Annotated in this window: 57 protein-coding genes (1 of these 57 cut by a window edge); 26 read left to right on the top strand and 31 right to left on the bottom strand. The window is 70.3% G+C overall.

What is annotated here, in order from left to right:
• Both Pth03_RS26825 and Pth03_RS26820 read right to left on the bottom strand, forming a co-directional pair.
• A protein-coding gene (locus Pth03_RS26825; protein WP_239119390.1) for a glycosyltransferase family protein crosses the window boundary here: on the bottom strand, positions 1-97 show its 5' portion. The gene continues 482 nt to the left of window position 1, outside the view; 97 of the gene's 579 nt are visible here — the first part of the coding sequence; the start codon lies at positions 95-97; the stop codon falls past the left edge of the window.
• The gene (locus Pth03_RS26820; protein WP_203947160.1) at positions 91-606 is read right to left on the bottom strand and encodes a M48 metallopeptidase family protein; all 516 of its coding nucleotides are present in this window, start codon (positions 604-606) and stop codon (positions 91-93) included. Before Pth03_RS26820 ends, Pth03_RS26825 begins: the two co-directional genes overlap by 7 nt.
• Positions 607-805: 199 nt before the next feature.
• Here Pth03_RS26820 and Pth03_RS26815 point away from each other — a divergent pair, with 199 nt between their 5' ends.
• Together Pth03_RS26815 and Pth03_RS26810 are read left to right on the top strand one after the other, a co-directional pair.
• Entirely contained in the window at positions 806-1,879 is a 1,074-nt protein-coding gene (locus Pth03_RS26815; RefSeq protein ID WP_203947159.1) for a ThiF family adenylyltransferase, read from the top strand.
• The gene (locus tag Pth03_RS26810) at positions 1,876-3,216 is read left to right on the top strand and encodes an ABC1 kinase family protein (protein WP_203947158.1); all 1,341 of its coding nucleotides are present in this window, start codon (positions 1,876-1,878) and stop codon (positions 3,214-3,216) included. The genes Pth03_RS26815 and Pth03_RS26810 overlap by 4 nt, the downstream gene beginning before the upstream one ends.
• A 151-nt stretch (positions 3,217-3,367) precedes the next feature.
• Here the strand turns inward: Pth03_RS26810 and Pth03_RS26805 are convergent, their stop codons facing one another.
• From Pth03_RS26805 to Pth03_RS26785, 5 genes are all read right to left on the bottom strand, one after another.
• Complete coding sequence (locus tag Pth03_RS26805) at positions 3,368-3,550, bottom strand: hypothetical protein (RefSeq protein ID WP_203947196.1); 183 nt, start codon at positions 3,548-3,550, stop codon at positions 3,368-3,370.
• 49 nt (positions 3,551-3,599) lie between these two features.
• A complete protein-coding gene (locus Pth03_RS26800) occupies positions 3,600-3,863 on the bottom strand; it encodes a WhiB family transcriptional regulator (RefSeq protein ID WP_203947157.1) in 264 nt (87 codons plus the stop codon).
• A 123-nt stretch (positions 3,864-3,986) separates the two neighbouring features.
• Positions 3,987-4,280: a hypothetical protein gene (locus tag Pth03_RS26795; protein WP_203947156.1), complete on the bottom strand. Its 294-nt coding sequence runs from the start codon at positions 4,278-4,280 to the stop codon at positions 3,987-3,989.
• Positions 4,281-4,418: 138 nt separating this feature from the next.
• On the bottom strand, positions 4,419-5,303 hold the full coding sequence (tesB, locus tag Pth03_RS26790) for an acyl-CoA thioesterase II (protein ID WP_203947155.1): 885 nt from the start codon (positions 5,301-5,303) through the stop codon (positions 4,419-4,421).
• A 27-nt stretch (positions 5,304-5,330) separates the two neighbouring features.
• The gene (locus Pth03_RS26785; RefSeq protein ID WP_239119389.1) at positions 5,331-7,376 is read right to left on the bottom strand and encodes an ATP-dependent DNA helicase UvrD2; all 2,046 of its coding nucleotides are present in this window, start codon (positions 7,374-7,376) and stop codon (positions 5,331-5,333) included.
• 116 nt (positions 7,377-7,492) lie between these two features.
• Here Pth03_RS26785 and Pth03_RS26780 point away from each other — a divergent pair, with 116 nt between their 5' ends.
• The gene (locus Pth03_RS26780) at positions 7,493-8,446 is read left to right on the top strand and encodes an alpha/beta hydrolase (protein ID WP_239119388.1); all 954 of its coding nucleotides are present in this window, start codon (positions 7,493-7,495) and stop codon (positions 8,444-8,446) included.
• Positions 8,447-8,544: 98 nt separating this feature from the next.
• Complete coding sequence (locus Pth03_RS26775) at positions 8,545-8,784, top strand: mycoredoxin (protein WP_203947154.1); 240 nt, start codon at positions 8,545-8,547, stop codon at positions 8,782-8,784.
• A gap of 15 nt (positions 8,785-8,799) precedes the next feature.
• Here the strand turns inward: Pth03_RS26775 and nudC are convergent, their stop codons facing one another.
• Positions 8,800-9,702, bottom strand: a complete 903-nt coding sequence (gene nudC / locus Pth03_RS26770) for an NAD(+) diphosphatase (RefSeq protein WP_203947153.1) — start codon at positions 9,700-9,702, stop codon at positions 8,800-8,802.
• A 120-nt stretch (positions 9,703-9,822) separates the two neighbouring features.
• Between nudC and Pth03_RS26765 the strand changes: the two genes are divergently transcribed.
• The 3 genes from Pth03_RS26765 to Pth03_RS26755 all read left to right on the top strand — a co-directional run bounded on the left by Pth03_RS26765 (position 9,823) and on the right by Pth03_RS26755 (position 14,431).
• A complete protein-coding gene (locus tag Pth03_RS26765; RefSeq protein WP_203947152.1) occupies positions 9,823-10,992 on the top strand; it encodes an ATP-grasp domain-containing protein in 1,170 nt (389 codons plus the stop codon).
• Positions 10,989-12,647 (top strand): IucA/IucC family protein, encoded by a 1,659-nt coding sequence (locus Pth03_RS26760; RefSeq protein WP_203947151.1) that lies wholly within the window; start codon positions 10,989-10,991, stop codon positions 12,645-12,647. Before Pth03_RS26765 ends, Pth03_RS26760 begins: the two co-directional genes overlap by 4 nt.
• Before the next feature lie 152 nt (positions 12,648-12,799).
• Complete coding sequence (locus Pth03_RS26755) at positions 12,800-14,431, top strand: IucA/IucC family protein (protein WP_203947150.1); 1,632 nt, start codon at positions 12,800-12,802, stop codon at positions 14,429-14,431.
• On the opposite strand, the gene Pth03_RS26750 is transcribed toward Pth03_RS26755, so the two are convergent.
• On the bottom strand, positions 14,418-15,512 hold the full coding sequence (locus tag Pth03_RS26750) for an alanine racemase (protein ID WP_239119387.1): 1,095 nt from the start codon (positions 15,510-15,512) through the stop codon (positions 14,418-14,420). The genes Pth03_RS26755 and Pth03_RS26750 overlap by 14 nt on opposite strands.
• Before the next feature lie 169 nt (positions 15,513-15,681).
• Here Pth03_RS26750 and Pth03_RS26745 point away from each other — a divergent pair, with 169 nt between their 5' ends.
• The gene (locus tag Pth03_RS26745) at positions 15,682-16,374 is read left to right on the top strand and encodes a Uma2 family endonuclease (protein ID WP_203947149.1); all 693 of its coding nucleotides are present in this window, start codon (positions 15,682-15,684) and stop codon (positions 16,372-16,374) included.
• 35 nt (positions 16,375-16,409) lie between these two features.
• On the opposite strand, the gene Pth03_RS26740 is transcribed toward Pth03_RS26745, so the two are convergent.
• The 8 genes from Pth03_RS26740 to Pth03_RS26705 all read right to left on the bottom strand — a co-directional run bounded on the left by Pth03_RS26740 (position 16,410) and on the right by Pth03_RS26705 (position 28,046).
• A complete protein-coding gene (locus Pth03_RS26740) occupies positions 16,410-19,673 on the bottom strand; it encodes an ATP-dependent helicase (RefSeq protein ID WP_203947148.1) in 3,264 nt (1,087 codons plus the stop codon).
• A gap of 67 nt (positions 19,674-19,740) precedes the next feature.
• Positions 19,741-22,923, bottom strand: a complete 3,183-nt coding sequence (locus tag Pth03_RS26735) for an ATP-dependent helicase (RefSeq protein ID WP_203947147.1) — start codon at positions 22,921-22,923, stop codon at positions 19,741-19,743.
• Between the two features lie 347 nt (positions 22,924-23,270).
• Positions 23,271-23,579, bottom strand: a complete 309-nt coding sequence (locus Pth03_RS26730; protein ID WP_203947189.1) for an MGMT family protein — start codon at positions 23,577-23,579, stop codon at positions 23,271-23,273.
• Positions 23,576-23,947 carry a hypothetical protein gene (locus Pth03_RS26725; RefSeq protein ID WP_203947146.1) on the bottom strand — a complete coding sequence of 124 codons (372 nt, stop codon included), beginning with the start codon at positions 23,945-23,947 and terminating at the stop codon, positions 23,576-23,578. The genes Pth03_RS26730 and Pth03_RS26725 overlap by 4 nt, the downstream gene beginning before the upstream one ends.
• 78 nt (positions 23,948-24,025) lie before the next feature.
• On the bottom strand, positions 24,026-25,213 hold the full coding sequence (locus Pth03_RS26720) for a S8 family serine peptidase (protein ID WP_203947145.1): 1,188 nt from the start codon (positions 25,211-25,213) through the stop codon (positions 24,026-24,028).
• Positions 25,207-26,082 carry a hypothetical protein gene (locus Pth03_RS26715; RefSeq protein WP_203947144.1) on the bottom strand — a complete coding sequence of 292 codons (876 nt, stop codon included), beginning with the start codon at positions 26,080-26,082 and terminating at the stop codon, positions 25,207-25,209. The genes Pth03_RS26720 and Pth03_RS26715 overlap by 7 nt, the downstream gene beginning before the upstream one ends.
• Positions 26,083-26,091: 9 nt before the next feature.
• Entirely contained in the window at positions 26,092-27,333 is a 1,242-nt protein-coding gene (locus tag Pth03_RS26710) for a S8 family serine peptidase (protein WP_203947143.1), read from the bottom strand.
• The gene (locus Pth03_RS26705) at positions 27,327-28,046 is read right to left on the bottom strand and encodes a hypothetical protein (protein ID WP_239119385.1); all 720 of its coding nucleotides are present in this window, start codon (positions 28,044-28,046) and stop codon (positions 27,327-27,329) included. Before Pth03_RS26705 ends, Pth03_RS26710 begins: the two co-directional genes overlap by 7 nt.
• Before the next feature lie 147 nt (positions 28,047-28,193).
• On the opposite strand from Pth03_RS26705, the gene Pth03_RS26700 reads away from it, so the two are divergent.
• Positions 28,194-28,661 carry a hypothetical protein gene (locus Pth03_RS26700; RefSeq protein WP_203947142.1) on the top strand — a complete coding sequence of 156 codons (468 nt, stop codon included), beginning with the start codon at positions 28,194-28,196 and terminating at the stop codon, positions 28,659-28,661.
• Positions 28,662-28,702: 41 nt separating this feature from the next.
• A complete protein-coding gene (locus tag Pth03_RS26695) occupies positions 28,703-29,080 on the top strand; it encodes a winged helix-turn-helix domain-containing protein (RefSeq protein WP_308442384.1) in 378 nt (125 codons plus the stop codon).
• A 64-nt stretch (positions 29,081-29,144) separates the two neighbouring features.
• Here the strand turns inward: Pth03_RS26695 and moeZ are convergent, their stop codons facing one another.
• Positions 29,145-30,323, bottom strand: a complete 1,179-nt coding sequence (moeZ, locus tag Pth03_RS26690; protein WP_203947140.1) for an adenylyltransferase/sulfurtransferase MoeZ — start codon at positions 30,321-30,323, stop codon at positions 29,145-29,147.
• Between the two features lie 99 nt (positions 30,324-30,422).
• On the bottom strand, positions 30,423-31,334 hold the full coding sequence (locus Pth03_RS26685) for an alpha/beta fold hydrolase (protein ID WP_203947139.1): 912 nt from the start codon (positions 31,332-31,334) through the stop codon (positions 30,423-30,425).
• Between the two features lie 343 nt (positions 31,335-31,677).
• Here Pth03_RS26685 and Pth03_RS26680 point away from each other — a divergent pair, with 343 nt between their 5' ends.
• The 5 genes from Pth03_RS26680 to Pth03_RS26660 all read left to right on the top strand — a co-directional run bounded on the left by Pth03_RS26680 (position 31,678) and on the right by Pth03_RS26660 (position 35,264).
• Positions 31,678-32,052: a hypothetical protein gene (locus Pth03_RS26680; RefSeq protein ID WP_203947138.1), complete on the top strand. Its 375-nt coding sequence runs from the start codon at positions 31,678-31,680 to the stop codon at positions 32,050-32,052.
• A gap of 324 nt (positions 32,053-32,376) precedes the next feature.
• Positions 32,377-32,778, top strand: a complete 402-nt coding sequence (locus Pth03_RS26675) for a hypothetical protein (RefSeq protein WP_203947137.1) — start codon at positions 32,377-32,379, stop codon at positions 32,776-32,778.
• 152 nt (positions 32,779-32,930) lie between these two features.
• Positions 32,931-33,359, top strand: a complete 429-nt coding sequence (locus Pth03_RS26670; protein WP_203947136.1) for a hypothetical protein — start codon at positions 32,931-32,933, stop codon at positions 33,357-33,359.
• Positions 33,360-34,014: 655 nt separating this feature from the next.
• On the top strand, positions 34,015-34,263 hold the full coding sequence (locus Pth03_RS26665) for a hypothetical protein (RefSeq protein ID WP_203947135.1): 249 nt from the start codon (positions 34,015-34,017) through the stop codon (positions 34,261-34,263).
• A 689-nt stretch (positions 34,264-34,952) separates the two neighbouring features.
• Positions 34,953-35,264: a hypothetical protein gene (locus Pth03_RS26660; protein ID WP_203947134.1), complete on the top strand. Its 312-nt coding sequence runs from the start codon at positions 34,953-34,955 to the stop codon at positions 35,262-35,264.
• 213 nt (positions 35,265-35,477) lie between these two features.
• Here the strand turns inward: Pth03_RS26660 and ku are convergent, their stop codons facing one another.
• Positions 35,478-36,392 (bottom strand): non-homologous end joining protein Ku, encoded by a 915-nt coding sequence (ku, locus tag Pth03_RS26655; RefSeq protein WP_203947133.1) that lies wholly within the window; start codon positions 36,390-36,392, stop codon positions 35,478-35,480.
• A gap of 77 nt (positions 36,393-36,469) precedes the next feature.
• On the opposite strand from ku, the gene ligD (Pth03_RS26650) reads away from it, so the two are divergent.
• From ligD (Pth03_RS26650) to Pth03_RS26630, 5 genes are all read left to right on the top strand, one after another.
• On the top strand, positions 36,470-37,450 hold the full coding sequence (gene ligD / locus Pth03_RS26650) for a non-homologous end-joining DNA ligase (RefSeq protein WP_203947132.1): 981 nt from the start codon (positions 36,470-36,472) through the stop codon (positions 37,448-37,450).
• On the top strand, positions 37,447-38,334 hold the full coding sequence (gene ligD, locus Pth03_RS26645; RefSeq protein WP_203947131.1) for a non-homologous end-joining DNA ligase: 888 nt from the start codon (positions 37,447-37,449) through the stop codon (positions 38,332-38,334). Before ligD (Pth03_RS26650) ends, ligD (Pth03_RS26645) begins: the two co-directional genes overlap by 4 nt.
• Positions 38,335-38,385: 51 nt before the next feature.
• Entirely contained in the window at positions 38,386-38,586 is a 201-nt protein-coding gene (locus Pth03_RS26640; RefSeq protein WP_203947130.1) for an Rv3202a family protein, read from the top strand.
• 65 nt (positions 38,587-38,651) lie between these two features.
• The gene (locus Pth03_RS26635) at positions 38,652-39,293 is read left to right on the top strand and encodes a TetR/AcrR family transcriptional regulator (RefSeq protein WP_239119384.1); all 642 of its coding nucleotides are present in this window, start codon (positions 38,652-38,654) and stop codon (positions 39,291-39,293) included.
• Positions 39,294-39,367: 74 nt separating this feature from the next.
• Positions 39,368-39,598 (top strand): DUF3107 domain-containing protein, encoded by a 231-nt coding sequence (locus Pth03_RS26630; RefSeq protein ID WP_203947129.1) that lies wholly within the window; start codon positions 39,368-39,370, stop codon positions 39,596-39,598.
• Between the two features lie 92 nt (positions 39,599-39,690).
• Here the strand turns inward: Pth03_RS26630 and Pth03_RS26625 are convergent, their stop codons facing one another.
• From Pth03_RS26625 to Pth03_RS26610, 4 genes are all read right to left on the bottom strand, one after another.
• Positions 39,691-40,188 (bottom strand): SRPBCC family protein, encoded by a 498-nt coding sequence (locus Pth03_RS26625; protein WP_203947128.1) that lies wholly within the window; start codon positions 40,186-40,188, stop codon positions 39,691-39,693.
• Between the two features lie 222 nt (positions 40,189-40,410).
• Positions 40,411-40,749: an ArsR/SmtB family transcription factor gene (locus tag Pth03_RS26620; protein WP_239119383.1), complete on the bottom strand. Its 339-nt coding sequence runs from the start codon at positions 40,747-40,749 to the stop codon at positions 40,411-40,413.
• Positions 40,750-40,761: 12 nt separating this feature from the next.
• On the bottom strand, positions 40,762-41,100 hold the full coding sequence (locus Pth03_RS26615; protein ID WP_203947127.1) for a VOC family protein: 339 nt from the start codon (positions 41,098-41,100) through the stop codon (positions 40,762-40,764).
• A 68-nt stretch (positions 41,101-41,168) separates the two neighbouring features.
• Complete coding sequence (locus Pth03_RS26610; RefSeq protein WP_203947126.1) at positions 41,169-41,840, bottom strand: ferritin-like fold-containing protein; 672 nt, start codon at positions 41,838-41,840, stop codon at positions 41,169-41,171.
• Between the two features lie 391 nt (positions 41,841-42,231).
• Between Pth03_RS26610 and Pth03_RS26605 the strand changes: the two genes are divergently transcribed.
• The 3 genes from Pth03_RS26605 (at position 42,232) to Pth03_RS26595 (ending at position 45,958) form a co-directional block, all read left to right on the top strand.
• Positions 42,232-43,926: a DEAD/DEAH box helicase gene (locus Pth03_RS26605; RefSeq protein WP_239119382.1), complete on the top strand. Its 1,695-nt coding sequence runs from the start codon at positions 42,232-42,234 to the stop codon at positions 43,924-43,926.
• 229 nt (positions 43,927-44,155) lie between these two features.
• Positions 44,156-45,034 carry an alpha/beta fold hydrolase gene (locus tag Pth03_RS26600; RefSeq protein WP_203947124.1) on the top strand — a complete coding sequence of 293 codons (879 nt, stop codon included), beginning with the start codon at positions 44,156-44,158 and terminating at the stop codon, positions 45,032-45,034.
• 12 nt (positions 45,035-45,046) lie between these two features.
• A complete protein-coding gene (locus Pth03_RS26595) occupies positions 45,047-45,958 on the top strand; it encodes an oxygenase MpaB family protein (protein WP_203947123.1) in 912 nt (303 codons plus the stop codon).
• Between the two features lie 85 nt (positions 45,959-46,043).
• Here the strand turns inward: Pth03_RS26595 and Pth03_RS26590 are convergent, their stop codons facing one another.
• The 3 genes from Pth03_RS26590 to Pth03_RS26580 are packed head-to-tail and all read right to left on the bottom strand — an operon-like array spanning position 46,044 to position 48,409.
• Positions 46,044-47,009: a RecB family exonuclease gene (locus Pth03_RS26590; protein ID WP_203947122.1), complete on the bottom strand. Its 966-nt coding sequence runs from the start codon at positions 47,007-47,009 to the stop codon at positions 46,044-46,046.
• Positions 47,010-47,014: 5 nt separating this feature from the next.
• A complete protein-coding gene (locus Pth03_RS26585) occupies positions 47,015-47,725 on the bottom strand; it encodes an MBL fold metallo-hydrolase (protein WP_203947121.1) in 711 nt (236 codons plus the stop codon).
• A 42-nt stretch (positions 47,726-47,767) separates the two neighbouring features.
• A complete protein-coding gene (locus Pth03_RS26580) occupies positions 47,768-48,409 on the bottom strand; it encodes a DUF6758 family protein (protein WP_203947120.1) in 642 nt (213 codons plus the stop codon).
• Positions 48,410-48,482: 73 nt separating this feature from the next.
• On the opposite strand from Pth03_RS26580, the gene Pth03_RS26575 reads away from it, so the two are divergent.
• Complete coding sequence (locus Pth03_RS26575; RefSeq protein ID WP_239119381.1) at positions 48,483-48,887, top strand: NUDIX hydrolase; 405 nt, start codon at positions 48,483-48,485, stop codon at positions 48,885-48,887.
• On the opposite strand, the gene Pth03_RS26570 is transcribed toward Pth03_RS26575, so the two are convergent.
• From Pth03_RS26570 to Pth03_RS26560, 3 genes are all read right to left on the bottom strand, one after another.
• Positions 48,868-52,458, bottom strand: a complete 3,591-nt coding sequence (locus Pth03_RS26570) for a beta propeller repeat protein (protein WP_203947119.1) — start codon at positions 52,456-52,458, stop codon at positions 48,868-48,870. The two genes, Pth03_RS26575 and Pth03_RS26570, sit on opposite strands and share 20 nt — an antisense overlap.
• A gap of 147 nt (positions 52,459-52,605) precedes the next feature.
• Entirely contained in the window at positions 52,606-53,598 is a 993-nt protein-coding gene (locus Pth03_RS26565; RefSeq protein ID WP_203947118.1) for a CPBP family intramembrane glutamic endopeptidase, read from the bottom strand.
• Positions 53,599-53,676: 78 nt separating this feature from the next.
• Positions 53,677-54,618: an HpcH/HpaI aldolase/citrate lyase family protein gene (locus Pth03_RS26560; protein WP_203947117.1), complete on the bottom strand. Its 942-nt coding sequence runs from the start codon at positions 54,616-54,618 to the stop codon at positions 53,677-53,679.
• A 232-nt stretch (positions 54,619-54,850) separates the two neighbouring features.
• Between Pth03_RS26560 and Pth03_RS26555 the strand changes: the two genes are divergently transcribed.
• Both Pth03_RS26555 and Pth03_RS26550 read left to right on the top strand, forming a co-directional pair.
• Positions 54,851-55,417: a biotin transporter BioY gene (locus tag Pth03_RS26555; protein ID WP_203947116.1), complete on the top strand. Its 567-nt coding sequence runs from the start codon at positions 54,851-54,853 to the stop codon at positions 55,415-55,417.
• A gap of 9 nt (positions 55,418-55,426) precedes the next feature.
• Positions 55,427-55,777: a hypothetical protein gene (locus tag Pth03_RS26550; RefSeq protein ID WP_239119380.1), complete on the top strand. Its 351-nt coding sequence runs from the start codon at positions 55,427-55,429 to the stop codon at positions 55,775-55,777.
• 5 nt (positions 55,778-55,782) lie between these two features.
• On the opposite strand, the gene Pth03_RS26545 is transcribed toward Pth03_RS26550, so the two are convergent.
• On the bottom strand, positions 55,783-56,724 hold the full coding sequence (locus tag Pth03_RS26545; protein ID WP_203947183.1) for an EamA family transporter: 942 nt from the start codon (positions 56,722-56,724) through the stop codon (positions 55,783-55,785).
• Between the last annotated feature and the right edge of the window lie 147 nt (positions 56,725-56,871).

Here is a 56,871-nt window from a genome sequence, read left to right as displayed (position 1 = left end):
CGGCCATGGCGAGCAGGAACTCCTCCGGGTCGACGCCCGGCGGGGTCGCGTCCGCCATCCCAGGCGTGACCAGGACGGCGGCGATGCGGGTCACCACTCTTCCGAGGCTCCGCTGGACCCCATGGAGAACCCTTCAAGGAACCCTCTGGCGCGTTCCGCCCGAGGATAGCGCTCGACCAGCTCCCAGAAGCGCGGCCCGTGGCTGGGGACGAGCAGGTGCACGAGCTCATGCATGATCACGTAGTCGACGACCCAGGCGGGCATCCCCCGCAGCCGGGTCGACAACCGGATCGTCCCGTGATCGGGCGTGCATGATCCCCACCGGTGGCGCTGATTCTCGACCCACCTGACGCTGGTCGGCATGGCTTTGCCGTCCAGGTGGCGGGTGGCCAGCTCCGTGGCTCGGCCGAGCAGATCATCGTCGCTCGGCCGCCGCCGCTGCTCTTTGGCGTTCAGCCTCTCGAGCATGCGGCGTACCCATTGCTCCTCGTCGGTCGTGCTCAGACCTGCCGGAAGCAGCACGATGGTCTTGTCGCCATCGCGATATGCGGAAACGGTTCGCCGCCGACGTGTGCTCCGACGAACCTCGACTGTCTCGGGGGGCACATATGAAAGGTAGCCGACACGCGCGGATTTCCACAGGGGGGGAGTTACGTTCTCCCTGGTCAATCGAGCGAACGTGACCTTGCGAGCGTGAAAACTACGACCCCCTCGGAGTTCACCAGCCACAATCACCCCGGTAATTATCCACAAGCGCGAAGTTTCCGGCCTCACCCGGGGAGGCATATGGCAAGGTCTGGCGAATATGAGACCTCGCCTCAAACCCGGCCTGCGCCGCGTCGACCGTGACCGCGGCACCGTTCAGCTCGGTGTGCACCCGCAGCGGGCGATCCTGCTGTCCGGTGTGGAGCCCGCAGTGCGGCGACTGATCGACAGCCTCGACGGCACCCGCACGCTGCGGCAGGCGCTCGCCGAGAGCGATCTCGACGAGGCGTCGGCCCGCGAGGTGATCTCCCTGCTGGTGGAACGCGGCGTGCTCGACGACGCAGCCGTACGGCCGCGGCCGATCGCGCACCTGACCCGGGCCGAGCGGGAGCGGCTGCGCCCCGACATGGAGGTCGTCTCGCTAGGGGCGGCCGGGGTGGGAGACGGCGGAATGGCGGTCATGCGGCGGCGCGGGTCCGCCCACGTCCGCGTATACGGCGCGGGCCGGGTGGGCGCGCAGGTCGCCGTCCTGCTCGCCGCCGCGGGCGTCGGCCACCTGTGCGTCGTCGATTCCGGTACGGCACGGCACGAGGACGTGGTGCCCGGCGGGCTCGGCTGGTGCCATGTCGGGCAGGCCCGCGACGAGGGGGCGGTCGCAGCGGCACGCGAGATCGCGCCCAGCGTCAACGCCTGGCCGGGCCGGGCCGCCTCGCGCCTGAGCGATCACGGTGCACGTCCCGATCTCGTCGTGCTGGCGCCCGTGGGCCCGCTCGATCCGGTGCTCGTGCGCGAACTCGGCGAGGAGGAGATCCCGCATCTTCTCGCCACGGCCTTCGAGGGGTGCGGGGCGGTGGGGCCATTGGTGATCCCCGGCGTGACGGCCTGCCTGCGCTGCCTTGATCTGCGGCGGCGCGACCGCGACCCCTCGTGGCCGGCCCTCATGGCACGGCTCGGCGGTTATCCGGTGGGAGAAATCGCCTGCGACACCGTCGCGTCGTCACTGGTCGCGGCGCAGGCGGCGGCGCACGCGATCGCCTATCTGGAAGGGGCTGACGTGCAGGAGGGCGTGCTCGACATCCTGCCTGGAGGGCATCTGCGCCGGCGGGTCTGGGAACGTCATTCTGAATGTCAATGTGGTCGAAACGACCCAAATTCGCTAACAATGGTCGCGTGAGCGACCTTCCCCACCGTGCTGTGACCCGTTCGGCCAAGCTGGCCGCACTCCCGCTCGGGTTCGCCGGACGGACCGCCATAGGACTGGGCAGACGGCTCGGCGGAGCCTCCGCAGAGATCGTCGCCCGGGAGATACAGCAGCGCACGGCCGACCAGATCTTCAAGGTGCTCGGCGAGCTCAAGGGTGGGGCGATGAAACTCGGCCAGGCCCTGTCGATCTTCGAGGCGGCCCTGCCGCCGGAGCTGACCGAGCCGTACCGGGCGACCCTGACCAGATTGCAGGACGCCGCGCCTCCACTGCCCGCCGCGACCGTGCATCGTGTGCTCACCGAGCAACTCGGCGACGACTGGCGGGAGAACTTCCTGGAGTTCGACGACGAGCCCACGGCCGCCGCGTCGATCGGCCAGGTGCATCGGGCCGTGTGGCACGACGGGCGCACGGTCGCCGTGAAGGTCCAGTATCCGGGGGCGGGGAAGGCGCTGCTGTCCGACTTCACGCAGCTGTCCCGGCTCGCCAAGCTCTTCGGCGCGCTGCTGCCGGGCCTGGACATCAAGCCGCTGCTCAACGAGCTCAAGGAGCGGGTGGCCGAGGAACTCGACTACCTCAAAGAGGCCGAGGCCCAGCACGCGTTCGCCGAGGAGTTCAGGGACGATCCGGATTTCGTCGTGCCCGACGTGGTCGCGGCCAACGAGCAGATCCTGGTCACCGAATGGATGACCGGCACACCCCTGTCCAAGATCATCTCTGCGGGTTCGCAGGAGGATCGCGACCGGGCCGGCCTGCAACTGGTCAGGTTCCTGTTCTGTTCCCCCGCGCGTGTGGGGCTCCTGCACGCCGATCCGCACCCCGGCAACTTCCGGGTGATGGAGGACGGGCGCCTGGGCGTGCTCGACTTCGGAGCCGTCAACCGGCTGCCCGACGGCTATCCCGCCGCGTTCGGCGCCCTGACGCGCATCTTCAACCAGGGCGACATGGACTCGGTCGTGCGCGGCCTGCGCGAGGAGGGCTTCATCCGGCCGCACATCGAGGTGGACACCGACGCGCTCCGTGCGTTCCTCGCCCCCTACATCGAACCCACCCAGGTCGAGGAGTTCACCTTCACACGGGAGTGGCTGAGGCATCAGGCGCTGGCGGTCACCGACCTGCGCCCGAACAACGTCGTGCGCCAGCTCAACCTCCCGCCCTCCTACGTGTTGATCCACCGGGTGCACGCCGCGGGGATCGGCGTGTTGTGCCAGCTCGGTACCACCGCCCGCTTTCGCGACGAGGTGATCCGCTGGGTGCCCGGTTTCGCCGACGAGGACCCCGACCAGGGCCCCGCCCGCACCGTCGCCTGACCCGCCGCCGTTAAATACGCAAACAGGCCGCCCTTAACCAGCGGAAACAGGCCGCCCTTAATCAGGGCGCGCGGAAACAGGGCGAAGGCCCCCGCCCGGTCGGGCGAGGGCCCTCATGTGTCGTTCTCACACGCACGACAGTGCGTCTGCCTCACACGCGCGACAGCGCTTCGCTGAGCCGGCGGGAAGCACGCTCCATCCGCCGCTGCGCCTTACGTACGCTGTTGATCCGGCTGGCGAGCCGCTCCTCCTCCGCTTCCGCGTGGAGGGTTCGTATTCGCTCGTGAACCAGTTCTTGGGTGAGACACGACAGGGCGCTCGGAGAGATGTTCATTCCGGTGGTTCCTTTCGATGTTCTGCGTTGAATGTGGTTCTTGCCGTGCTCAGGCGGCGACGGGGGACTTCCGGGGACGTCCCCGGGGGCGCTTGCGGGGAACGACGACCCCCCGCAGGATGAGCTCGCCGCCCCAGACGCCCCACGGCTCCTCGCGCTCCAGCGCGCGGGCCAGGCAGGCCTTCTGGATCGGGCAGCCTCCGCAGAGCGCCTTGGCGAACTCGACGTCGTCGGGAGACTCGGCGAACCACAGGTCGGGCTCGGTACGGCAGGGGATTTCGGCTTCGATCAGGTCCATGACCGGGGCCGCCATCTGCGTCACCTTCTTTGGATTGGTTCGGTCTGGGTTGGTCCTCGTGGCGGGCGGAAACGTGGCCGGACAAACAAGAAGGCCGCGGATCCTGTGCGGATCCGCGGCCTGGAGAGTGGAGACCGGTCAGGTTGTGACCGGTTCTCTCCAGGCATATCGCGGACCCCGCACACCACCAGGGGTGTGGTCGGTCTGCTGGTCATTGCCCATCGGCCGATCCACGCGGATACGGCCATAGGCGGAGGCGCCGAGGCTGGCGAGGGCGGCGAGCGTGCCGCGGGCTGACGTGCCAGGCTTCTCGACTCCCGAAGCCAGGGCAGGGAGAGCCGATTCGCCCGTCAGTTTCGACTGCACGACAGCGGCGGCCAGGAACGCGCAAGCGAGCCACGCGACGCCAAAGAAGACGACGATGTTCTCCACGTGACTCACCTCCGTTCTCATACGATCAACCGGACGGACCGTCCAGCCGCTGGAGCGACGACCTCATGACTGATGAGATCAGTCATGACCCTAAACGCGAACCGCAGGGGCGGGCAACCTATTTTCTACCTGCGATTTTCACGGATTCATGACATCTTCGCTAACGCGGATCATGCACTCCTGAACCACGGACACCGCCAGGTCTCCTGAGGGCGTGAACATCTCCCCGCGGGCGAGCCCACGGGCCCCTCCGGACCACGGCGACTCCTGGGCGTACAGGAGCCAGTCGTCGACGCGGAAGGGGCGGTGGAACCACATGGCGTGGTCGAGGGAGGCCCCGCGCACGTTAGACGAGCCCCAGGCCAGGCCGTGGGCGAGCAGCACCGTGTCGACCAGCGTGAAGTCGGAGGCGTAGGCCGCCAGCACGACGTGCAGCAGGGGGTCGTCGGGCAGGTCGGCGTCGTAGCGGAACCACACCTGGTTCTTCGCGGTGATCAGGCTCGGGTCCTTCTGCGCCTCCCAGGTCAGCGCGTTGACGTACCGCGCGTCGACCGGGCGGGGCCGCGACAGCCAGTCGCGCCACATCGGCTCGTCGCCGACGACGGTGAGCATGCGCTCCTGGAAGGTCGGGAGCTCGTCGGGAGGCGGCACCTGCGGCATGGTCACCGCCTGGTGAGAGATCCCTTCCTCGTGGATGTGGAACGACACCGACATCGTGAAGATCGCTTTGCCGTGCTGGATCGCCACGACGCGCCGCGTCGTGAACGACCGGCCGTCGCGGACGCGCTCGACGTTGTAGACGATGGGGATCGCGGGGTCGCCGGGCCTGATGAAGTAGGCGTGCAGCGAGTGCACCATGCGGTCGGAGGCCACCGTACGGCCGGCCGCGACGAGCGCCTGGGCGGCCACCTGACCGCCGAAGACCCGCTGAATGCGCTCCTCGGGGCTGCGGCCCCGGAAAATGTCCAGCTCGATCTGCTCCAGGTCGAGCAGATCCAGCACCTCCTTGAGCGCCGAGTTCACGGGGCCTCCATCACATGGGGGAAATCATTACTCGTCGGTGACACTAGTGGTGGCACGGCAGAGGTCCAGAACCGCTTGGCCGTACCGCTCGAGTTTGACGCGCCCGATCCCGGCGATGGTGAGCAGGTCTTCCTCCGACGTCGGAACCCGCTCGGCGATCGCCTGGAGCGTCACGTCGGTGAACACGACGTAGGCGGGCACCTTCGCCTCCTTTGCCGCCGCCGTCCGCCAGGCCTTGAGGCTGTCCAGCAGGGCCTCGTCGTAGTCGGCCGGACAGGTCGCGCAGCGGCCCAGTTTCTGCTCGGCGGCGACGGTCAGGGTCTTGCCGCAGATGCGGCAGTGCAGGGGGGCGGCCGCCTTCTTGCCGCCTGCCGGGCGTTCCACCCGGGGTGCGCCCGTGGTGCGCGGCGAGAGCCCGTCGAGGAAGCGGGACGGCCTGCGGGAGCGGCGGCCTCCGGGCGAGCGGGCCAGCGCCCAGGACAGGTGCAGGTGCTCGCGGGCCCGGGTGATCCCGACGTAGAGCAGGCGGCGTTCCTCCTCCACCTGCTCCGGCGTCTCGGCGTAGATGATCGGCACCATGCCCTCGGTGAGGCCGACGAGGAAGACCGCGTCCCATTCCAGGCCCTTGGCGGCGTGCAGAGAGGCGAGCGTCACCCCCTCGACGGGCGGGGCGTGCTGCTCCAGCGCCCTTCTCTCCAGCTCGGCGACGAAGGCGGTCAGGTCGGCGCCTTCGGCGCCCATGTCCTCCGCCAGATCGGCGAGTGCCTTGAGCGACTCCCACTTCTCCCTGGCCTTACCGCCGCCGGGCGGTTCGGCGGTCAGCCCGATACCGGACAGGATGGCGTGCACTCCGGGGGCCAGCGGCTCCTCGTCGCCTCCCGACCGCGCCGCCCCGCGCAGCAGGACGACGGCCTGCCGCACCTCGGGACGCTCGAAGAACCGCTCCGCGCCGCGCAGCAGGTACGGCACGCCCGCCTCGGTGAACGCCTGCTCGTACGCCTCCGACTGGGCGTTGATCCGGAACAGCACCGCGATCTGGCGGGTGGGCACGCCGTCGGCCATGAGCTTCTTGATCGTCAGGGCGACTCCGAGCGCCTCGGCGGGCTCGTCGTCGTATTCGGTGAAGACGGGCTCGGGCCCGTCGGGCCGCTGCGCGACCAGTTCGAGCCGGTGGACCGACCGGGAGATGACCCGGTTGGCCAGCGAGACCACCTGCGGGGTCGATCGGTAGTCGCGGACCAGCCTGATCACGGTGGCCGACGGGTGCTCGACGGCGAAGTTGGTCAGGTAGTGCGGGGTCGCCCCGGTGAAGGAGTAGATCGTCTGGTTGGGGTCGCCGACGACGCACAGGTCGTCGCGCCCGCCGAGCCAGGTGTCGAGCAGCAGCTTCTGCAACGGGTTGACGTCCTGGAACTCGTCCACGACGAAGTAGCGGTACTGCTGGCGGATCTGCCCGGCGACCTCGCGGTGCTCCGCCATCACCGCCGCCGTCAGCTCGAGGATGGTCTCGAAGTCGATCAGGTTGCGCTCGCGGCGCAGGGTCTCGTAGCCCTCGTACAGCCGGGCGACCTCCTCGGGGGCGATCGGCGGCGTACGGCGGGCCTTCACGGCCGCTCCCGGATAGTCCTCGGGGGCGATCTGCGTGACCTTCGCCCACTCGATCTCGCTCGCGACGTCCCTCAGCTCGCCTCGGTCGGGGTTCCTCCGCATGCGGCGGCACGCCTCGATCAGCAGCGGCAGCTTCGACTCGATCACCTGGGGCGGTTCGCCGCCGATGACGCGGGGCCAGAAGTAGCTGAGCTGGCGCAGCGCCGCCGCGTGGAAGGTGCGGGCCTGCACGCCGGGGGCGCCGAGGAGGCGCAGACGCTGCCTGAGCTCCGCCGCGGCCCGAGTGGTGAAGGTCACCGCGAGCACGCCCTGCGGCTCGACGATCCCGCTCTGCACGGCGTAGGCGATGCGGTGCGTGATGGCCCGCGTCTTGCCCGTGCCCGCACCGGCGAGCACGCACACGGGGCCGCGCACCGCCTGCGCCACTTCACGCTGTTCGGGATCAAGGCCCTCGAGGACGTCCAAATGGGCTCCCAATATGCGTTGCGGACGGATGTACTGGCATCATCCTTCCAGCAGCCGGCCCGGCGTGTCCTGAGACCGGGGTCTGCGGCACGGTGCCGACGGGGAGGAATCAGCCCGTGAGGATAGCGGTGGGCGCGGCCATCGGTGCCGGAGCAGTGGCCCTCGCCCTTCTGTCGCTGATCCCCTCGGGCACCGGGACTTCGACCGGTTCGGGGCGGCGCCCCACCCCCTCGCCGTCCGCCTCGCAGGCGCACGCCCAGGCGCACCCCGCCTCGGTCACGCCGTCGAGCACGGACATCAAGCGCCGCACCGTCGCATACGGCAAGCACGTCCACCAGCGCATGGACATGTGGTGGCACACGAGCGGTGCCCCCCGGCCGGCGATCGTCGTCATCCACGGCGGCTGGTGGTCGGGCGGCGACAAGAAGACCATGACCACCATCTCCAGGAACTTCGCCCGCCTCGGGTACACGGTGGCCAACATCGACTACCGCCTCTCCGGCGAGGCGGCCTGGCCGGCCCAGCGCACCGACACGCTGTCGGCGATCTCCGAGATGCGCAAAATCGCCGCTCATTACAACACCGATCCCGGCAGATATGTGATCGTGGGGTTCTCCGCGGGCGGCCAGATCGCGGCGGCGGTCGCCACCTACGAGAACGGGCTGCCCGGGCTGCGGGGCGTCGTCGGCGTGTCACCGGTGATCTCGCCGCTCACCGCGTTCGCCGACGGTGACGCCGGCGGGACCAACGACCAGCGCAAGCTGCGCAGCACCGCGATCAAACTGGCCGGCGGCTGCGGGCCCACCGAGTGCCCCGGCACCTGGTCGAGCATGGAGGTGGCCGAGCACGTGTCGCCGAAGGACGCACCCATGTTCACCGTGCACTCCAAGGACGAGTTCGTCCCGCCGTACCAGAGCGAACTGCTCAAGCGGGCGCTTGAGAGCGTCGGCGTGCCGATGCGCATCATGGTCAAGCCGGGCACGGCGCACAGCGCGCCGCTGTATCGCGAGCCTGGTGTGGCGCAGGCGGTCTATTCGTGGATCGCGGCGAGGGTCACCGCGGACCGGTGACCGCTGTGCTTACGGAGAAGCCGGGAACATCACCGGGATTCGCCGTGTTTCCCATGATTGCTCGCGTTCGGGAATGATCCGCGCATGAAAGGACGACCATGTCGCTCACGGTCTACACAACCAGCTGGTGCGGCCCCTGTAAGCGGCTCAAGAGCCAGCTGACCCGAGAGGGGATCGCCTACAGCGAGATCGACATCGAGCGGCACCCGGACGCCGCCGAGTTCGTGATGAGCGTCAACAACGGCAACCAGGTCGTCCCGACGGTCGTGACCGACTGCCACACGATGACGAACCCGTCCGTCGCCGAGGTGAAGCGCCACCTCCAGGGAGCGTGCTGAGCGCGGGCTCCGCCGTCACCAGTCGCCGGGGATGGGCTCGCCGTACCACGTCTCGATGAGCCTGCGGGCGATGGAGACCTGGCCGGGCAGGCGCAGCGTGCCGGCCTCGACGTGGGCGTGGAGCTCGTCCCTCGAAAACCACCGGGCCTCGGCGATCTCGGCCGGGTCCCGGTGGATCTCGGTGGTGGTGGCGCGTGCGATGAAGCCGAGCATGAGGCTGCGGGGGAACGGCCACGGCTGGCTGCCCATGTAACGGGGCGCCGTAACAGCCACGCCCACCTCTTCCATGACCTCCCTCATCACGGCGTGCTCCAGCGACTCCCCCGGCTCGACGAACCCCGCGAGCACGGACATGCGGCCCTTCGGCCACTCCGGCCCCCGGCCGAGCAGCACACGGTCGTCGTCGTCGTGAATGAGCATGATCACCGCCGGGTCGACCCGGGGGAAGTGCTGGCTCCCGTCCTTCGGGCAGGTCCGCATGTGACCCGAGGCCGTGATCGTCGTACGGCTCCCGCAGCGCGGGCAGAACTCGTGCGTCGCGTGCCAGGCCTCCAGGGCGACCGCGTAGACGAGCAGCCCGGCGTCGCGGTCGTCGAGCAGGGCGCCCACCTGCCTCAGCCCTGCGGCCTCGCCTTCGGGGAGGGGAGCCTGGACCGCGTAATACGCCACGCCGTCGAGGTCCACCCCGAGCAGATAGCGCGGGCCCGATGGGGCCTCCAGCGGCGAATAGAGAGCGACGGCCGCGCCGTCGGTGAACCTGCGGATGACGGTCTGGCCGCCGTCGATCACCAGCACCCGGGTCTTCTCGGCCGCCCACGACCGGGCCAGCCATTCCTCGTCGCCCCGGAGCGCCGCGGACCGGTCGACGGTGTTTCGCGCGAGCAGCAAAGGACCGAGCAGACCTTCCGAGATTTCCACGGCGTCATCCTTCCACGAGTGCCTCAGGCAACGCCGTGCCGGTGGTGCGGATTCCCACCCGGATCGATCTCGCCACCACTAGGATGCACGAGTTAGGTTAGGCTTACCTATGGAGGATGCGTGCGGCTGTACCTCACGGCCCTCAATCCGACTGACTCGGTGACCGACGGCTTCCTGCCCGCCGCCGCCGCGCTCGGCTGGGACGTCACCGTGCTGACGGACCGGCCGGACGCCTACCCGGGGCACGAGGCGATCGAGACGGATGTGCGCGACGCCCGCGCGGTGATCGACGCCATCGCCGGCCATCACCGCCCCGACGTCGTGTTCTCCAATTCCGACCATCTCCAGACAGAGACGGCGCTGGCCGCCGCCTACTTCGACCTGCCCGCCAAAGACTGGCGCGCGTGCGCGACCGCCAAGAACAAGTCGCTGACGCGCCGCCGCCTCGCCGCCGTCGAGACCGTCAGGTCGGTACGGCTGCCGCCCGGGGCCGAGCCCCCGCCCGGCCTGCCGTACCCGGCCGTGGTGAAACCGGCGATGGGCGTGGCCAGCGAAGACGTCGTGTTCGTGACGGACGGGCACGAGCTGGCCGTGGCGGTGGCCGGGATCAGGAAGCGGCGGCCGAGCGACGTGCTGGTCGTCGAGGAGTTCCTGGACGGGCCTCTGCACACCCTCGAGACGCTGGGGGACGGCAGGGCGCTGCGCGTGCTCGGCGGCTTCCGCACGACGCTGGGCCCGCTGCCGCATTTCATCGAGGAACGCCTCGACTGGGCGTCGCCCGGCGAAAGCCCCGACGAATACTCCGTGCACGTGACCGCCGCGCTGGACGCCGTGGGAATCGGATTCGGGGCCTGCCACACGGAATACGTCGTCACGAGCGACGGCCCCCGCATCGTCGAGATCAACTACCGGGTGATCGGCGACAACTGCGACCTCCTGATGGCCGACATCCTGGACGTTCCCCTGTTCGAGTGGATCCTGCGCATGCACGCGGGCGAACCCCTGGACACGCTCGGAGGGCCTGCCGGGCAGGAGCGGTTCGGGGCGGCGGTCAGCCTCGTCGCCGATCGGCCCGGCGTCGTCGTCTCCGCGCCCCCGGAGTCGTCGGACACCACCGGCGACGGCGTGCGCATCTGGCACAAACCGCTGCGCGCGGCCGGCGACCGGGTCGAGATCACCCATACGAACCGCGACTACCTCGGCGTCGTCCGTGCGGTCGGCCCCGACCGGGCCCGCGTGGACGCCGCCGTCGACGACTTCCGCGCGCGCGAACCGTGGGTCGTCGCGTGACCGAGGCGTCCGGCGACGAGGCATACCTGGCGGCCCGGGTGCTCGACGCGCTGCTCCGCGAGGACTACGGCCGGATCGCCTCCCGGCTCACCAGCGGCAAGGACGGCGTCGCCGTGGTCCTCGCCTCCGGCAGGAGGGTGCGGCTCGCGCCGGGCTCCCCCTTCCAGGACTTCTCCGTAGCCGACCGCCGCACCGCATCCTCCAACGGAAGGTTGCGGCTGGCCGAGGTCCTGGACACGCTCGCGGAGATCTGCGATCCCGCCGACGCGGACGGGGTCGACGCCTTCGCCCGGGAGTGCCGAGAGGCCCTGGCGGCGCTGTGGCTGCACGACCGGCACCGGGCCGAGGTGGCGGCCCGGTTGCTCGGCCGGGAGCGTTCGCTCGTCTTCTACGAGACGCTGGCGGCGGGCGTGGACCATCCCGTCTATCCGACGTCCCGCTGCCGCCTCGGCCTGTCGGACAGCGACCTGCTGGCCCACGCGCCCGAGTTCGCCCCCGCATTCGACCTGGCCTGGGCGGCGGTGCCCCGCGACAGGGTCACGGCGTCCGCGCCGCCGCCGGACTGGTGGCCGGAGACCGGCGACATAGGGCTGTCGGAGCTGGCGGGCACACACCGGACGCTGCCGGTCCACCCGCTGAGCGTGCCCGTGGTCGTCGGCGTTCCGGACGTGGTCATGGGGCGCAAGCCGTACCTCACCGTACGGCCGACCCTGTCCATGCGCACGGTCGAGGTCGCCGACGGCACCCACCTCAAGCTGCCGCTCGCGACCAGCACGCTTGGGCTGCGCAACCGCCGCTCGATCAAGCCGGACACGCTCAGGGACGGCGCGCTGGCCGAGTCGCTCCTTCGGCGGGTGCTCACGCGTGAGCCTGTGTCGTCCAGCCCCGGGGCGCGCGTCCTGCTCGCCGGCGAACAGGCCTACGGCCATGCCGGGCACGAATACCTCGGCTGGATGATCCGCGACCTGCCGGAGGGCGAGATCGTGCCCCTCGCCGCGCTGCTCGCACCATGGCCCCCGCAGGAACCAGGGCCCGCGGCGGAAACGAGCCCGCGGCAGGCCGCCCGGCTGGTGCTGGACGACCTCGCCCGCCGCTTCTACGGGGGCGACCGCCTGGCCCTGCTGCGCGACCACCTCACGACGTTGCTGACGTGGAACGTGGGCCTGTTCGTGCGGTACGGCATCGCGTTGGAGGCCCACCAGCAGAACCTGTCGCTGGTGTTCGGAGACGGGCCCATGCGGCTGCTCGTGAAGGACAACGACGGACTGCTCATTTCACCGAGCGTGTTGCGCCGGGCCGGGCTGGACGTGCCGGCCTTCGCCGACCGGCGCATGCTCACCGACGACCCGCACGCGCTGGCCGACGTCTTCGTGACCATCACGCTTCACCTGGCCGCGGCGGCGATCGCCTTCCCCGCCCTCGGCCCGGAGGCGGCGTCCGCGTTGCTCAGGGAAGAGCTGGAAGCCGCCCTGGAGCCCTACGGCGACGACCCGATGGCCCGGCTCCTGCGGTCCAGGACCCTCGACTCGGCCCGGCTGGTCGGCAAGTCGATGGTGGTCGCGGGAACCCTCGTCGACAAGAGCCGGACCGGAGCGCGTGACGTCAACAAGTTCTACGGCGTCACCGGCCCCAACTACCTCCGCCTTTCCCCGTGATCAGCCCCCCCTTTCCCCGTGATCATGCAGAAGTTCGCCGGCGTCCCGCCTGACCTGCGCATCCTCCGATCGTGATCATGCAGAAGTTCGCCCGCACCCTCTCCGACCTGCCCGCCAGTCAATCGTGATCATGCAAAGGGGCACATCAACCCATGGACGGCCTCCTGCTCGACCCGCATCTCGCCATGGCCGAAGAGGCCACGCTCGGCGCCCTGCTGCGGTGTTGCGCCCGGGAATTGTGCGGGCCACGCGGCCGGCTCACCACGGCCGGGCCGTACACGCTGCTGCGCGTCGCGGGCACCACGATCCGGGTCCGCGCCGCGGGTGGGATCGCGCTGCGCTTCGAGGGGCCGGCCGAGTGGCTGGATGACGACACGTGGCGGCCTCTGACCTCGGAGCTGCTCGTCGAGCTGGCGGCGGCGGAGCTCAAGGACGTCGAGCAGGACGAGGACACCGCGCCCCACCCGCGCGAGCCGTACGACGGCAACGACGAGTTCGCCGCGCAGGTGGCCGCGAGCCGTGACGCCGTGGCGGCGCTCCTCACCGCCCGCGCGCGGGCCACGCCGCCCCGCGACCCGTGGCTGGCCTCCGAGCACGCGCTCGTGAGCGGGCACCCGTTCCATCCGTCGCCCAAGGCGCACACCGGGCCGGCGCTGACCCTCCACGCACCCGAGGCACACGCGCGGTTCCCCCTGCGCCTGCTCGCCGTACGCGCCGACCTCGTGTCCACGCACGGCGACGCGACGGCGCTCGACGCACTCGGCGCCGCGCCGCCCGGTTACACGCTCCTGCCCGCGCACCCGTGGCAGGCCGACCTGCTCGCAGCCGAGCTGCGCGAACCGCTCGCCGACGGGCGGCTGATCGACCTCGGGTACACACACCCGGTGACGCCCACGTCGTCGGTGCGCACGGTCTACGAACCCGTCACCGGCAACTGCCTCAAGCTCAGCCTGGACGTGCGCATCACCAACTGCGTGCGCAAGAACGCGTGGTACGAGCTGGCCGGAGCGGTCGAGCTGACGCGCCGGTTGCGGCCCGTATTCGACCGTCTGGCCATGCGGTTCCCGGGGACGGGATGGCTGCCCGAGCCCGGCTCCCGCTCGGCGGCGCTCGGCACCCGCCTGCTGGAGGCGCTGGGGGTCATCGTCCGCGAAGGACCCTGGCAGGTGTGCGGCCCAGGGGTGACGCCGCTGCTCGCGGGCGCGCTCGCCGTCCCCGGGAGCGACGGGGTGCCGCAAGCCGTGCGCACGCACCGCCAGGAGGACCCGCTCGGCTGGTGGAAGGCGTACGTGGAGCGGGTGGCCCCGCCGGTGCTGGAGGCGTATTTCGCGCACGGGGTCGTGCTGGAACCCCACGTGCAGAACGTGCTCGTCGGCGTCGACAGCACGGGCCTGCCCGTCGAGGTGATGTTCCGCGACCTGGAGGGCACCAAGCTCGTCGCCGGCCGCCACGACCTGTCGGGCCTGCCCGCACGTGTCGGCGAGGCGATGACATACGAGGCCGGGCGCGGCTGGAACCGGGTCGTCTACTGCCTGATGGTCAACCACCTCGCCGAGGTCGCCGCGACCCTCGCGGAGACCGGCGCGCCCCTGCCCGACCTGTGGGCGGCGGCCCGGAAGGCGCTGGAGGAACACGCCGAGCGGTACGGCAGGCCGGAGCCGCTCGGCCGCCTGCTGGACGGCGCTCCCCTGCCCGCCAAGGCCAACCTCGCGGTGCGGTGGGCGCGTGCGGCCGACCGGGCGGCCGGATATGTCAGCGTGGCCAGCCCGTTCACGCGCCCCTGATGTAGTGGAAGCCCGGCTTGGGGTGCATCAGAAAGTCGTGGTGGGAGATGTTCCACGCGTACGCCCCGGCCATCGCGAACTCGACGACGTCCCCCACCTCCAGGCGCACCGGCACCCCGCGGGCGAGCACGTCCTTCGGAGTGCAGAGCTGGCCGACGATGGTGATCGGCTCGCCGGGCTCCCCGCCGGCGAGCGGCTGGTCGTGGCCTTTCGTGGCCGGCGTCCTCAGATGGTGGGTGCCGCCCGCGACGACCGCGAACAGCTCGCCGTGCACCCGCTTGACGTCGATGACCTGGGTCACGTACCTGCCGCAGTACACAGTCAGCGACCGGCCCGGCTCCACCCGCAACACCTCTCCTGGACGGCGCAGGCCCGCCAGGCCCTTGCCGTACGCGTGCCAGTCGAAGATCTCCTCCGGGTCGGCGTACGAGACCGCCATGCCGCCGCCGAGGTTGACCTCCGTGAAGCCGAGGCGGCGTGCGAAATCGAGCACGTCCGCGGCGAGCTCCAGCAACCGGGGCGCGTCGAGCCCGCTGGCCAGGTGGGCGTGCAGCCCGCGCAGCCGCACCGCGTCCTGCCGTTCGAGCAGGTCCATGCACTCGGCGATGTCCGCGGGGTCCATGCCGAACGGCGTCGCACCGCCGCCCATGACCAGGGACGCCCCACCGATCGGAAGGTCGAGATTGGCGCGCAGCAGCACGTCGGCGGGCCGTCCGGACGCGAGCAGGCGGCGCAGTTCGGACGGGCTTTCGACGTGCAGCCGGGTCACGTCGGCGAACAACTCCGCGTCGGTCTTGCCGGGCCCGCCGAGCGCCACCGGTGCGTCCGGGAACAGCTCGCGCACGTGCGCGAGCTCGCCCCCGGAGGAGACCTCGAAGCCGTCCACGTACGGTGCGAGCACCCGCAGCAGCTCCGGGTCGGGGTTGGCCTTGACCGCGTAGTAGAGCTCGACGCCGTCCAGCGCCTCCCGCACGGTCGCCACGTGGGCGTCCAGCCCGGCCAGGTCGTACACGTAGGCGGGCAGCTCGGTGCTCCAGGCGGCGTGCCCGTACGGCGTGCTCACGTCAGCGTCTCCGATCACGTAGGCGGTCTTCTCCCTCAGAGCAGAACTCTCCACCGTCGAGGGACGTGTCTCCACCCGGCGCCTGCACGGGGGCTGCCGCCCTCGATCGCATTCTGTTACGTTCCGTCGCGGCCCGGCCACCACCCGTAGGATCAAACACAAGGGAGACCGAGAGGATGGCGACGACATGGCGCTCACCAGGCCCACCCGGCATCGCCGCGACGACCACGCCCCCGCTGTACAGCAGGCGGACATCGAGCCTGAAACGCCCGAAGAGGACATCGAGCCGGGAACGCCTGAAGAGGACATCGATGAGACCGGCACGATCGTGCGGTTCGCTCAGGAACTCAACGACGCCGGTTACACGGCGGAGATCTCCGGAAGCCGGGTCGTCGTGAGCCCGAAGATCAACCGCAGGCAGTCGAACACGACGTTCAATCTGCTGAATCAGATTTTCGATGTCGCGCGGGCGAACGGGTGGATCATTCATTCGAACTGGGGCGTACACATTCCTCCGTATCCGGACATGCGACTCCCGGATCTCATGGTCGCGCCCAGAGACGCGGAGCAATACGACGACATGCACATCTACGGCCACAGCGCTCTGCTGGTCGCCGAAGTGTGCTCAGGTGGCACACGTGCGGTCGACTGGGATGAGAAACCCCTCGAATATGCCCGCGCCGGGGTGCCGCTCCTTCTCATCGTCGACCCGCTGACGGCACCGGAGACGGTCACTTTGATGAGTGAACCGTTGAAGGACCTCGCGGTGAATGACATGCGAGAGCCGTACCAGCGGGTCGTCACGGTCGCGGTGGGCCGGCCCCTGAGCCTGCCCGAGCCGTTCACGATGGATCTCGACACGAACGCGCTCTTCGAGTGACGTCGCAAGGCCCGGTCCGGAAGGCCGGGCCTTGCTCACTCGGCTGAGGGGATGCGTTCGATCACGGCCTTGAGGCCGTCGGCTCCGAGCAGGTCCACGGGGCGCACGGTCTCGTTCGACCGGACGTAGTGGAAGGCCGCTCCGACCTTCTCCACCGGCACACCCGCCAGCTCGGCCCAGGCGAGGCGGTAGGCGGCCAGCTGCACCGAGGCGTTCTCCCCCGCCCTGCCGCGCAGCCGTTCGCCGGTCTTCCAGTCGACGACCACGTACCCGTCGCCTTCCCGGAAGACCGCGTCCATCCGCCCCCGCAGCAGACGGTCGGCGATCACGGTCTCGAACGGCACCTCCAGGTCGAGCGGCTCCCGCCCCGCCCATTCGCTCTCCTCGAACCGCTCCTGCAGTTCGGACAGCTCGACCTCGGCCTCCGACGGCTCGTCGGAGGCTCCCGGCAGGTCGAAGTCGTCGAGCAGCCGCTGCTGGCCCCAGCGCGTCTCCAGCCAGCGATGGAACGCGGTGCCCCGCCGGGCCAGCGGCGCGGGTTTGCGGGGCACCGGCCGCCGCACCTGCCGCGCGAAGGCCGCGGGGTCGGAGGCGAGCGTGACCAGCGACGACACCGTCAGGCGCGCGGGCAGCTCCACGGATCCTCCGGCCCGCCACCGGTTCGCCTCACGCTCGCGAAGCAGCAGGTCGGTGTCGCGCGCCCAGGCCCGCAGGCGTTCGCGGTCGCGCTCGCGCAGCTCGGCCCCGCCCACAGGCGTGACGTCCGTACGGCTTTCGCCGCGGAGTTGGGCGACCAGTGCCTCCTCCACGAGGAGGGCGCCGTCGAGCACGGCGTCCCGCACGGAGACGACCGGCCAATCCTTTCGCGCCGACTCGGCGAGCAGGGGATTCTCCCCGCCGGCGTCCTCGTCCCACCCGACGACGTGCGCGCCTGCCTCCCGGATCTCCCTGAGGAAGTCGGACGGCTCCAGCGGCTTCGACGAGGTGCCCCACCGGTAGCCGGAGGCGATCAGCAGGTAGTGCGCCCGGGTGACTGCGACGTAGGCGAGGCGCCGCTCCTCCAGCAGGTCGCGGTCTCTGCACCGCTCGTCGAAGTCGGCCAGCGCGTCCTTGTCCAGGCCCGCGAGAACCGGCAGATCCGACTTGTCACCACGCAGGGGGTAGGGCAGCTTGCGCGGGTTCTCGGTCCACCGCGAGTTGGTCACCGGCGTGGCGGGAAAGACGCTGCCCCGGGCGAGCCCGCCCTTCTGCGTGGTGAGCTGCGACAGGCCGGGCACGACGACGACCGGCCACTCCAGGCCCTTCGACGCGTGCACGGTCATGAGCTTGACGCTGTTGGTGTCGCCGACCCGCCCGGCCTCCAGACCGAACTCCTCGGTCTCCGCCGCCTTCAGATAGGCGAGGAAGGCCCCCAGTGTGGGGTCTTCCGAGTCGCCCGCGAATCTGGCCGCCGCGTCCTGGAAGGCGTCCAGGTCGGCGCGGGCCGCCAGCGGGCTCCCGCCCCGCGCGGCCACCTCGATGTCGAGCCCGAGTCTGCGCTCGACCTCCCCGATGAGGTCGGGCAGCGGTTGTCCCGCGTGCGATCGCAGCAGGCGCAGTTCGAGCGCCAGCGCGGGCATCCGCACACGGGCCGGAGGCGAGAACGCCTCCAGCCACCCGTCGCGGTCGGGCAGCTCGTCGAGCGCGTCGATCAGGCTGCCGCGCTCTTCCGCCATGTCGGCGACGACCTGGTCGAGCGGGTCGTCCGGGCGCGGCCCGCCGTGGAACTCGTGGTTGAGCTCGCGGGCGAGGTCTCCGAGCACCTTCAGGTCGGCGGCGCCGATCCGCCAGCGCGGCCCGGCGAGCAGCCGTACGAGGGCGTCCCCGGCCGTGGGGTCGTACAGCACGCGCAGGGTCGCGACGATGTCGGCGACCTCCGGCACGGTGAGCAGGCCGCCCAGGCCTACCACCTCGACCGGGATGCCCAGCGCCTCCAGCTCCTTGCGAAGCACGGGGAACTGCGAGCGCTTGCGAGCGAGGACCGCGACGTCCTGCGGGCGTACGGCACCGCCCCACCGCGGACGCTCACCCTCGCCCCAGGGCAGGCCGTCAGGCGCGGAATCGGCCTTGAGCACGTCGGCCACCTGCTGCGCGACCCATCTGGCCTCGTCTTCGGCGGTCCGGTGGAAGGCGCACATCACGCGGCCCCGCCCCGCCCTGTTCACGCCGGGCACGAGCACGGGCACGTCCCCCGCCTCCTGCCGGAGCGGTCCCTGCAGGGCGGCCGCGACGTTGAGCACCCGCTCACCGTTCCTGAAGCTGACCGACAACCGGCGCACACGCGCGGGATCGCCCGCCGTGGTCGGGAAGTCCGAAGGGAATCTCGACAGGTTGCCCGCCGAGGCTCCCCGCCAGCCGTAGATCGACTGGCACGGGTCGCCCACGGCCGTCACCGGGTGGCCGCCACCGAACAACGCGCGCAGCAAGACGAGTTGCGCGTGGCTGGTGTCCTGGTATTCGTCGAGCAGCACGACGGAGAACCGGCCGCGCTCCGACACCCCCACCTCGGGGTGCCGCGACGCGATCCGCGCGGCTAGCGCCATCTGGTCGCCGTAGTCGATGACCTCCCTGGCGCGCTTGAATCGTTCGTAGGCCTCGGCCAGAGGCAGCAGCTGCTCCCTGACGGCCTGGACCTTGACCGGGCGTTGCTGAGCCTGGGTCGTCCTGCCCGGAAGGGCGGCGAGCCGTTCCCTGAGCCAGTCGCCGACCTCGCGCACCTCGGCGGGGCCGCGCAGATGCTCGGCCATCTCCCCGGCCAGTTCGAGCACGGCGGCGGTGACGCTCGGCGGGCCGAGGTCCACCTTGTCCATCGGGCCGTCGTACTGTCCGACGACCCGGGCGGCCATCTGCCAGGCGACGGCGGGCGTGACCAGCCTCATGGTCGGCTCCAGCCCCTCACGCAGGGCGTGGTCGGTGACGAGGCGGGCGGCGTAGGCGTGATAGGTCGAGATCGTCGGTTCCGCGTCGAGCGCCTCCCGCTCGACCAGCCCGGCGGCGGCCAGGCCTTCCAGCCGCTTGCGCACACGCTCGGCCAGCTCGGCCGCGGCCTTCCTCGTGAAGGTGAGTCCCAGGATCTGCTCGGGGCGTGCGAGCCCGTTGGCCACCAGCCAGACGACCCGCCCCGCCATGGTCTCGCTCTTGCCCGACCCCGCGCCTGCGACGACCACCGCCGGTTCCAGGGGCGCGTCGATGACGGCCGCCTGCTCGGGCGTGGGCGGGAGGATGCCGAGCTTTCCGGCGAGTTCCGCGGGGCTCAGCATCTGAACATCGTACGGACATCGCACTCCTGCGCTGCCCGTACGGCCGACACGTCAGTCTTGTGTCTGCTCAGCACACCTGTCCCCCGTTGTCGTTGACCGGGCAGACGAGCTTGGCCGCGCAGGTGCGGCACCCGTCGTTGACCGTGGCCACGAACACCTTCTCGGCCATGCCCTTGGCGACCGTGTCGACCAGGTCCCTGGCCCAGCCGGGGTCGGAATCGTCGGCCAGCGCCCGCTGCACCTGCTCCTTGGCCTCGGACGACGCGCCCGCCGCCTTGCCGACCTGCACGAGCGAGGCGCCTCCCGGCTCGGCCAGCCCGTGCCGCTTGAACGCCCCGAGCGCCGTGGCCAGCTGGTACACCCCCAGCTGGGGATGCCGGTCGAGCTCGTCCTCCTTCGGCTTGGACCCTCCGGTCTTGATGTCGATGATCACGGCGCGGCCGTCGCCGTCGCGCTCCACCCGGTCGACGCGGCCCTTGATCTGCACGCCCTCGGAGACCACCGCGGTGAACGACTCCTCCTGCGCCACGAGGTCGCGTTCGTTGTTCTCGTGCCACCGCACGAACCGCTCGATCATCTGCTCGGCGACCTTGCGCTGCTTGCGGTTGAACCACACCCCGCCGAAGTCGAACTCGTCCCACACGTCGTCGAGCCGCCCCATCAGGTCGGCGCCGTCCTCGGCCGCCAGCACGGCTATGGCGTGGATGACCGAGCCGAGGCTTTGCGCGACCCCGGAGCCTCCGGTCCCGACCGCCGTCTCCAGCACCCAGCGCAGCCCGCACTTGGTGAAGCTCTCCACCGCCGACGGCGAGATGCGGACGATGTCGTCCGGCCAGCCGAGCGGCCGGTCGTCGGACAACGTCGTCAGGGCGTACCAGTCGTGCGGGCTCGCGCCGGGCACTCCGGCACGGGCCAGCCTGGCGAGATGCCCGGCGGCCTCACGGCGCATGTGCTCGGATCGCGACGTGTCGCACACCGCCGCTCGCAGGTCGGCGACCAGCGCGGACATGTTCAGCCAGCGCGCCCGGTCGTCGACGGTGGCCGCCTCGATCCCGCCGGGCAGCAGCTCGTTGAGGAACCGGGAGGGCCGCTCGTCGGTGTCCTCGCCTCCCACGGCGGTGACGATCAGCTTGCGCCGGGCCCGGGTGACCGCGACGTAGAAGAGCCGCCGCTCCTCGGCAAGCAGCTTGGACACCAGCGACGCCGCGGCCGCCTGTGTGCCGTCCAGAGCGATGCCCGCCGACAGCTCGACGAGCTCCTCCGCGCCGAGCAGCGACCCGCGCAGGCGCAGGTCGGGCCAGACGCCCTCCTGGACGCCTGCGACCACCACCACGTCCCACTCCAGCCCCTTGGACCGGTGGGCGGTCAGGATCCGTACGGCGTCGCCCTCGGGAGCCTGCTCGGCGAGGGTGTCACCGGCGATCTCCTGCGAGGTGAGGTCGTCGAGGAACACCGCCACGCCGGCCTTGGGCAGCCGGTCGGTGAAGCGGGCCGCGTGGTCGAACAACGCGACGACGCCGTCGAGGTCGCGATCGGCCTGCGCCCCTCGCGAGCCTCCGCCGAGGCTGGTCTCCGTCCACCGGTCGGCCAGGCCGCTCGCCTGCCAGATGTCCCACAGCGCCTCCTCCGCTCCGCGGCCGTGCCGTACGGCTTCGCGTGCGATCTTCAGCAGGCGGGCGACTCGCTCGGCCGGAGCGGCGACGTGCGGCTCGACGTTGACCAGCTCGCGGGCGTCGCCGATCGCGGCGACGAGCATCTCGTCGGACGACCGGGCAGGCAGCGGCAGCATCGCCTGTCCGTCGTCGGCCTCCCGCTTCTCGACGGCCTCGCGCTCGGCGACGCGCAGGGCACGCCGGAGGCGGCGGACCCCGATCATGTCGGTGCCGCCGAGGGCGCCGGTCAGCAACTCCTCGGCCGTCGGCACGTCGAGGGACGACGGCTGCACGGCAACCTTCAACAACGTGATCAGCGGCCGCACGCCCGGCTCCTGGACCAGCGGCAACTCGTCACCGGCCACGACCACGGGCACGCCGGCCGCGATGAGCGCCCGGCGCAGCGGCGGGAGCTGCCGGGTGGCGCTGCGGACGAGGACCGCCATCCGCGACCAGGGCACGCCGTCGAGCAGGTGGGCCCTGCGCAGCGCGTCGGCCACCACGGCGGCCTCCTGAGTGTCGCTGTCGGCCAGCAACACGCTGACCTCGCCGGACTCCGCATCGTCGAGCGGCACCAGCCCGCGATGCCCGCCGGCGGGCAGGCGGGAGGCGACCCGGCGGGACGCCTCCAGAAGCTCGGGGCCGCTTCTGCGGCAGACGCCGAGCGCGACCACCGGGGCCTCCTCGCCACCGGTCGTCTTGAATCTCTCCGGGAACCGCATGATGGCCTGCACGTCCGCGCCGCGGAAGCCGTAGATGGACTGGTCGGGGTCGCCGACCGCGATCAGGTCCCTGCCGTCCCCGGCGAGCTGCTGGAGCAGGAACTCCTGGGCCGGGTCGGTGTCCTGGTACTCGTCCACGAGCACCAGGTCGTAGGCCTCGCGCTCACGGTCCCTCACTTCGCCGAGGGTCAGCAGGCCGGCGGCCTCGCGGATCAGTTCGGCGTAGTCGAGCGAAGGCACCGGGTCGAGGTCGAACCTGTCCTGGTAGCGGTGGGAGAACCACCCGGCCGCCTCCCAGTCCGCCCTGCCGTGCATACGGCCGAGCTCGACCAGCGCGTCGCCGTCCAGGCCGCGCTCGGCTGCCCGGGACAGGAAGTCGCGCAACTCCTCGGCGAACCCACGGGTCTTGAGCAGTTCCCGCATGCGGTCCGGCCAGCGCTCCGCCCCGTCCTCCAGCTCGCCGTGCAGAAGCCTGCGGATCTCCAGCAGCTGCTCGGGGCCGGTCAGCAGGCGGGGCGGCGGATCGCCGGCGAGCACGGCCTCGCGGCGCAGCAGCGCGTAGGCGTAGCTGTGGAATGTCAGGGCGAGAGGAGTCCTGGTGGTCCTGCGCATGCGCCCGGTGATGCGCTCACGCAGCTCACCGGCGGCCTTACGGCTGAAGGTGAGGACGAGCACCCGTTCGGGGTCGAGGCCCCTGCGCTCGATCCTGTCGACGACGGTTTCGACGATTGTCGTGGTCTTGCCGGTGCCGGGTCCCGCCAACACGAGCAGTGGACCGCTGCCGTGCTCGACGACGGCCCTCTGGTTCTCGTCCAGGACGGGAGCCGGACGGCTCACCCCGTCTCGGCGGACCAAACGGTAAGTCTGAGCACTCACAACTCAGAATTCCACCAGAACACCGGGGTAGATCGTGCAGTGTTTCATTTGCGCTCGCTCCGCTCGCGCGGGCTCGGGCGCTTAAAGGCCGATCCTTCCCTCGTCACGTCCTCGCTCGTTCCTCGCTGCGGGCGTTCCTCAGTCCAGTCACGGCCGCGCCCTCGCGAACACGTGTGGCCCAGAAACGAGGGAAGACTTGCCGCTTCTGTGTGAGTCTCACCACTGCGAGGGGCGCGGCCGGGTCTGGACTGAGGAGTGAGCGGGAAGCGAGGAACGAGCGACCCCGAACGACGAGGGAAGACTCGGCCTCAAGGCGCCCCGAGCCCGCGCGCGCGGAGCGAACGCCATCAAACACCGTCCCAGCGGGCTTTACGCATGTCCACCCTGGTTCCCCTGAGGGGTGTGCTCTCCTCACGCCAGTGGGCGAGGCACTCGCTCTGGAGACCGTCGGCCGCCGAGCCGTCGGCCCTGATCACGCGCCACCACGGTACGGCGCCGCCCCAAAGGGCCATGACCCTGCCGACCTGGCGGGGGCCGCCCTCGCCGAGGAACTCCGCCACGTCCCCGTAGGACATGACCTTGCCCGGCGGGATGCGCTCGACCACGTCCAGCACGCGCTCGGCGTACGGCGTGGGTTCTCCGCGGGTGGTCGTCAGTTGCTCCACTCGATGGGCCCGGCGGCGATGATCTGCTCGAGCTTGCCGAACTCGTAGGTCGCCGAGCCGCTGATCTGCTCGACGATGCCGTCCTTGACGATGTAGGCCTCGCCGTCCTCGCCGACCAGCCGTGCGCCGAGCATGTCGGCGAGGCGGGCCAGCTGTGCCACCTGCCAGTCCGACGCCGGCTGACAGGCCAGCTTGCCCGACCAGGTCGCCACTCGATGCGCTGAGTTCGCGTGCAATGCGACGAGCTCGCCGGTCTCCTGCGACCCGCGCAGCTCGAATTCGGCGTCGGCCGAGATCACGCTCGCGAGTTCGGCGTAGGCGAGCGGTGCTTCACGCTCTACGCGCAACTCGTACCCCATGAGGCGCGACCTTAGCGAAACTTGACCTCACGCTGTCACCGAAACCCGAAACGCCGCCAAATGGCGGCCAACATGTGATCACCGGCGGCTGAGGGCGACGACGGCGACACCGAATCCGCCCAGGCCGAGAAGGGCGGCGACTCCGTAGATCCAGAGCCTAACCGGATCAGGGCCGGGGCGCATGGGTCCTTCGGACAACGGGCCCTTTCCGAAATGGGCGTCGTCCTGAACGGGAACGGCGGGACCGTAACCCACCAACTCGGCCGCCTTGGCCACCGCCGCGGCCGCGTCGACTTCGCCGAACCCGACCTTCTCGTCGTATCCGGCGGCCGGGTGCGGGCGCGACGTCGAGGTGAGCGCCCTCGACACGAGCTCCGGCGCCAGCCCTGGATATTTCGCCTTTATCAGGGCGGCGGTCCCCGCGACCAGGGCGCTCGACGCGCCGGTTCCCGACACCGTGCCGTGCCTACCTCCGGCCAGGACCACGGGGACGTCCGCGCCGGGCGCCGCAACCAGGATCGACAGGTTGTCGCTGCTGAAACCGGCTCTGCGGCCCTCACTGTCAACGCTCGCCACGCCGATGACGCCCGGATAACCCGCCGGGAAACGCCAGTAGGAGGTGTCGTTCTGCTTGGCGTAGACCGACTGGCCGCCGTCCCCCGCCGCCGCGACCAGGACGGCCCCCTGCGAAAGGGCGTAGGAGACGGCCTCGCGGTCGGCCCGGTCGACCCCATAGCCGGCGATCGTGATGCAGATGACCGAGGCACCGTGGCTCGCGGCATACCTGATGCCCCGGGCCAGGGAGCTGTCCTGCGCCCCGCCGCCGACGCCGGTCTCCGGGTCCGTCGCGTCGGCGCCGTCCGGCTCCGCCGCCGCGACCGGCACGGAAAGAATCCGTGCCTCGGGCGCGACTCCGGAGCCGCCGTTTCCCGCTATCAGGGAGGCCGCCGCGGTCGTGTCGTTCCCCGGCATGGCGATGTCGTCGCCGAACAGGGCACCCGTCAGGTCCGGCCCGTGCGTGACCCTGCCCTTGAGCTCGGGCACGTCGCCGTCGGGCCGTTCCGCTCCCAGCAGGGCGACGGTGACCCCGGCTCCCTTGGTGGTCTTCCACGCCTCCCTGGCGTTGATCGCGTCGAGGGCCCAGCCCTCTCCTCCGGACCCCGGCGCGTAGGCGGGTGCCGCTGAGGCGGGCAGGGCGGGTGCGGCGACGGCCACCGCGAAGGTTGCCGCGAGCAGGACCCCGCCGAACGCGGCGGGCCTCAGCACACGTTCCCCTGGGTGCAGCGTGGCACGTCGGGCGGTTCTCCCAGAGAACGCGCGATCCTCCCGGCGATCGATTCGGCGGTGGGCCACATCTCGCTGTTCAGCTGTTCCTCCAGGGGCACGGACTCACGGGTCCTGCCGTCGGTGTACCCCACGGTGGAGAAGACGATGTACGGCCCGGCGGCCACCCAGCCGGTCCGCTGCCGCTGGGCCGCCCCGAAATTGTCGGTCACCGTGCCGGGGAAGGCGACTGGCCGCACGCCCACACGGTCGTCCACCGGCAGCTTGCTCGCCGCGTCGATCCGCGCGTCCTCGTCCCTGAGCACGGCGACGCCCACGGTGATCGCGAAGGTCGAGGTCTGGTCGACGTAGGTGGCCCGCAGCATCGTCCGGCAGCCCTGCTCGCCCAGGACCGAGGCGACGGGTGAGTCCACGGCGGTCGTGCAGGTGGTCTCCGGGGCCACCCCCACCCGCCGGGCGTACTGCTGGGCCCGGCCCAGACCGTTGTACGGAAGTTCCTCGGGGAAGACCATGCCCACGGGCCATGCCTGCCATCGTCTGGCGATGTCGTCGGCGACGTACTTGGCGCGTTCGGCGTCGGTGAGGGGCCGGGATCGCGTCTCCAGGAACAGCCCGAGCGAGCCGAGCAGCACGTCGAGGGTCGCCACCGCCAGCACGACCCCCATCAGCGTCATGAAGACCGCACGGAATCTGAGGCCGCGGGCGACTTCCTCCCGCTCCTTCAGCGCCTGGACCGCGGCGGCCCTGCGCCGCGACGCGGGCCACGGGCGCGCGCGGAGGCGGCCGGCGGACGAGCCGAGCGGCAGTCCGCGCCGGCCATCGGGCCGTGTCCGGGGCTGCTCGGGCGGCATGATTCGATGTTACGTCGAGAGGCCTGAAGGCTGAGGGGGCGACATGGCGAGATCGTCGTCTTTCTCCCCGCGTGCCCGCCGTACGAGCATGATGAGCACGGTCAGGCTGATGATCGCGCCCAGGGAGGCGACGCCGGCGATCAGGGCGTAGACGACGAGGCTTCGCTGGTCGCGCTGAGCCACGGCCGCGAGATGCTTCGGGGCGGCGTGGCCGTCGAGGGAGTGTTCCGGATCCTGGACCCCCGGGCCTTTCGCGGTGATCCCGTGGCGGGCGAGTCCGTCGGCCGCCTTCAGCGCCCGGTAGGCGTTGACCACCCCGAACCCGGTGCCGGTGTTGTACGGGCCTTTGCGTACCGGTGACGACGCGAGCGCCTGCGCCACAAGGGCGGGAGACATCGACGGGTGCCGGGCCTTGATCAGCGCGGCGACCCCCGAGACCAGCGCGGTGGCCTGCGACGTGCCCTTGCCCATCCAGTACTCATCGTGGGGGCCCGCGCCGAGGACGTCGACGCCGGGAGCCGAGACCAGGACGGAGGAGTTCCTGTTCGAGAACGAGGCGTGCAGCAGCGCGGGGGTGACCGCCGCCACCGAGATCACACCGGGGATGGCCGCCGGGTAGGAATACGGGCCGACGCGCTTGCCCGTCCCGTCGTTTCCGGCGGCGGCGACCAGGACCACGCCCTTGGAGATCGCGTAGGCGATGGCCTCCCGCTCAGGCTCGGTCGGCCTCTCCTTCGAGATCGACAGGTTGATCACGTCGGCGCCCTGGTCGACGGCGTATCTGATGCCCTTGGCGACCACTCCTGCGAACCGCGGATCGGAGTTGAACCGCTTGAAGCCCGGCTCCTCGTCCTCGAGGATCACCCGGACCGAGAGGATCTTCGCCTGGGGCGCGACCCCTATGACGCCGTCGCCTCCGCCCGGGCCGTGCCCGTGGCCGGCGATCAGCGACGCCATGTAGGTGCCGTGCAGACGCACAGGCTTCGCGTTCTTGGGGTTGGCGCCGACGGTGAAGTCCTTGCCGGTGATCACCGATCCGGCCAGGTCGTGATGCCCGGGGTCGACGCCGGAGTCGAGAACGGCGACCGTCACCCCCCTCCCCTTCGTCGCCTTCCACGCGGCCGACACGCCCAGCGTGCTCAGCACCGGCTGCTGGCTGTCCCGGATCTGGTCGGCGAGAGCCGTGCCGGGGAGGAGCACGCCCACGGCCGTGAAGGCCGCGAGGGCGCCGGCGGCGAGGCGTCTCAGCACGGCGACGCCTCGGCCTCGCACGCGGCGGGTGAGGGAGCCGAGAGGATCCTGACGACGGCCTGGGCCAGGTCGCCGGTGAAGCCGAACATGCCCGGCCGCTGCTTGCCGAGCGCCGCCGCCGGCCGCCCGTCCACCTGGCCGGCGGTGGTGAGCACCACGTACGGCCCGGCCTGGCGCTGGGTGGCGGACTGGCGGCTGGCGGCGTCGAAGCGGTCGGTGACGGTGCCGGTGAAGGAGAGGGCGCGCAGCCCCGGGGACGGTTTTCCGCCGCGTGCCAGGGCCGACTTGGCCGCCGAGGCGGAGGCGGAGTCGGGGAAGGCGGCCACCCCGATCGTGACGACGGTGCCCTGCAGCGCGTCGAGGTACGTGGCCCGGAGGATCGCCTTGCAGCCCACGGCCTTGAGCGCGGGCTGAAGGGCGGCGTCCACGGCCGCGTCGCAGTCGGTCCTGGAGGAGATGCCGACCCGGTGGGCCTTCTCACTGCTGCCCTGCTCGTCGACGTAGGGAAGGGTCGCGGGGAAGATCTTGCCGGCGGGCCACGCGGCCCAGCGCCCGGCGAGCTCGGCGGCCTCGGCCCGCTGCAGTTCGGCCGGGCTGGGCCCGCGGGTGAGCTCCGCCACTGCGGCTCCGGCTGCGACGACCGCCACGACCGCGCAGATCAGGGTGAGCGTGGAGGCCGTGACCAGGGCCGGCCATACCCGCCGTTCACTCACCGGATCTCCGCTCGCTCGGCGCGGTGTTACCCAGCGACCTTAACGCCACCCTGGGCGGCTATCTCACCAAATGCCCTGGAAAGTACTTGACGTTATGGAAAGTGGAAAATACTTTCCAAGATGGAAAGAGACTCGGTGAGGAGCCCCATGAACCCTGACGAAGCCGCACGAAGCCTGGCGACCATCCGCGAGACGCAGACCAGGGCGGTGACGGCGCAGCCGTGGTTTCCGACGTGGTACGTGATCGGGGTGTCCCTGTTCGTGACCGGGATGCAGGCCGTCACCGAACCCGGCACTCCCGTCCCCCTCAGCGCGGGCCTCGGGATCGTGCTGTGCGCCGGACTCGGCGCCCTGGTCGCCGTGCTGGTCAAAACCCGCCGGATGACCGCCCATCGCAGCCTCCAGTCGGGCGGTGGGTTCGCCGTCTTCGGCGGATGGCTGGTGCTCTGCTTCTGCCTCTGTCTCGCTCTGGCGTTGCGGCTGGACGCCGCGGGGATCTCCTACGCTCGGACATATGCCGCACTCGCGATGACGGCCTTCATCGCGGCGACCGGGCCCCTTGTGGCACGGAGGATCTCCCGGCTGATCGCCCGAAAGATCGAGAAAGGCGCGTGATGGGGCCCGCGCATTCAAGCCCTGAGAACGGTTCGGGCGGCGTGAATTCCGTCACCGTGCGCCCGGGGGCGGCCGATTCCGGCTTCGCAGCCGGCGACCCCGTGACGCTCGACCCTGTGACACTCGACCCCGTGATCCACGCTCCGACCCGCCTGCAGATCGTGTCGGCGCTGGCGGCGGCGGAAGAGGCCGAGTTCGGCTTCGTCAGGGACACGCTCGGCATCAGCGACTCGGTGCTGTCCAAGCACGCGAGCGCCCTGGAGACGGCCGGATACGTGCGGATCCGCAAGGGATACGTGGGCAAGCGGCCCAAGACGTGGCTCAGCCTCACCGGGCAAGGCCGTACGGCATTCGCCGAATATGTGCGGAACCTGCAGCGGATCGTCGCACCGAGCGGGCTGACGATCCTGCCCCGCTGAAGATCCCGGCATGCGTACGGCCGCCGCCTCGGTCGGCGAGGGCGGCGGCCGTACGGACGGTCGATCAGTAGGTGGGCAGGCTCGGATCCACGGTCTTGATCCAGCTCAGCACGCCTCCGCCGACGTGGACGGCGTCGGAGAAGCCGGCGTTCTTGAGGACCGCGAGGACCTCCGCCGACCGGCCGCCGGACTTGCAGTGCACGACGATCTTCTTGTCCTGCGGCAGCCCCTCCAGAGCGGAGCCGTTCAGGAACTCGCCCTTCGGGATCAGCACGGCGCCGGGGATGTTGACGATCTCGTACTCGTTCTGCTCCCTGACGTCGATCAGGTAGATGTTGTCGCCCCGCTCCTGCATGTCCCTGAGCTCGGCCGCCGTGATGGTCGACCCGGCCGCGGCCTGCTGGGCCTCGTCGGAGATGGTGCCGCAGAACGCCTCGTAGTCGATGAGCTCGGTGATCGAGGGGTTCTTGCCGCACAGCGGGCACTCGGGGTCCTTGCGGACCTTGACGTCGCGGTACTTCATCTCGAGCGCGTCATAGATCATCAGGCGGCCGACGAGGGGCTCGCCGATGCCGGTGATGAGCTTGATGGCCTCGTTGACCTGGATGGAGCCGATCGAGGCGCACAGGACGCCGAGAACGCCGCCCTCGGCGCAGCTGGGCACCATGCCGGGGGGCGGGGGCTCCGGGTAGAGGCAGCGGTAGCAGGGGCCGTGCTCGGCCCAGAACACGCTCGCCTGGCCGTCGAAGCGGTAGATGGAACCCCAGACATACGGCTTGCCGAGCAGCACCGCCGCGTCGTTGACCATGTAACGGGTCGCGAAGTTGTCGGTCCCGTCCACGATCAGGTCGTAGCCCGAGAAGATGTCCATCACGTTGTCGTTGGTGAGGGCAACGTTGTGGATCACCACGTTGACGTTCGGGTTGACCTCCCGGACGCTGGCCGCCGCCGACTCCGCCTTGAGGCGGCCCACGTCGGACTGGCCATGGATGATCTGGCGCTGCAGGTTCGACTCGTCCACGATGTCGAAATCGACGATGCCGAGGGTGCCGACCCCGGCCGCGGCGAGGTAAAGCAGGGCAGGAGAGCCGAGGCCACCCGCGCCCACACACAGCACCTTGGCGTTCTTGAGCCGCTTCTGCCCTGCCATGCCCACGTCAGGGATGATCAGGTGGCGTGAGTAGCGGCGCACCTCGTCGACCGACAGCTCAGCTGCCGGTTCTACCAGCGGTGGCAACGACACAGTTCCACTCCCGTTTTCGCGCCAATGGTCGCCATCGGCTCCATGGGCCCATCACAAGCCCTTCTCACAACTTAACCGGGGTGTCCCCGCATTCCCCAATCACGCTGTTCGCGCGGCGGGCCTCAATGCCTCGACGATGAGCCGACGCGCCTCCCTGGCGACGACGCCGGGAAATTCCATCTGGGCGACGTGGGCCGCGCCGCGAATTGTGACGACCCGCACATTGGGAAAGATGCGGCCGGCTCTGCGGGCCATCCGCGCGTCGACGAGCCTGTCGCGCAGGCCGTAGATGACGAGCGTGGGCGCGATGATCTGCGCGGCCTGCTGCCACAGGTTGGCGGGCCCGGTGCGGAAGTACTCGTTCACGATCGCCCGGGCGCAGCCCACCATCGCCGCCGCCGCGTACGGAACGCCGTCGCGGCGGCGCAACTCCTCAATGGCCTCGCGCAGGCGCTGCGGGTGGATGTTGTTCTGGTCGGCATAGCACCAGCTGAGCGTGGCCCGCATCCGCCTCTCCGGCGGGATGGCGCTGAGCCGCCGCACGGCCAGCTCGCCCAGGCGGGGTGCGGCCGACACCACCACGCGGGCGGGGCCGAACCGGGGCAGCAGGTCGGGCAGCGCCGGGGACACCAGCGTCAGCGACTTGACCAGATCGGGCCGGGTCGCTGCCACCCGGACGGAGACGGCCCCTCCCATGGAGTTGCCGAACAAGTGGACAGGGCCTCCCACCTGCTCGATCAGCCGCGCGACCACGCCCGCGTGGCCGTCCACCGAATAGTCGCCATCCGCAGGCTCCGGTGAATACCCGGCGCCCGGCAGGTCGACGGCGTAACCCCTGACCTCACCGGCGAGCTCGCCCATCAGGTCGGTCCAGTTGGTGGCCGATCCGGCCAGGCCGTGCACGAACACGGCGCTCTCCGGCGGCCCCTCTGGCGTGGACCTCACGTGGACTCGCGTCTTCCCCATCTCGACGAGTTCCCCCGGCCACGACGGAATCGGTACGACACCCACGCGTCCTCCCCCTGTTCGCCCTCTGTTTCGACGATAGCCGCCTGCCGTACGGCAGGGCCAGAGAGAGAACCCCACCTCACATATCCGCGAATTCCGCTCATAATTGGACATTTCAAATCGGACATAAATCACATTTAACAGCAAACTCAGCGCTATTGGCTCAACGTCGTCAATAAAGAGATAAGCGGATGGCAAAAGCCGCCGATCGCTGTTTGTCGCTCAGCCGCCAAGGAAAACAAGACAATGCAGGGATGACCTACTAAGGGTCGCCAGATGCACATTTTCCCAGTCAAATGGGAAAAGTCAGAGCAGAGGGCAAAAGTCCTTTCAAGGGGGAAACGAAATGCCCAACTTCAAGAGCCTCGTCGGGGTTCTCGCCATCAGCACCGCGCTGACCGGCGGGGCCGTCGCTCTCGGCACCGCTGTGAGCACCTCCGCGAACGCCGCCGTCGTCATGGGCGGCTGCGGCGGCGGCGGCTGCGGCGGCGGCTTCGGCCGGGGCCACCGGAACCACAACCGCAACTGGAACCGCAACCACCAGTGGCAGCACGAGCGTCAGCACCAGCACCAGCGTCAGCACCTGCTGCGCGACTTCACCCTGGTCGTGACGCCGTTCCAGAAGAGCGACAACCAGGCCACCCCGTGGCAGAGGCAGGACAACGAGTCGGAGTCGGACTCGGAGTCGAAGTCCCACCCGTACTACGGCACAACTGAGTGACCAACCGTGCGGCCGCCTAGTCTCCGTGCCGCGCAGGCGGTGACCACAGGGTGAGACGCCCGCCCGTGCCCGCCGGCATCGCGAATTCCGCTTGGAAATGGCGCTCCGGCGAGCGCGGGCACATCACCGGCATATGACCGGGAGCCATTCCGGCCACCATCGCACGGAACCCAGCCGGGGTCTTCTCCTTCATTCGCAGGAAACCCATCGGTCTTCCGGCGCCCGCACAGCCAACGTTCCTGCTTTCTGCCACGCGAAATCCCGACAACGACGTAACGGGACTTCGCGTGTGCGGCAAACATATTTATCAAGGGGAAAAGTAAAATGTTCAAGCTCAGCAACGTCATGGGCGTTCTCGCCGCCAGCGCTGCGCTGACCGGTGGCGCCCTCGTCATCGGCGCGAGCGCCGCGAGCGCGTCCGTCGTCATGGGCGGCGTGCCCGCTCCGGCCCCGGCTCCTCGCGCCGTGGTCTCGCGGCCCGTCTGCCACAAGCAGGTGTGCTTCCGTGAGGGGCGTAACCACAACCGCAACCACAACTGGAACCACAGCCGTCAGCGTCAGCACGAGCGTCAGTTCGAGTTCCAGCGCCAGCACCTGCTGCGCGACTTCACGCTCGTCGTGACGCCGTTCCAGAAGTCCGACAACGAGACGAGCCCGTGGCAGAGGCAGGACACCGACTCCGACTCCGACTCCCAGTCGAAGGACAAGTCCTACTACTCCGAGTGATCCGCGGGCCGCGAACGGACCGCACGTGCCCGTGCTCGCGGGTCGGGGTCCTGAAGCCTGATCACCGAGCACGGGCACGGCCAAAACGATTCTCGCGCCGGCCGCCACGACGCCTGCGCACCGAAACAAGCACTGTTACAGGGGGAACGAAAGTGTCCAAGCTCAACAACCTCGTGGGAATCCTCGCCATCAGCACCGCGCTGACCGGTGGGGCCGTCGCCCTCGGCACCGCGGTGACCAGCACGTCCGCGGGCGCCACCACCATCATGGGGGGCTGCGGCGGCGGCGGCTGCGGCGGCGGCGGCTGGGGCCGCGGCCACCGCAACCACAACCGTAACTGGAACAGGATTCACGAGCGGCAGCACGCGCGGGAGCACCAGTTCCAGCGCCAGCACCTGCTGCGTGACTTCACGCTGCTCATCACGCCTTTCCAGAAGTCCGACAACCAGTCGTTCCCGCAGCAGAAGCAGGACAACGAGTCCGAGTCCGAGTCCAAGGCAAAGGCCCAGCCGGTCGTCACCGTAACCAAGACGGTCACGAAGTCGGCGCACTACGACTACGACTACGACATCGCCGAGTAGCACAGACGCACAAAGAGGCACGTAAGACACAGAAACACCACAAGGAGGGGCCACGGCGGCCGCCACGGCCGGTCGTGACCGCATGGATCTGGAACCGCAAACCAGATGCCTTCATCCGCATCGCCTCCTGAGCCGCATCGGACCGCTCAGGAACGCGCCGTCTATTTCCGATACATAGCGAGGGCTCCGCGGCATCGGCCGCGGAGCCCTCCACCATTTCCCCGGCGTTACCCGGCGCCCCACCCCTTGCCGCCGTCCAGCTCGTGTCCCGCACCCCACGCGACCGTTCGAGCGGCTGCGCGTGCCCGCCCCGAGCCCCTTGCGGCCTATCCGCGCAACCGATCCGTCCTGGAAGCGAGGCGTCATCCAGCCAGCGTCATGAGCCCCGATGCGACGGAGCACCCGCGGACGACACGGCCCCCGGAATGCTGATCCAGAATCGGACATACAGGACAAAACTGTCATTATTTGTATGAGGCCGTCTATATAGACCTAATAACCACTTAAAAGCATCAGATCATCGTTTGTACGGCGAGATCACTGGAAATCAAGACAGCGCAGGAAGATAGCCACTTCGGGGGTTATCGGCGACATTATCTCTATCTCGGAAATTGTCGCAAATAAGGGCAATCGATCCTTTCAAGGGGGACACCCAATGCCCACGTTCAAGAACGTCATGGCCGGCCTCGCTGTCAGCACCGCCCTTGTCGGTGGCGCCATCACCCTCGGCGCTACGTCCGCGAGCGCCAGCGGTCCCTGGGACATGGACCGCAACAAGAACGAGTTCTTCAACGAGGACTTCACCAACCTCACCGTCGGCGCCGGTAAGGCCTTCGTCAACTTCAACGAGTTCGACAAGAAGTGCCACCGCTTCCACGACGAGCGCAACCACTGGGACCGCTGACCGAGCGTTCCAGGACGAGCCTCGGCGACGGATAAGCCGATGACCGGCAGGCCCGCTTCCGCCGGAATCTGAGGCTCGCCGTCTGTTGGAGTGGTTCTCAAGCGAATATCCAGGCTCGATCCATGCATACAGGCGAGAGCTCCGGCGGGACGATCCGCCGGGGCTCTCGCCCTTTCACGTCCACATGCTCGTCCATACACAGAACAGCCTCCAGCCTGCTCACGCCGTACAGAGGACGCCCCGGACAATGCGGGCCATGCCGCACGGAGAGCCCGGACCGAAGACGGCGCATCAGCAGAAGCGGGGGCCGTGGAAGCGGTAACGGTCACAGGCGGCCCGGGAGGAGCCGGCCGAGAAGAGACCTGGCCGGCGAGATGGCCCTTGTGAGATGGCTGCGGAAAACGGCCTGCACATGGCGGAGGAGCTGGGCCGACCGGAGGCGTCTGCACACGTGACCCGCCGCCCGCTGAATCGGACATTTCATGACAAAGGCGTCATTAATGGTCTATGCTGGTCCATAAAGAGACAATAAGCAATCAAAAGCGCCAATCCGCCGTTTGTAGCCCAACCTTCCCGGCAATTAACCCATCGCACGAAAGATGGCCCATTAGGGGTTATCAGCGACATTTCTCTTCATTCGAGGAAGCGTCGCCGATAAGGGCAATCGATCCTTTCAAGGGGGACACGCAATGCCCAAGTACAAGAACATCATCGCAGGGCTCGCGATCAGCACGGCGCTGACCGGTGGGGCCGTCGCGCTCGGCGCTGCCACCACCACCACGACCGCGAGCGCGAGCACTGCCACGATCGCCAGCTGGGGCGGCGGCGGCTGCGGCGGCGGCGGCTTCTGGCGGGGCGGCAACCGCTGCGGCGGCGGCTGCCACCGCGGCTTCTTCCGCTGCGGCCACAACCGCATGCGCATTCACAACAGCAACCACCGCACGTTCAACCACGTCCGCCTGGACCGCAACGCGCGCGGCAACGACGTCGTCATCGGCTAACCGCGCGGCCCGTCGCGATGAGCTCCGCGCCCCGGGCTGAGAGGTGGAGAGACCTGCGAGGTCTCGTGACGCATCGACCTGTCTTGGGCCGCTTCCCAGCCTGAACGGAGCCCCGCTCCAAGGGGCGTAGAGGCGAGGGCTCCGGTGGATCACCCCACCGGAGCCCTCACAGATGCCGGGGCGACCCCGGCGACAACTCCACAGAGTGCCTGTTCACGCCGAACGGCGGCGCTTGGCGGGGGCCTTTTCCGCCTCTTTGTCAGCCGCCTTCTCAGAGGACTTCTGAGCTGACTTCTCCGCCGCCTTGCCGGAGGCCTTCTCCGCGGTCTTCTTCTTGGGCGCGGCGGCCCCCTCCCGCTCCTTCTTGGCGGCCTCGACGCTGGCGCGAAGCGCGGCCATCAGGTCGACCGCGGGGCCGGGCTCGGCCGGAGCCTCGGCGGCCACGACCTCCTTGCCGGCCACCTTGGCCTCGATGACCTGCTGGAGCGCCTCACGGTAGGCGTCCCGGTACTCCTCCGGATCGAAGTCGGCGACCATCGTCTCGATCAGCGACTCCGCCATCTTGAGCTCCTGAGGCCGCACGTCGACCTCCTCCTCCAGGAACGCGAAGTCCGCCTCACGCACCTCATCGGGCCAGAGCATCGTCTCGAGGACGAACACCCCGTCGCGGACCCGGAGCGTCGCCAGCGCCTCGCGCTGGCGCAGCGCCACCTTCACGATCGCCACCTGCCCCGACCGCTCCAGCGCGTCGCGCAGCAGCACGTACGGCTTGGCCCCCTGGGAGTCGGGCTCGAGGTAATAGGACTTGGCGAAATAGATGGGGTCGATCTGCTCGGCGGGGCTGAACTGCAGCACGTCGATCCGGCGAGAGGTGGTCAGCGGCAGGTCCGCGAAGTCCTCGTCGGTCAGCACGACCATCTCGCCGGAGGCCAGCTCGTACCCCTTCGCGATGTCGGCGTACGGCACCTCCTCACCGTCGATCGTGCAGATCCGCCGGTACTTGATGCGCCCGCCGTCCGCCCGGTGCACCTGGTGGAAGGCGACGTCCTTCTGCTCGGTCGCCGAATACAGCTTCACGGGGATGGTGACCAGTCCGAACGAGATGGCGCCTTTCCAGATGCTGCGCATGACCACATTCTCGTCTCTGTGTTCGAATACCGCCATAGTGGGATTCAAGGGAGTTACCTCATGGGCAGGTACCCACTATGGCAATGCCATACCCGGTCGAACCGATGCTCGCGGTCGCCGGCAACCTCCCCCTGGACTGTTCCGCGTACGCCCTGGAGGTGAAGTGGGACGGCGTCCGGGCAGTCGTCTACGTCGGCCAGGGCGCCGACCGGAGCGTGCGCGCCACCGGCCGCAGGGGCGCCGACTGCACCTCCCGCTACCCGGAGATCGCGCGAGCGGTCGCTCCCCTCGCCGGGCGCACCGCCGTCCTCGACGGCGAGGTGGTCGCGTTCGACGCGCGCGGGCGGCCCAGCTTCGAGCTCCTCCAGCGGCGTATGCACGTCGCCGACCCGGCCGCCGCCGGGCTCCTCGGCCTCGTCCCCGTGACGTACATGCCTTTCGACCTGCTCTATCTGGACGGGCACCCGTTGTTCGACCTGCCGTACCGGGACCGCAGGGAACTGCTCGACTCGCTCGGCCTCGACGTGCCGCCCTACCTGCCCTGCGACCCCGACGTTCTGGAGGCCACACGCATGCAGGGCCTGGAAGGCGTGGTGGCCAAGCGGCTCGACTCTCCGTACCGGCCGGGGCGCCGCACCGACTGGTGGGTGAAGGTCAAGAACCTCGCCACGGCCGACGTCGTCATCGGCGGATGGCGGCCGGGAAAGGGCCGCCGCGCCGGCGGCGTCGGCTCCCTCCTCCTCGGCATGTACGGCACGGCCGGGCACGCCGCGCCGACCGAATTCGTTTTCGTCGGCCATGTGGGCACCGGGTTCACCGATGTCATGCTGGACGACATGTACCGGCTGCTGGCCCCTCTCGAGGTCGGGCGGAGCGCCTTCTCGCGCGAGCTCCCCCGAGAGATCGGCAAGGACGCCCGCTGGGTGCGGCCGGAGATCGTCGGGGAGGTCGCCTTCACGATGTGGACGCACGAGGGACGCCTGCGCAACTCGGTCTGGCGCGGGGTCCGGCCCGACAAGATCCCCTCGGACGTACGCCGAGAGGAGCAGCGGGCGTGACCGGCAAGGTGCGCGTCAAGGTCGAGGACCACGAGCTGACCCTCAGCAACCTGACCAAGGTGCTCTATCCCGCCTCCGGGTTCACCAAGGCGGAGGTCATCGACTACTACACGCGAACAGCCCCGGCCATGATCCCGCACCTGAGCGGGCGGCCCCTGACGGTGAAACGTTTCCCCAACGGTGTCGACGGCCAGTCCTTCTTCGAGAAGAACGCCCCCGCGCACACCCCGGAATGGGTCCGCAAGGCGACCCTCCCCGTGCCGGGCAGCACCAAGAACCGCGACACGATCGACTTCGCGATCATCGACGACCTGCCCTCCCTCGTCTATTACGCCAACCTCGCGGCCATCGAGTTCCACGTCCCGATGTGGCGGGTGGACCAGGCGGGGCGGCCGCAGCCACCCGACACCCTGGTCTTCGACCTGGACCCCGGCTCCCCGGCCGACATCGTGGACTGCTGCCGGGTCGCCCTGCTGCTGCGGGACGAGCTCGACCACGACGGCCTGCACTGCTACCCGAAGACGAGCGGCAACAAGGGTATGCAGCTCTACGTGCCGTGGGACCGCGGGCCCGGCACCGCCGACTACGCCAAGGCGCTCGCGCGGCGCCTCGAGGAGGCGCATCCCGAGGTGACGAGCGTGATGGCCCGCAAGGTGAGGCCCGGCCGCGTGTTCATCGACTGGAGCCAGAACAACCCCGCCAAGACGACCGTCGCGCCCTACTCGCTGCGCGCCAACCCCATGCCCACCACCTCGACCCCGCTGCTCTGGGAGGAGGTCGAGACGTGCGACGACGCCGCCCGTCTGGTGTTCACCGCGCCGGACGCCCTGGCACGGGTGGAGCGGCACGGCGACCTGTTCGGGCCTCTCCGGCCCGCGCCGTAGTGTGGGATCTGTCGCAGCCGGCGTATGAAGGTGCGAAGCGGAGGAGGGCACATGTCCGAGATCGACCCCCTCGACGGCGTCGACGAGCTCTCGATCGAGACGCCCGAGGCGGACGCCGTGGAGCAGCACCGGCCCCTCAGAGGCTCCCAGGAGGACCCCTGGCCCGAGCACGTCCCCTTCGACGCCGACCCCGCGGACGTCACGGAGCAGGGGCGTTCCGTGGACCTCGGCGACGACGAGGAATATCGCTGACCTGGTCACCCGCCACGTAGGATGGGACGCCTGGGGCGGCGAGCCCCCCGATCAAGGAGACTGCCGTGACCACAACCCCGGAAGCCAAGCCCCGGGGCACCCGGCTGCCCCGTATGGCCCGCCGCCGCCAACTGCTGGGCGCAGCCCAGGAGGTCTTCGTCGAGAACGGCTACCACGCCGCCGCGATGGATGAGATCGCCGAACGTGCCGGGGTGAGCAAGCCGGTCCTCTACCAGCACTTCCCCAGCAAGCTGGAGCTCTATCTCGCGCTCCTCGACATGCACGTCGACGACATGGTGGGCCGCTGCCGGGAGGCGCTGGCCTCCACCACAGACAACAAGCAGCGCGTCCAGGCGGCCATCGGCGCGTTCTTCGACTTCGTCTCCAGCCAGGGTGAGGCTTTCCGGCTCGTCTTCGAGTCCGACCTTCGCAACGCCGAGCCGGTGCGCCAGCGCATCGAGCGCTCCCTGCGCGAGAGCGCCGAGGCGATCAGCCTGGTGATCCAGGAGGACACGGGCTGCTCCAGCGACGACGCCCACCTGCTCGGTGTCGGCCTGGTCGGCATGGCCGAGGTCAGCGCCCGCTACTGGTTGTCCAGCAAGGGCTCGATCCCCAAGGAGGCGGCCACGCAGCTGATGGCCCGCCTCGCCTGGCGCGGCATCAGCGGCTTCCCGATGACGGCGGCCGAGGGAAATCCTGTTCGCTAGACGCGATCACGGGGCTCGCCACTCCGAGAGGCGACGACGATGGGTAGTACCAGCCCTCGTGAAAGGGGAGCCCGATGGAAATCAAGATCGGCGTGCAGTCGGTGCACCGCGAGATCATTGTGGAGACCGACCTGTCGGCCGAGCAGATCGAGGAGGAGCTCCGCAACGCCCTGGCCGCGGACAGGGGCGTCTTCTCCATAACCGACGTCAAAGGCCGCCGTGTCGTGGTGCCGGTGTCCTCGCTCGGATTCGTCGAGATCGGCGAGGACGAGCAGCGTGCGGTCGGCTTCGGCGGCACCCTCTAATCCTCTGACCCTCTGACCCTCTAACCCCCTCCGCCGTACCGGACCCGGACTCCCCCGGGGAGTCCGTGACCGGGCCGGTGTGACCGTACGGTTCAACGACCTTCGGCGTAGGCCGTCAGGCGGTCCAGGATGAGGGTCCATCCCGCGGTGTAGCTGCCGGGGTAGCGGCGGGCGAGGTCGGGCGAGAGGCGGTCCCAGCCGCGGTGCTCCAGCTCGACTCGGGTCAGCGCGGGGCCGAGCGTAAGAAACCGCAGCTCGACCTCGGTCACCGCTCCCTCCGGCGACAGCCGCCCCCGGCCGCTGCCGTGCTCGTAGCGGGTGGACTCCCAGGTCATGGCGAACCGCTCCGGCGGTTCCCAGACCAGGACCTTCCCCCATGTGCACTCGGTGCCGTCGGCCCCGGTCTCGTACACCCGGCCTCCTGCGTGCCGTTCCACGGTGACGGCGACGACCTCGGCGCTGCCCAGCGAATGGGACGACGTCGGCCACCACTGACCGATCTCGCGCACGAAGACCTCGAAGACGTGGTCACGGTCGCTGCGGACGAGCACCGACCTGTGGATCGGCGGAACGGGTTCAGTGCCCGCCATAGCCGCACCCGCGCGGGCGACGGGGATGTTCCGCGCCGTGAGTGTCACCTCTCCCCTGCCCGCCGGCGGGGCATTGCCTGCTTTGTCTCCGCAACACAGCGCGGGAAGTCCAGCGATTCGGCGCACATCTGGTCAGGGAACTGCCGTAGCGGCGCGAGGCCCTCATACTCGCACGGTACAACCCGTTCGGCGCTTTTTCCTCCTCGATCGGCGGACCGGATCTCATCCCGCCTGTGATCGCCGATCGGAGACGCCGCGTTCCTCCTCCGCGATGCGCCGGGCGAAGTCGAGCGACTCGTCCCACATCTCCTCGAGGAACTGCCGGAGCGGCGCAAGGCCCTCGCGCCGGGCCCGGTAGAGGCGTTTCGTGCCCTCACGCCGCTCGACCAGCAGACCGGCCTCTTTCAGCACTTGCAGATGCTGGGAGACGGCCGGCCTGGTCACCTCGAAGTGCTCGGCGATACGGCCGGCCGGCATCTCCCGGTCGGCGACGAGCCGCAGGATGGCACGGCGGCGCGGCTCCGCGATCGCGCGTAGTGCCTCATCCATCGGCTCGGTCATGCGTCGCTCCTGTCAGCGCTTCCAGAGCCCGATGCGGTTGCCCTGGGGGTCGGTGAACTCCGCGAGCGTACCTGTGTCCGGCACGTCATACGGCGGGATGAGCGTCTTCCCACCCAGAGCTTCCGCCTTGTCCAGGTATGACTGCACGTCGTCGACCGCGACGACGATGCTCACCCCTTTGGCCTCGCCAGATCCGATGCCGCCGGGGATGCCTCCCTCCCCAGCCTCCACGAGCCCGTATCCCATCGGGTTGGCGGCGTCGATCCGCCAGTCGAAGAGCTCGCTGTAGAAGCCGGAGAGTGCGGGCGCGTCGGTGGCCGCGATGTCGAAGAACACCACAGGTCGACCCATGGTCATGCTCCCTTCATAGGACTGCCCCATGAAAGTAAGTCATTACTATCGTAAGTGTCAACTAACGCTTAGCCTCCAGGGGTCAGCCCGAGCGCCGCCATGCGCTTGCCGTGCTGCTCGGTCAACCGGGCGAACAACCTGCCGATCTCCGCAAGGTCCTCGCCGCCCTCGCCCGCCAGCATCGCGGCGAGCTCGGGCCGGATCGCGGCGAGCCGCTGACCCTGGCTCAACGCCTCCCCGACCATCCGGCGCGCCCACAGCGCGAGCCTGCCGCTCAGCCGGGGGTCGGCCTCGATCGCCGCCCGCACCCGCTCGACGACGAACTCCGAACGGCTCTCGTCGGCCAGCACCTCGTCGACCAGCAGGCGGATCGACTCCTCGGCATGCCGGGCGGCCTCGCGGTAGAAGTCACCCGCGATGCCGGTGCCGACATACGCCTTGACCAGCGCCTCATGCCAGTCCCTCGGCCTGGTCTGCGCGTGCCAGGCGTCGATCGCGTCCACGAACGGCGCCATCGCCTCCTCCGGGTCCACCCCGAGAGAGGACAACTTGTCGCGCAGCACCCGGAAATGGCCGTATTCAGTCGCCGCCACGTCGCTCAGCTCGGCCCTGTCGTTCAGGGTCGGGGCCAGCAGCCCGGCGTCCTCCGCGAGCTTGAGGAACGCGGTCAGCTCCGCGTACGCCAGGACCCCCAGCAGGTCCACAACGCCGGAGGAGTGGGCGGATGAGGAATCAGTCATGGGTGCAGCGTACGTGGCCGAAGTCACACGTCCGCCAGGTCCTCATACGCCCCGCCGCGCGAGACTTTTAGCCAGAAGAAGCAGAAATCGGTTCCGCGTTGTGGTATCGAGTAGACTGCTCTCTGAAGGTGCGACCGCACTATGTTGATCCGGGGCTCGGCTCCGATCCCCCAGTTATTGGATGTCGCGGTCGCTGATCATGACGAGGGTGTGACGTCCGCGAGGACCCGAACCGGGAAAGATCTGCCGGTCGGATGTTCCGGAAGGGCCCGCCTTCGACCGATTGAGGCAGGCCAAGCTGACAACAACGTTCCGAGACCTGGGAGTGATCCCGGAGATCGCCGATGCCCTCGAGACCGAGGGCATCTCTTCACCGTTCCCAATTCAAGAGATGGCGCTCCCTCTGGCCCTCGCCGGCCAGGACGTCATCGGCCAGGCTCGCACCGGCACGGGCAAGACCTACGCCTTCGGCGTCGCCATGCTCCAGTTGGTCGGCAAGCCGAGAAAGAACCGCAAAAAACCCCGCGGCCTGGTCATCGTCCCGACCCGTGAGCTCGCCGTGCAGGTCACCGAGGATCTGGTCCTCGCCGCGGGAAAGCTCGGCTCGCGGATCCTCACCGTGTACGGCGGACGCGCCTACGAGCCCCAGATCGAGTCCCTCAAGAACGGGGTCGACGTGGTCGTCGGAACCCCCGGACGGCTCCTCGACCTGGTCAAGCAGAAGCACCTCGACCTCGGCCAGATCACCATGCTCGTGCTCGACGAGGCCGACCGCATGCTCGACCTCGGCTTCCTGCCCGACATGGAACGCATCATCAAGCTGGTCCCCGAGACGCGGCAGACGATGCTGTTCTCCGCGACCATGCCCGGTGAGATCGTCGCGCTCTCGCGCCGCTACCTGAGCCGGCCCACGCACGTGCGCGCCGACCACGGGGACGTCGAGGCCGAGACCGTTCCGCAGGTCAAGCAGTTCGTCTACCGCACCCACCGCATGGACAAGATCGAGATTCTCGCGCGGCTCCTCCAGAGCGAGGGCTCGGGGCTGACGATGGTGTTCTGCGAGACCAAGCGGGCCTGCGACATGGTCTCCGAGCAGCTCAAGGACAAGGGCTTCGCGGTCGCGGCCGTGCACGGCGACCTCGGGCAGGGGCAGCGTGAGCAGGCCCTGCGGGCGTTCCGCAAAGGCAAGATCAACGTGCTCGTGGCCACGGATGTGGCGGCGCGCGGCATCGACATCGACGACGTCACCCACGTGGTCAACTACGACTGCCCGCAGGACGAGAAGACCTACGTGCACCGGATCGGCCGCACCGGAAGGGCCGGCCGCAAGGGCGTCGCGGTGACGTTCGTCGAGTGGACCGAGCTCACCCGCTGGAAGGTCATCAACAACGCGCTCGGGCTCGACTTCGCCGACCCGGTCGAGACCTACTCGAGCTCGCCCCACCTCTACACCGACCTCGACATCCCCGAGGGCACCAAGGGCGTGCTCCCGCGCGCCAGCCGCTCCCGTGCCGGTCTCGCCGCCGAGGAGATCGAGGACCTCGGGGAGACCGGCCGCGTCCGCTCCCGCAGCAGGCACGACGACGAAGAGGAGCGCCGCCAGCGCCCCGCCCGCACCCGCGAGCGCCGCCGTACCAGAGGCGGCCGAATGCAGGAGGCCGATACCGTGGATTCCGCTCCGCCTGCCGTCGCGGATCTCGTCGACACGGTCGCCGAGCCGCCGGTCGTGGAGGCCGAGACGCCCGTTCCGGAAAAGCCCGCCGCCGACAGGCCGGCCAGGCGCCGCAGGACGCGGGCCCAGGAGCCGGAGGTCGCCGCCGAGCCGGTGGCGGCGCCCGCGCCCGTCGCGGAAGACGCTCCCGCCCCCGTGTCGGCCGCCCCCGTGTCCGCCGTCCCGGTCGGAGACATCCTGGACGACCGTCCGGTGCGGCAGCCTGAGCGGATCGTCCCGGCCAGCCCCTTCGTCGTGGTGTTCCAGTCCCCCGATCTCGCGACCGAGGACGACGACCCCGCGCCGTCGGCGGCGACGGAGCGGGCCCAGGCGCGGCGCGGGTCGAACCGGCCGCGGCCTCGCCGTACGGGCTGAGCGGGAGCTTCCCCGCTCAGTGGGTATGGACTTCGGCATGAGGCATGCGCGATGACCGGCCGCAACCTGCATCAGGTTTTCGGCGGTGTCGCGACCGGTTTCGCTCGGTATCGTGATGCCACGTGAGCGAAGCAGCCGACAGGCACATCAGCCGATCTGGGGCGTGGAGCCTGGCCGGGCCCTTCGGCCGACCTGTTCCGCGACCCCTCGGTGGGGCAGAGGAGACCTCGTGAGTACGCCGCGATTCCTTACCCTTCCTCCCGGGGTCACCGTCCTTCAGATCGAGACCGAAGTCGGCTCGTTCGCGGCCCTGGAAGCCCTGCCGGTGAGCGGCGTCGCCGAGCGGTGGCCCGCCCTCCTGGTGCCGGGATACACCGGCAGCAAGGAGGACTTCCTCGCGGTCCTGCAGACGCTGGCCCAGGCGGGCCGGCGGGTGATCGCGGTCGACATGCGCGGGCAGTACGAGACTCCGGGGCCCGATGATCCCCAGGCGTACACCTGCGCGTCCCTCGGCGCCGACGTGGACGCCATCGCCGCCTACGTCGGCGCGGGCGAGCCCGTGCACCTGCTCGGCCACTCCTTCGGCGGGCTCGTGGCCCGCGAGACCGTGCTGAAGGGCAACGCGCAGCTCGCGTCCTTCACGCTGATGAGCTCGGGCCCGGCGGGCATCATCGGCCCGCGGGAGCGGGCCGGCCGGATCATGCTGACCGAGCTGCCCGAGCACGGCATCGACTACCTGTGGGCCAACCGGATGGAGCCGGACGCGCTGAGGGCCGGCGTGCCCGACGACATCGTCGCCTTCCTCCGCAAGCGGCTGCTCGCCAACTCACCCGCCGGCCTCCTCGCGATGGCCGACCAGGTGCTGAACGCCCGCGACCGGGTCGACGATCTGGCCGGCAGCGGGCTCGACCTCCTGGTCCTGTACGGCGAGCACGACGACGGGTGGCCGCCCGTCCTGCAGGCCGAGATGGCGCACCGGCTGTCGGCCGAGTGCGTCGTCGTCCCCGGTTCGGTGCACTCCCCCGCCGTGGAGGCTCCGGAGACCACGGCCGCCGCCCTGACGAGGTTCTGGAACGCCGCGGAGAGCCGGCTGCTCCAGCGCGGCTGAGGGCCCCGGCACATGGCGACGATCGACGGCCTCACCGCCCAGGCGCCCGACTCGGCCACCTGGCGGGTGCACATCGACCGGTGCATGTGGGTCGGCGGAGTGCGCGGCCTCATGTTGCAGGCGCTGCACCCGCTGGCGATGCTCGGCGTCTGGCAGAACTCCAACTTCCAGGAGGACCCGTTCGGCCGGCTGCGCCGTACGGCGGACTTCGTGGGACGGGTGACGTACGGCAGCCCAGCCGAGGCCGACGAGGTCGGCAGGCGCGTGCGGGACATCCACCGGACCCTGCGCATCCACGACCCGGAGACCGGCAGGAAACATCGGGTCGACGATCCCGAGCTGCTGCTCTGGGTGCACTGCGCCGAGGTGACGTCCTACCTGGAGATCGTCCGCAGAGCCGGAGCCCCGATCTCCGACAGCGTGGCCGACCGCTACCTGGCCGAGCAGCGGCGCAGCGCGGCCTACGTGGGCCTCCACCCGGAGGACGTGCCCGGCTCGGTCGCCGAGATGGACGCCTACTTCGCCGAGATCCGGCCGCGCCTGCGTCCCATACCGGAGGCGACGGCCGCGGTGAAGTTCCTGTTGTGGCCGCGCATGCCCCAGGATCTGCGCTTCCTCGCCCCCGGCAAGCCGCTGTACTTCCCGTTCGGCGCACTGTGCTACTACTCGCTGCCCGACTGGGCCAGGACGATGTACGGCGTGCTGCCCGAGGTGCCGCAGGCCGCGGTGACGCTGGCGCTCAAGGCGTTCAGGAAGGTGACCAACTCGTTGCCGGAATCGCTGCACCAGCGCGCGTTCACGCCTTCGACCAGGGAGATGCTCCGCGCCTCACGCGAACGGCTGGGAGCGGCGGGATACGACGTCAGCAAGGGCCTGCGGGGGCTGGTCGACCCCAGCCGCCGCCCCGGGCGGCTCGCCGCCTGAGCCCAGCGCCTGAACCCAAGCGTCGCCGGCCGTGTCTCCCGCCGTAGGCGAGCGCGCCTCTTCGGGGCGCCCGCCGTACGGACGGTCAGACCGAGGACGGCTCGCCCGTGGCGGCCGGAGAGCCGTCGCCTGTCGGTGACGAGGAGCCGTCGGCGAGGCCGTCCCACGGGAGACGGTCGGACGAGGCGGCCCGGCCCTCGGGGCAGTGCCGCCGGAAGTCGCACCAGGAGCAGATCGGTCCCGGGCTTGCCGGGAACATCGCGTCGATCTCGGCCGGAACCTGGACCGCCTCACTGCGCCCTGCCTCACCACGCCCCGCTCCGGCGCGGCCGGTGCCCTTGCCCGCCCACGACCGGTAGGCCTCGTCGGCGGCGGACGCCTCTTCGGCGATCTCCTCGGCCCTGCGCAGATGGCGGCCGAGCGACTCGTCGGTGTGCTCCCATTCGGCCACGACGCCGGTGGGCAGGTGGTGGAGTTCCACCTTGTGGCACGTACGGTGCATCATGCGCGATGCCGCGATGGCGTAGATCGCCAGCGCGATGGAGGACCTGGCGTCGTCGGGTCCGAGCGGGCGGCGGCCTGTCTTGTAGTCGACCACGACGAGCTCGTCCCCGCGGCGGTCGAGCCGGTCCACCCGCCCCGACACGGCGATCACGCGCGTGCGCGTGGCCACCGTGCGTTCGACGCCGACCGGCTCGTCCGACGGATCAAGGGTCCGGACATATCCGGACACCATCTCGCGGGCCCGGTCCCGCCACGCGGACGACTGCTCGGCATCCCTGAAACCTTCGGTGATCCACCCGTTGGTGACGAGGATCGCCGCCGTCATCGGCGTGCGCCGCTCGTACGGCTCCCGCCACCACGCAGCCAAGGCGTTGTGGACCGAAGCCCCGACGCTGTTATGCGCCCACGCGGGGCCCTTCTGCGGAGCCGGGCGATCCAGATAGGTGAACCGGTACCGGCGGCGGCAGTCGAGCCAGGTGTTCAGCCGTGAGGGCGTGCAGGTGTAGAGCCGCCTCGGCGTGACGTCGTCGAGGCCCAGCTGCTCCATCGCCCCTACTCGTCGAGGTCCAGCCTGACACCGGCCGCGCGGGTGCCGTCGGCGAGAGGCGGCGGGGCGACGGGCTCCTCACCCGAGACCAGCGAGCCCGACAACCAGTTGTCGAACTGCGGCTCGAGATCGCCGATGGTGCCCTCCTCGCCGTGGGCGGGAAGCACGCGGGTCTCGTGGGGCAGCGTGAAAAGCCGCTCGCCGATGGACGTCAGCTGGTCGCTGAGCGCGGGATACTCCCCGCCCAGCTTGCCCGGGCCGTCCATCAGGAGGGTCTTCCCGGTGAAGACCGCGTCGAGGTCCTCGCAGTAGAGCGACACGCCGCCGGGGGTCACGCCGGGAGTGGCGAGCACCTCGAGCTCGACGCCGCCGACGGCGAACAGGCCCTCGTCCTCCATGTCGATGTCGGGCCAGGTCTCCTCCCACGTCTGCCGCCACAGGCGCTTGTCCCTGGTGTGCACGGCGATCACGGCCTCGTCCCGCGCGGCCACCTCGATCGCGGCGCCCACATGATCAGGCAGGCCATGGGTGCAGATGACGGCGAGCACTTCACGCTCGCCCACCTTCTCGAGGATCTTCTCCGCGTCACGCGCGGGGTCGATGACGATCACTTCGTCGTCGTCGCCCACGATCCAGGTGTTGTTCTCGACCTTGTGCTCGACGTCCTCGATCTCGACGACGCCCGAAGTCACCACTCGTTCGATACGCGCTGTCACGGCTCAGAACCTTACTATCCCCGGCTGCTCGTGCCCGCCCGACTAGACATCGCCGTCCAGGCGGGGTGAAAAGGCGCCGAACGGCAGATCGAGCGCCTGATCCTGATCACGCAGATCGCGCAGGGACAGGTCGGCCAAGGCGATGAAGCAGCCGGCCTCCGCGGGCCACGCGACCGTCCACAACCAGTTGCCGAGGGCCTCCCCGACGTAGACGGCCCGGTCTTCCGGCACACGCCCCGCGCACCACAGGGCCGTCGGATGGCCACGCGCGTCGATCTTCGCGTGGGGCGGCCCGGCGTCGAATCCGGCACCGGGATCCGATCCCTGCAATCCGGCGAAACCGGCGCCGAGTCCGACGCCCGGTTCCTCGGCGATCACTAGCATGTCGGCGGGGCCGTGGGTAATGGAGGGACCGGTGAGGGCGACGACGCTGGCCCTTATCCCGCTGCGCTCGTCCCCCGCCCCGGCGAACCCCGTCACCAGCCAGCTCGGCGGCAACGGCCACGGCAACCACACGGGCACCCGGGCCGACCGGCGCAGCATGTCGAGCGCGGCCTGAGAGGGATGGTGAGGGGGCTGGAACGGCAGCACGTCTCCGTGCACGCCGCAACGCCAGGAGCTCGACCAGACGCTCGGCTCCCGCAGCGGCCCGAAACACCGCGGACAGGTAGGCGCGGTTCTCACAACTACTCACGGTGCTTCGTGGTGAGCGCTTACGTCAAGGGCCCACCCGTTATCCAGTCGTAATCTTGGTTTTGTGCGACGCGTGAGATGTGTGGGAGCGATCGTGGTCGACGGCGGCAGGCTGCTTCTGGTACGCCGGGGCCGCCCACCGGGTGAGGGGCTCTGGTCGCTGCCGGGCGGGCGCGTCGAGCCCGGCGAGACCGACGCGCAGGCGGTACGCCGCGAGCTCCTGGAGGAGACCGGACTCCATGTGATCGTCGGCGAACGGGCGGGAACCGTGGAACGGCCGGGCCCGGGAGACGTCGTCTACGAGATCCACGACTATTTGGCGACGAGCGCGTCCGACCGCCGCCTGTCACCGGGAGACGACGCCGCGGACGCGGCCTGGATCGACCTGTCCGATCTCGTACGGCTCCCGCTGACCGACGGGCTCGCCGACGCGCTCAGGGAATGGGGGGTCATCGCGTCTGAGGTGTGAGCGAGCTCCGCCAGATGGTCAGGTGGTCGTCGCCGTACCCCGTGGATCTGCCGATCGCCAGCACGCGGGCGCCCGAGACGGCCACGGCTCCGAGCCACTGCGTGCCCGCGCCGCCCAGGCCGTCCTGGGTGAGCGCCTGGCGTCTCCAGTCCAGGCCGTTCTCGGAGATCCACGCGGCGCTGTCGCCCTCTCCCGCCGGGCCGTGCGACCCCACGGCCACCATCCCTCCGTTGGTGACCACCAAGTCAAGAACCACCGCCGACTCGTCGACCGGCAGCCTGCTGTACTCCCAGGAGGCTCCGTTGTCGGTGGACACGACGGAGAAGGGCCGCTGGCCGGCGGCGGTCAGGGCGGTGCCGATCGCGACGACGCCGGGACCGGCGGCCACCACGTGCCGCAGCCCGGCCGATCGGGCGTCGTCCGGCATCACCCGGGTCATGGCCGTCCAGCGCAGGCCGTCGGGCGACACCCAGACCACACCGGTCTCGCGGTCGGCCGTGCCCGACCCGCCCACGGCCATGAATCCGTCCGGCGTGGCGGCGACCGCGGCGATGCGCACCCCCGCTCCCCCGGCGGGCATGCCGGCGGGCGGCACGCGGGTGAAACGTCTGAGGTCGGGGCTGAACCACAGGGCGGGCAGCGTGCCCGCGGCGGCGCGGTCGTCACCCGCGACGACGTAGCCCTTCGGCCCCGCGGCGACCACGCGCGGGGCGAGCAGGTAGTGCCCGGCCGGAACGTCGATCCGCGGCCCCGGCTTCCACGACCGGCCGTCGTCCGACACCACCAGCAGGGGCCGGGTCACGGCGGGGTCGGTCATGGTGCTGCCGACCGCCAGCCACCCCTTCGGCCCGTGCGCGACCCCGTCCAGCGACTGCCGGCCGAGCCCGCCGAGCACGCCCTTGAGGCGCACGTCACTCCAGTTGGCACCGTTGTTGCCGCTGGTCCAGATCGCGGCGTCGCCGTTGGCCGAGCCGACCGCGACGAACGCCCCGCCCGCGACGGCGACGTCCGCGGTGTCGCGGGCCAGGCGGCTGAGGCCTGCGATGTCCCCCAGCGGCACGGTCCTCGGCTGCTTCCCCTTGGACGCCGTCATGAGGACGGGCAGGTTCTGCACGTCGCCGGGGCCGCGCTGGTCACCGCCGGCGACAAGCAGGCCCGCGTCGGTGATGGTCAGCCCGCGCAGCGTGCCCGGTATCTCGCCGAGGTTCGCCGCCTTGGTCCACGCGCGGCCGTCGTCGCTGGTGTAGACGGTGTAGGTCTCCCAGGCCGACTCGGCGACGGCCGCGAGCCCCGCCGCCGACGACGCCACCACCCGTACGCCCGTGCCGTCGCGGCCCAGCTTGCCGATGGTGCCGCAGTCGTGCCAGGAGCCGCCGTCGGGCGAGCAGTAGACGGTCACCTCGCCGTCGGCCGACCTCTGCCGGGTGGGGACGAGCACGAACCCGTCCGCCACGGCGGCGAGCGTGCCCGGCTCCGGCTGAACACCGCCCACGGTCGAGGCCGGACTCAGCCACGTCCGCCCGCCGTCGTCCGACCGCAGGACCACCGAGCCCGAACCGCCCGCGCCCGGGTCGGCCAGGGCCACGACCTGGTTTCCGCGCGCGACGACCGCACGCATCCCGCGCACCGTGTCGGACGTGCCGATCGGGCCCACCTTGGTCCACGTCGTGCCGTCGGGGGACACCCATGCGACCGGACCGGCGCTGCCGTCCCTGGTGGCCGACGAGCCCACCGCGACGAAACCGCCCGACGTCCTGGCGATGTCCGTAATGCGGTCCTGCCCGCCGAAGGCGGTGAGCCCCGCCGTGTCCACGGCCGTCCACGACCGGCCGTCCTGTGACACCCACATCCCTCGGGGCGCCTCTCCGGCCGCGCCCATCACGTCAGTGCCCGCGGCCAGCCAGCGCCCAGCGCCGCCGACGACCCTGCCGACCGCCCCGGCCCCCGCCTCATAACCGGCGGGCCCCGCCACACGGCCCAGATCCCACGTCTTGCCGCCGTCGGCGGACACGAGGAACAGCGGCCGGGGGAGCCTGCCGGTGACGTCGCTGCCCACCGCCACCACCGTCGAGCCCACCGAAGTGATCGCGTTGAGCACCTGGCTCGACCCGTTGCCCGGCAGACCGGGGGCGGCGAACGCGGAGTCTCCCGACTGGCCGGCTCCCGCGGCGAGGCGCAGGCCCCCCGTCTGCGGCGTCCTGGCCCACTTGACCAGGCCGACGCCCAGTACGGCGGCGACCAGGAGCACGGCCACGGTGACGGCGGCGAAGAGCAGCCCTCTCGGCCCTAACCGGCGCGACGGGGTCAGCCGATGATGGCGACCGGAGCGCGGCGGGCCCGAGGCGACGAGCACGTCGGGTCTGGCCGGTCGCCCTCCCGGCGGCCTGCCGATCCGCTCGAGCTCCCGCGTGGGCTCGCCCGGATCCGGCGCGGAGTCCGCGGGCGGACGCGCGGGGTCCGCGGGCGGGCCTCCTGGGGCGCTCTCCGGCTCCGCCGGGATTTGCGGCCCCACCCGGATGCCGCTGGGAGGAGACAGGTCCACCGCCTCTCCGCCGGTTCCGGGAGGCATATGGGCCCAAGGCCCGTCGTGGCCGCCGCGGCCCTCAGAGGCCGAGGCCGGGCCGTCCTGGGAACCACGCACCGGTGCATGACCATGTGCGGGGTCGCCGCCGTGGCTCGACGCGGGGGCGGCGGGGTCGGCGGGGTCGGCGGGATGGCCGTGCGCGCCGCCGTCGGTGCGTGCGCCGCCCGGCTCGTACGGCCGGCGACGCTGGGCCTCGGGCCCGTCGGGGTTCTCCCGGGGGATGGTGGCCCGGCGCAGGCGCGGCGGCCCCGAGGCCACGAGCTTGTCCGGGATGTCGACCAGTCGCGGGTGCGCGGTCTCCCGCAGCGGAGCCGCGCCCTCAGAGCCCCCGACGTCCTCGGAAGCCCTCCGATCCTCCGAAGACCCGCGATCCTCCGAAGACCCGCGATCCTCCGAAGACCTGGGGCTCTCGGAGGCCGGCGGCGTGGGCGTGGTGGACGGCCGCGCGGGGGCCGCAGGAGGCGGAGGCTCGCCGGCGGCGCCGACCAGATCAGCAGGGGCAGCAGGATCGGCGGGGGTGGCCGGGGTGGCAGGGCCGACGGGCGGCACGGGCTCTCCGGAGGGAGCAGAGCCCATGGGAGAGGCAGTGGCGGCGGGGTCGCGGTCGGCCGGGGTCGAATACGGCCGCTTCCCGGTTCGCGGCGGCCGCTCGCCCGTCGGCGCATCGGAACCGCCCGTCGGCCCATCGGAAGCGCTCGCGGGCGGCTGCGGAGCCCAGACGGAGCCACCCGCCGGCGACTCGCCGACCGGAATCCCCAGGCCGCTTTCCCATCCCTCGTCGTCGGCGACCGGCCCTCCGGCCACGGGTTCGTCAGGTTCGTCAGGCACGGCGTCCTCGGGCACGGGCGCGCCGAACGGCGGCATGGCCCACGGGGAGATCGCGGGAGGGGTGTGATGGAGGGCCGGGGGGCGCTCTCCCCGCCGTCCCTCGTCGGCGGCATGCCGGGGATCACGCTCGTCGGGGCGCTCGTGGGGGCCCGAGGCCACGCTCAGTACCTCCTACCGCTGACCCATGGGGATATAGCGGACCGTTCCACCTCTTTTACGGCGAAGCGGGCGCGATCACCTTGATACCCCATCACTGTTCCAGAGCAACACGGGAACGCCGACGCGACCAGACCTCTCTAGTCAGATTTATCGCGAGACAGTCTGGATTGCCCTCTTGTGGGCGATTATTGCGATCGCGAAGCCATACGTGGCGAACTGGACGACCGTGCCCGCGATCGACTGCCAGGGCAGCGCGCCCTGATTCAGGGCGCTCCCGATGTCGCCCGACGCGGCGGTGAGTCCGAAGGCTGAGATGTTGTTCATGACGTGCAGCGCGATGGGGGCCTCCAGGCCCCCCGTGACCACCGCCAGCCAGCCCATGAGGACGCCGAAGCCGAAGACGTACGCGATGCCCCAGTCGGTGTAGCCGTGCAGGGAGGCGAACGCGGCGGCCCCGAGCAGGATGCCCGGCCATGGGCCTTTCAGGTACGCGCCGAACGCCTGGATGATCCAGCCGCGGAAGGCGTACTCCTCCGCGGCGGCCTGGAAGGGAACCAGAGCCAGGATGACGATCAGCGGGGTGATGAACCTGTCCCAGCCCACCCAGGAGAATCCGAGGTTCTGGCCGGTGACCATGAGGGTGCCCACCTCGGCGAATTGGGCCAGGCCGACCGCCACCAGGGCGACCAGGAGGCACAGGCCCAGCCATCTCCAGCGAATCCGGAAGGCGACCGACGACAACGTCCCGGGTGGGCGGCGCTGGATCGCCCATGCGGCACCCAGCACCAGGGGGATGGCCAGAGCGATCACCCCTAGCTGAAATCCCAGATCCGCCACGGGATCGAGGAAGACGCGCGAGCCGTCCATCGCCATCGGAAGGCCCATGACGAGCGAGAGCAGCCCGGCGAACAGGGCCAGGGCCACCGAGATGAACAGGAACGCGGCCACGATCGCCAGCGTCCCGAGGACGGGCCGCCACCAGCGATGCGCCGCCGTACGGGCCAGCCTGTCGTAGCGCACTCCAGGGGGAGGCCGGACGGCCCATGTCCGGGCCGGCGGCGGCACGTACGGCGCGCCGGGGTGGTAGCCCTGGTGGGGCCACGGCCCGGGCGGCCACTGGTAGGGCGGCGGTTCGCTCATACGTCCATTCTTCGCGCCGCCCCGGCACGGGGCGACGATGCCCCTGGTCATTGGCCTGAAGCCCACGCGGGGCGGGCGTCAGGAGCCGGGCGGCGTGAAGGTCGTGGTGCGGGACATCCCGGCCGCCCGGCCCTTGGCCGAGACCACCAGGGCCATCTTGCGGGACGCCTCGTCGATCATCTCGTCGCCGAGCATCACCGCCCCCCGCTTCTCGACGGTCGTGTAGTACGCGTACGCATCGAGGATCAACTCGGCGTGGTCGTAGTCGTCCTGCGCCGGCGAGAACACCTCGTTGGCGGCCTCGATCTGGGAAGGGTGGAGCACCCACTTGCCGTCGAATCCGAGGGCCGCGGCTTTGCGGGCTACCCGGCGGAAGCCGTCCAGGTCGCGGATCTGGAGGTAGGGCCCGTCGACGGCCTGCAGGTCATTGGCCCGGGCCGCCATCAGGATCCGCATCAGGATGTAGTGGTAGGCGTCGCCCTCGCCGTATCCGGGCGGCTGCTCCCCCACGACGAGCGTGCGCATGCCGATCGAGGCCATGAAGTCGGCGGGCCCGAACACCAGGGTCTCCAGCCGCGGCGAGGCGCCGGCGATGGCGTCGACCTCGACCAGCCCGCGCGCGCTCTCGATCTGGGCCTCGATGCCGATATCTCCCACCGGCAGTCCGGTGGCCTTCTCGATCTGGCCGAGCAGCGTGTCGAGCCAGATCACGTGGGAGGTGCTTTCGACCTTGGGCAACATCACGCAGTCGAGCCGGCCGCCGGCCCCCTCCACGACCTCGATCACGTCGCGGTACGCCCACTGGGTGGAGACGTCGTTCACCCTGACCACGACGGTCTTGCCGGCCCAATCGCCGTCGCGGAGCGCGGCGACGACGTTGCGGCGGGCGTCCGCCTTGGCATCGGGGGCCACCGAGTCCTCCAGGTCGAGGAAGACCTCGTCGGCGGCCAGGCCCTGGGCCTTCTCCAGGAACCTGGGGTTGCTTCCGGGAACGGCGAGAGTCGAACGTCGGGCGCGCATGAGCACACCGTAGCGAGAGACGACCTTGTGGAGCGCCTCCACCCCTTGCCCTCCCCTCTTCGTAGACCTGCTACAAGCCCTGTGCGCGATGTGACCGTCTTTCTCGAGTGGGGCTGATCGAAAACTGTGAGACCGGCACAAAAGCCGTGACGCGATATTGGCGTCGCCCCCGTACGGCTTCCGCCCGTACTCCCCAAAGAATGGGTACCAATCGAGTCAAAGGGAGCCAGTCATGGCAAATGCCGCAGTGGGGACCCGCCCCGCCGTACTCTCCGACCTCATCCCGGGCAGGCTCGCCAGGGACATCGCGCTGATCGCCGGCGCCGCGCTGCTGACCGGGCTCTCCGCCAAGGTCAGCTTCCCCGTGCCGGGGACGCCGGTCCCCGTGACCCTCCAGACCTTCGCCGTGCTCCTGTCGGGCGCCGCGCTCGGCCTGCACCGCGCGGCGATCAGCATGGCGCTGTACCTGCTGGCCGGCCTCGCCGGCGTGCCGCTGTTCGCCGCCGCGGGCGACGCCACGCTGGGCTACGTCGTCGGCTTCTTCCTCGCCGCGAGCGTCGTGGGGGCGCTCGCCGGCAAGGGCGGCGACCGCACCGTCTGGCGCACGGCCGGCACCATGGCCGTCGGCACCGTGCTCATCTACGCGATCGGCGTGCCGTGGCTCATGGTCGCCACCGGCATGAACCTGCCGTCGGCCATCACCGCGGGCGTCGTGCCCTTCCTCATCGGCGACGGCCTCAAGGTTCTGGTCGCCGCGGGTCTCCTGCCGGCCGCCTGGAAACTGACCGGCCGGGGTTAGGCTGCGCTCATGAGCCTGCCGCTGGTCGAAGAAGGAGCCAAGAAGTCCGGCGTCCTGTGGATCGGCCGGCGGCTGGCATGGCACGCGTGGCACGACGGCGCGATCTACGTCGTGACCGGCGGCGGCGAGCAGGAGCTGCCCGGCCTCGTGGAGTCCGCCGAGGTCGAGATCACCCTCCGGAGCAAGGACAACGGCGCCGAGCTCGTCCGCTTCCCCGCCTCCGTCGCGATCGTCGACCAGGCGGCGGAGCCGGACGCCGTGGCCGCCCTCGCCAAGGAGCGGCTCAACGCCCCCGACGCCGCAGGCTTAATCGGCCGCTGGGCCGCCCGGTCCACCGTCGTACGGCTCACGCCCCGTTAGGGGCTTCAGACGCGAACGGTCTCCACGACCGCCGTCGTGGCGTCCTGCGAGAGCCGTACGGTGGCCGTCTGGGCGAGCAGGGCACCGGCGAGCAGGATGACCCCTCCGGCGATCTGAGCGACTCCCAGGTGCTCCCCGAGCAGCACCCAGGCGATGAGCGCGCCGGCGAGCACCTCCAGCGACGCGACGGTCGCGCCGACCGCGGCCGACAGGCGGCGCACCGCCGTCACCCCGGTGATGTAGGCGATCACCGTCGCGACCAGCACGAGCCACGCGGCCGCGCCGAGGACGGGCAGCGAGTGTCCGCCGATGTCCGCCGTCGTGGTGAAGGCGTGCCACGGGATGTTCCACGGGCGTGAGACCGGCAGGAGCACGACCGCCGAGCCCGCCATGCCCCAGGCGATGAGGCCCAGCACGTCCACGTCGTCACCGAACGAATCACTCATCAGGAAATATCCGGCGCAGCACGCGGACGCCACCAGGGCCAGCAGCAACCCGAGCGCGTCCAGGCGGATGCCCTCCCAGACCTGCACCACCACCGCCAGTCCGACGAAGGCGACCACCGCCCCGTAGTAGGCCGATCGCGGCACACGCACCCGCCGGACGAACCGCACCCACACCACGACGAGCACCGGGGAGGCGTACTCGATGAGCAGCGCGACACCGACAGGCAGCCGAGTGATGGCCACGAAGAACAGCGACTGGACGGCCGCCACGGCGATCACCGCGTACGCCGCGAAGAACGGCAGCCGCGCACGCGGCACGCGCAGCGCGCGCGGCCGCACGATCGCCAGGGCCAGGATCAGGAGCACACCCGCTCCCGCCATGCGGATCCAGACGGCTTCCAGCGGCGACAACCCTGCCGCGCCCAAGAACTTCGCCATCGGCCCGGAGAACCCGAAGCAGACCGCCGATGTGATCGCGATCGCAAGGCTGACCGCCCGCATGCTCACCTGCCGATGTAATCAGTGTTAGGTGCTCTTGATGCTGTCATATCGGGATCTGTTCGGGCGACCCGTTAGTTCGCCGGATCTGCCGGCCGAAGGCACACTCTGATCGTTTCGCCTCGCAAATCCGATCTCTCCGGTAAGGTC

Source organism: Planotetraspora thailandica, assembly GCF_016863335.1.
GTDB lineage: Bacteria > Actinomycetota > Actinomycetes > Streptosporangiales > Streptosporangiaceae > Planotetraspora > Planotetraspora thailandica.
Note: the sequence above shows the minus strand (reverse complement) of the source record. Positions and strands in the feature narration are given on the sequence as shown.

Coding starts and splice junctions, on each gene's coding strand:
- Pth03_RS26815 (WP_203947159.1), top strand. CDS start 806: ATGAGACCTCGCCTCAAACCCGGCCTGCGCCGCGTCGACCGTGACCGC.
- Pth03_RS26805 (WP_203947196.1), bottom strand. CDS start 3,550: ATGAACATCTCTCCGAGCGCCCTGTCGTGTCTCACCCAAGAACTGGTT.
- Pth03_RS26800 (WP_203947157.1), bottom strand. CDS start 3,863: ATGGCGGCCCCGGTCATGGACCTGATCGAAGCCGAAATCCCCTGCCGT.
- Pth03_RS26775 (WP_203947154.1), top strand. CDS start 8,545: ATGTCGCTCACGGTCTACACAACCAGCTGGTGCGGCCCCTGTAAGCGG.
- Pth03_RS26755 (WP_203947150.1), top strand. CDS start 12,800: ATGGACGGCCTCCTGCTCGACCCGCATCTCGCCATGGCCGAAGAGGCC.
- Pth03_RS26745 (WP_203947149.1), top strand. CDS start 15,682: ATGGCGCTCACCAGGCCCACCCGGCATCGCCGCGACGACCACGCCCCC.
- Pth03_RS26740 (WP_203947148.1), bottom strand. CDS start 19,673: ATGCTGAGCCCCGCGGAACTCGCCGGAAAGCTCGGCATCCTCCCGCCC.
- Pth03_RS26725 (WP_203947146.1), bottom strand. CDS start 23,947: ATGGGGTACGAGTTGCGCGTAGAGCGTGAAGCACCGCTCGCCTACGCC.
- Pth03_RS26715 (WP_203947144.1), bottom strand. CDS start 26,082: ATGCCGCCCGAGCAGCCCCGGACACGGCCCGATGGCCGGCGCGGACTG.
- Pth03_RS26700 (WP_203947142.1), top strand. CDS start 28,194: ATGAACCCTGACGAAGCCGCACGAAGCCTGGCGACCATCCGCGAGACG.
- Pth03_RS26680 (WP_203947138.1), top strand. CDS start 31,678: ATGCCCAACTTCAAGAGCCTCGTCGGGGTTCTCGCCATCAGCACCGCG.
- Pth03_RS26675 (WP_203947137.1), top strand. CDS start 32,377: ATGTTCAAGCTCAGCAACGTCATGGGCGTTCTCGCCGCCAGCGCTGCG.
- Pth03_RS26665 (WP_203947135.1), top strand. CDS start 34,015: ATGCCCACGTTCAAGAACGTCATGGCCGGCCTCGCTGTCAGCACCGCC.
- Pth03_RS26660 (WP_203947134.1), top strand. CDS start 34,953: ATGCCCAAGTACAAGAACATCATCGCAGGGCTCGCGATCAGCACGGCG.
- ku (WP_203947133.1), bottom strand. CDS start 36,392: ATGCGCAGCATCTGGAAAGGCGCCATCTCGTTCGGACTGGTCACCATC.
- ligD (WP_203947132.1), top strand. CDS start 36,470: ATGGCAATGCCATACCCGGTCGAACCGATGCTCGCGGTCGCCGGCAAC.
- Pth03_RS26640 (WP_203947130.1), top strand. CDS start 38,386: ATGTCCGAGATCGACCCCCTCGACGGCGTCGACGAGCTCTCGATCGAG.
- Pth03_RS26630 (WP_203947129.1), top strand. CDS start 39,368: ATGGAAATCAAGATCGGCGTGCAGTCGGTGCACCGCGAGATCATTGTG.
- Pth03_RS26625 (WP_203947128.1), bottom strand. CDS start 40,188: ATGGCGGGCACTGAACCCGTTCCGCCGATCCACAGGTCGGTGCTCGTC.
- Pth03_RS26620 (WP_239119383.1), bottom strand. CDS start 40,749: ATGACCGAGCCGATGGATGAGGCACTACGCGCGATCGCGGAGCCGCGC.
- Pth03_RS26615 (WP_203947127.1), bottom strand. CDS start 41,100: ATGGGTCGACCTGTGGTGTTCTTCGACATCGCGGCCACCGACGCGCCC.
- Pth03_RS26610 (WP_203947126.1), bottom strand. CDS start 41,840: ATGACTGATTCCTCATCCGCCCACTCCTCCGGCGTTGTGGACCTGCTG.
- Pth03_RS26605 (WP_239119382.1), top strand. CDS start 42,232: ATGGCGCTCCCTCTGGCCCTCGCCGGCCAGGACGTCATCGGCCAGGCT.
- Pth03_RS26595 (WP_203947123.1), top strand. CDS start 45,047: ATGGCGACGATCGACGGCCTCACCGCCCAGGCGCCCGACTCGGCCACC.
- Pth03_RS26590 (WP_203947122.1), bottom strand. CDS start 47,009: ATGGAGCAGCTGGGCCTCGACGACGTCACGCCGAGGCGGCTCTACACC.
- Pth03_RS26565 (WP_203947118.1), bottom strand. CDS start 53,598: ATGAGCGAACCGCCGCCCTACCAGTGGCCGCCCGGGCCGTGGCCCCAC.
- Pth03_RS26560 (WP_203947117.1), bottom strand. CDS start 54,618: ATGCGCGCCCGACGTTCGACTCTCGCCGTTCCCGGAAGCAACCCCAGG.
- Pth03_RS26555 (WP_203947116.1), top strand. CDS start 54,851: ATGGCAAATGCCGCAGTGGGGACCCGCCCCGCCGTACTCTCCGACCTC.
- Pth03_RS26550 (WP_239119380.1), top strand. CDS start 55,427: ATGAGCCTGCCGCTGGTCGAAGAAGGAGCCAAGAAGTCCGGCGTCCTG.
- Pth03_RS26545 (WP_203947183.1), bottom strand. CDS start 56,724: ATGCGGGCGGTCAGCCTTGCGATCGCGATCACATCGGCGGTCTGCTTC.